The sequence below is a fragment of the Veillonella sp. HPA0037 genome, from assembly GCF_000411535.1.
GTDB classification, from domain to species: Bacteria; Bacillota; Negativicutes; order Veillonellales; family Veillonellaceae; genus Veillonella; species Veillonella atypica.
Genome location: NZ_KE150483.1, coordinates 1,575,934 through 1,633,604, shown reverse-complemented (window position 1 = coordinate 1,633,604; position 57,671 = coordinate 1,575,934). Strand labels below are relative to the sequence as shown.

Annotated in this window: 44 protein-coding genes (1 of these 44 running past the window's edge); 9 read left to right on the top strand and 35 right to left on the bottom strand. The window is 39.0% G+C overall.

Annotation, left to right across the window (positions count from 1 at the left end):
* The 7 genes from gltB to HMPREF1477_RS07310 form a co-directional block, all read right to left on the bottom strand.
* Nucleotides 1–2,900: the 5' portion of a glutamate synthase large subunit gene (gltB, locus tag HMPREF1477_RS07340; protein WP_016476411.1), read on the bottom strand. 1,684 nt of this gene lie to the left of the window's left edge; only the first 2,900 of its 4,584 coding nucleotides appear in the window; its start codon is at nucleotides 2,898–2,900; the stop codon falls past the left edge of the window.
* Nucleotides 2,901–3,258: 358 nt separating this feature from the next.
* Nucleotides 3,259–3,990 (bottom strand): hydrogen peroxide-dependent heme synthase, encoded by a 732-nt coding sequence (gene hemQ / locus HMPREF1477_RS07335; protein WP_016476410.1) that lies wholly within the window; start codon nucleotides 3,988–3,990, stop codon nucleotides 3,259–3,261.
* Between the two features lie 299 nt (nucleotides 3,991–4,289).
* The gene (gene hemG / locus HMPREF1477_RS07330) at nucleotides 4,290–5,810 is read right to left on the bottom strand and encodes a protoporphyrinogen oxidase (protein ID WP_005379605.1); all 1,521 of its coding nucleotides are present in this window, start codon (nucleotides 5,808–5,810) and stop codon (nucleotides 4,290–4,292) included.
* Complete coding sequence (hemH, locus tag HMPREF1477_RS07325) at nucleotides 5,807–6,703, bottom strand: ferrochelatase (RefSeq protein WP_232197183.1); 897 nt, start codon at nucleotides 6,701–6,703, stop codon at nucleotides 5,807–5,809. Before hemH ends, hemG begins: the two co-directional genes overlap by 4 nt.
* On the bottom strand, nucleotides 6,690–7,736 hold the full coding sequence (gene hemE / locus HMPREF1477_RS07320) for a uroporphyrinogen decarboxylase (protein ID WP_005379601.1): 1,047 nt from the start codon (nucleotides 7,734–7,736) through the stop codon (nucleotides 6,690–6,692). The genes hemH and hemE overlap by 14 nt, the downstream gene beginning before the upstream one ends.
* Before the next feature lie 140 nt (nucleotides 7,737–7,876).
* Nucleotides 7,877–10,732, bottom strand: coding sequence for an AAA family ATPase (locus HMPREF1477_RS07315; RefSeq protein ID WP_016476408.1), 2,856 nt, complete (start codon nucleotides 10,730–10,732; stop codon nucleotides 7,877–7,879).
* On the bottom strand, nucleotides 10,722–11,987 hold the full coding sequence (locus HMPREF1477_RS07310) for an exonuclease SbcCD subunit D (RefSeq protein WP_016476407.1): 1,266 nt from the start codon (nucleotides 11,985–11,987) through the stop codon (nucleotides 10,722–10,724). Before HMPREF1477_RS07310 ends, HMPREF1477_RS07315 begins: the two co-directional genes overlap by 11 nt.
* A 184-nt stretch (nucleotides 11,988–12,171) precedes the next feature.
* Here HMPREF1477_RS07310 and bioB point away from each other — a divergent pair, with 184 nt between their 5' ends.
* On the top strand, nucleotides 12,172–13,197 hold the full coding sequence (gene bioB, locus HMPREF1477_RS07305) for a biotin synthase BioB (RefSeq protein ID WP_009660699.1): 1,026 nt from the start codon (nucleotides 12,172–12,174) through the stop codon (nucleotides 13,195–13,197).
* Between the two features lie 182 nt (nucleotides 13,198–13,379).
* On the opposite strand, the gene HMPREF1477_RS07300 is transcribed toward bioB, so the two are convergent.
* The 5 genes from HMPREF1477_RS07300 to HMPREF1477_RS07280 form a co-directional block, all read right to left on the bottom strand.
* Nucleotides 13,380–13,742 carry a hypothetical protein gene (locus HMPREF1477_RS07300; RefSeq protein WP_005375251.1) on the bottom strand — a complete coding sequence of 121 codons (363 nt, stop codon included), beginning with the start codon at nucleotides 13,740–13,742 and terminating at the stop codon, nucleotides 13,380–13,382.
* Nucleotides 13,743–14,168: 426 nt separating this feature from the next.
* A complete protein-coding gene (locus tag HMPREF1477_RS07295; RefSeq protein WP_016476406.1) occupies nucleotides 14,169–15,056 on the bottom strand; it encodes an RluA family pseudouridine synthase in 888 nt (295 codons plus the stop codon).
* Nucleotide 15,057: 1 nt separating this feature from the next.
* Entirely contained in the window at nucleotides 15,058–16,251 is a 1,194-nt protein-coding gene (gene eis, locus HMPREF1477_RS07290) for an enhanced intracellular survival protein Eis (protein WP_016476405.1), read from the bottom strand.
* A 143-nt stretch (nucleotides 16,252–16,394) separates the two neighbouring features.
* Nucleotides 16,395–17,339, bottom strand: a complete 945-nt coding sequence (locus HMPREF1477_RS07285) for a DUF2156 domain-containing protein (protein ID WP_016476404.1) — start codon at nucleotides 17,337–17,339, stop codon at nucleotides 16,395–16,397.
* A gap of 31 nt (nucleotides 17,340–17,370) precedes the next feature.
* Nucleotides 17,371–18,495 (bottom strand): efflux RND transporter periplasmic adaptor subunit, encoded by a 1,125-nt coding sequence (locus tag HMPREF1477_RS07280; protein WP_016476403.1) that lies wholly within the window; start codon nucleotides 18,493–18,495, stop codon nucleotides 17,371–17,373.
* A gap of 168 nt (nucleotides 18,496–18,663) precedes the next feature.
* Here HMPREF1477_RS07280 and HMPREF1477_RS07275 point away from each other — a divergent pair, with 168 nt between their 5' ends.
* Nucleotides 18,664–19,515: an aldo/keto reductase gene (locus HMPREF1477_RS07275; RefSeq protein ID WP_016476402.1), complete on the top strand. Its 852-nt coding sequence runs from the start codon at nucleotides 18,664–18,666 to the stop codon at nucleotides 19,513–19,515.
* Between the two features lie 262 nt (nucleotides 19,516–19,777).
* Here the strand turns inward: HMPREF1477_RS07275 and HMPREF1477_RS07270 are convergent, their stop codons facing one another.
* From HMPREF1477_RS07270 to HMPREF1477_RS07260, 3 genes are all read right to left on the bottom strand, one after another.
* Nucleotides 19,778–20,101, bottom strand: a complete 324-nt coding sequence (locus HMPREF1477_RS07270; RefSeq protein ID WP_009660684.1) for a branched-chain amino acid transporter permease — start codon at nucleotides 20,099–20,101, stop codon at nucleotides 19,778–19,780.
* Entirely contained in the window at nucleotides 20,094–20,810 is a 717-nt protein-coding gene (locus tag HMPREF1477_RS07265) for an AzlC family ABC transporter permease (protein WP_016476401.1), read from the bottom strand. Before HMPREF1477_RS07265 ends, HMPREF1477_RS07270 begins: the two co-directional genes overlap by 8 nt.
* 137 nt (nucleotides 20,811–20,947) lie before the next feature.
* Nucleotides 20,948–22,114, bottom strand: a complete 1,167-nt coding sequence (locus HMPREF1477_RS07260; RefSeq protein ID WP_016476400.1) for an iron-containing alcohol dehydrogenase — start codon at nucleotides 22,112–22,114, stop codon at nucleotides 20,948–20,950.
* 253 nt (nucleotides 22,115–22,367) lie between these two features.
* Here HMPREF1477_RS07260 and HMPREF1477_RS07255 point away from each other — a divergent pair, with 253 nt between their 5' ends.
* Complete coding sequence (locus tag HMPREF1477_RS07255; RefSeq protein ID WP_016476399.1) at nucleotides 22,368–23,186, top strand: MetQ/NlpA family ABC transporter substrate-binding protein; 819 nt, start codon at nucleotides 22,368–22,370, stop codon at nucleotides 23,184–23,186.
* A gap of 66 nt (nucleotides 23,187–23,252) precedes the next feature.
* On the opposite strand, the gene HMPREF1477_RS07250 is transcribed toward HMPREF1477_RS07255, so the two are convergent.
* From HMPREF1477_RS07250 to HMPREF1477_RS07225, 6 genes are all read right to left on the bottom strand, one after another.
* The gene (locus HMPREF1477_RS07250) at nucleotides 23,253–24,068 is read right to left on the bottom strand and encodes a nitroreductase family protein (protein WP_016476398.1); all 816 of its coding nucleotides are present in this window, start codon (nucleotides 24,066–24,068) and stop codon (nucleotides 23,253–23,255) included.
* 348 nt (nucleotides 24,069–24,416) lie between these two features.
* The gene (locus tag HMPREF1477_RS07245; RefSeq protein ID WP_016476397.1) at nucleotides 24,417–25,970 is read right to left on the bottom strand and encodes a nitrite/sulfite reductase; all 1,554 of its coding nucleotides are present in this window, start codon (nucleotides 25,968–25,970) and stop codon (nucleotides 24,417–24,419) included.
* 288 nt (nucleotides 25,971–26,258) lie between these two features.
* Entirely contained in the window at nucleotides 26,259–27,650 is a 1,392-nt protein-coding gene (locus HMPREF1477_RS07240; protein WP_005375760.1) for a cation:dicarboxylate symporter family transporter, read from the bottom strand.
* Nucleotides 27,651–27,927: 277 nt separating this feature from the next.
* On the bottom strand, nucleotides 27,928–28,656 hold the full coding sequence (locus HMPREF1477_RS07235; RefSeq protein WP_016476396.1) for a lactate utilization protein C: 729 nt from the start codon (nucleotides 28,654–28,656) through the stop codon (nucleotides 27,928–27,930).
* The gene (locus tag HMPREF1477_RS07230) at nucleotides 28,656–30,104 is read right to left on the bottom strand and encodes a LutB/LldF family L-lactate oxidation iron-sulfur protein (protein WP_016476395.1); all 1,449 of its coding nucleotides are present in this window, start codon (nucleotides 30,102–30,104) and stop codon (nucleotides 28,656–28,658) included. Before HMPREF1477_RS07230 ends, HMPREF1477_RS07235 begins: the two co-directional genes overlap by 1 nt.
* 12 nt (nucleotides 30,105–30,116) lie before the next feature.
* Complete coding sequence (locus HMPREF1477_RS07225; protein ID WP_005375746.1) at nucleotides 30,117–30,854, bottom strand: (Fe-S)-binding protein; 738 nt, start codon at nucleotides 30,852–30,854, stop codon at nucleotides 30,117–30,119.
* Between the two features lie 500 nt (nucleotides 30,855–31,354).
* Here HMPREF1477_RS07225 and HMPREF1477_RS07220 point away from each other — a divergent pair, with 500 nt between their 5' ends.
* A complete protein-coding gene (locus HMPREF1477_RS07220; RefSeq protein ID WP_016476394.1) occupies nucleotides 31,355–32,980 on the top strand; it encodes an S-layer homology domain-containing protein in 1,626 nt (541 codons plus the stop codon).
* 104 nt (nucleotides 32,981–33,084) lie between these two features.
* The gene (locus HMPREF1477_RS07215; RefSeq protein ID WP_016476393.1) at nucleotides 33,085–34,404 is read left to right on the top strand and encodes an S-layer homology domain-containing protein; all 1,320 of its coding nucleotides are present in this window, start codon (nucleotides 33,085–33,087) and stop codon (nucleotides 34,402–34,404) included.
* Between the two features lie 210 nt (nucleotides 34,405–34,614).
* Here HMPREF1477_RS07215 and HMPREF1477_RS07210 read toward each other — a convergent pair whose 3' ends face one another.
* Nucleotides 34,615–35,442: a hypothetical protein gene (locus HMPREF1477_RS07210; protein ID WP_005375770.1), complete on the bottom strand. Its 828-nt coding sequence runs from the start codon at nucleotides 35,440–35,442 to the stop codon at nucleotides 34,615–34,617.
* 10 nt (nucleotides 35,443–35,452) lie between these two features.
* The gene (locus HMPREF1477_RS07205) at nucleotides 35,453–37,537 is read right to left on the bottom strand and encodes an OPT family oligopeptide transporter (protein ID WP_005375753.1); all 2,085 of its coding nucleotides are present in this window, start codon (nucleotides 37,535–37,537) and stop codon (nucleotides 35,453–35,455) included.
* 279 nt (nucleotides 37,538–37,816) lie between these two features.
* On the opposite strand from HMPREF1477_RS07205, the gene HMPREF1477_RS07200 reads away from it, so the two are divergent.
* Nucleotides 37,817–39,172: a lyase family protein gene (locus tag HMPREF1477_RS07200; RefSeq protein ID WP_016476392.1), complete on the top strand. Its 1,356-nt coding sequence runs from the start codon at nucleotides 37,817–37,819 to the stop codon at nucleotides 39,170–39,172.
* Nucleotides 39,173–39,279: 107 nt separating this feature from the next.
* Here the strand turns inward: HMPREF1477_RS07200 and HMPREF1477_RS07195 are convergent, their stop codons facing one another.
* From HMPREF1477_RS07195 to HMPREF1477_RS07140, 10 genes are all read right to left on the bottom strand, one after another.
* Nucleotides 39,280–39,549, bottom strand: a complete 270-nt coding sequence (locus HMPREF1477_RS07195; protein ID WP_016476391.1) for a hypothetical protein — start codon at nucleotides 39,547–39,549, stop codon at nucleotides 39,280–39,282.
* Nucleotides 39,550–39,666: 117 nt separating this feature from the next.
* On the bottom strand, nucleotides 39,667–40,500 hold the full coding sequence (locus HMPREF1477_RS07190; protein ID WP_016476390.1) for a hypothetical protein: 834 nt from the start codon (nucleotides 40,498–40,500) through the stop codon (nucleotides 39,667–39,669).
* A 258-nt stretch (nucleotides 40,501–40,758) separates the two neighbouring features.
* On the bottom strand, nucleotides 40,759–41,514 hold the full coding sequence (gene istB / locus HMPREF1477_RS07180) for an IS21-like element helper ATPase IstB (protein WP_005382493.1): 756 nt from the start codon (nucleotides 41,512–41,514) through the stop codon (nucleotides 40,759–40,761).
* Nucleotides 41,498–42,706 carry an IS21 family transposase gene (gene istA / locus HMPREF1477_RS07175; protein WP_232197182.1) on the bottom strand — a complete coding sequence of 403 codons (1,209 nt, stop codon included), beginning with the start codon at nucleotides 42,704–42,706 and terminating at the stop codon, nucleotides 41,498–41,500. Before istA ends, istB begins: the two co-directional genes overlap by 17 nt.
* 454 nt (nucleotides 42,707–43,160) lie before the next feature.
* A complete protein-coding gene (locus HMPREF1477_RS07170; protein WP_016476387.1) occupies nucleotides 43,161–44,159 on the bottom strand; it encodes a hypothetical protein in 999 nt (332 codons plus the stop codon).
* A gap of 110 nt (nucleotides 44,160–44,269) precedes the next feature.
* Complete coding sequence (locus tag HMPREF1477_RS07165; protein WP_232197180.1) at nucleotides 44,270–44,647, bottom strand: hypothetical protein; 378 nt, start codon at nucleotides 44,645–44,647, stop codon at nucleotides 44,270–44,272.
* Nucleotides 44,648–44,720: 73 nt separating this feature from the next.
* On the bottom strand, nucleotides 44,721–44,930 hold the full coding sequence (locus tag HMPREF1477_RS07160) for a hypothetical protein (protein WP_038148229.1): 210 nt from the start codon (nucleotides 44,928–44,930) through the stop codon (nucleotides 44,721–44,723).
* Nucleotides 44,931–45,650: 720 nt separating this feature from the next.
* Nucleotides 45,651–46,832: a metallophosphoesterase gene (locus HMPREF1477_RS07150; protein ID WP_005384498.1), complete on the bottom strand. Its 1,182-nt coding sequence runs from the start codon at nucleotides 46,830–46,832 to the stop codon at nucleotides 45,651–45,653.
* A gap of 69 nt (nucleotides 46,833–46,901) precedes the next feature.
* Nucleotides 46,902–48,002: an A/G-specific adenine glycosylase gene (gene mutY / locus HMPREF1477_RS07145; RefSeq protein WP_038148122.1), complete on the bottom strand. Its 1,101-nt coding sequence runs from the start codon at nucleotides 48,000–48,002 to the stop codon at nucleotides 46,902–46,904.
* Between the two features lie 52 nt (nucleotides 48,003–48,054).
* Entirely contained in the window at nucleotides 48,055–48,576 is a 522-nt protein-coding gene (locus HMPREF1477_RS07140) for an 8-oxo-dGTP diphosphatase (protein WP_016476381.1), read from the bottom strand.
* A 109-nt stretch (nucleotides 48,577–48,685) separates the two neighbouring features.
* Here HMPREF1477_RS07140 and HMPREF1477_RS07135 point away from each other — a divergent pair, with 109 nt between their 5' ends.
* The 3 genes from HMPREF1477_RS07135 to HMPREF1477_RS07125 all read left to right on the top strand — a co-directional run bounded on the left by HMPREF1477_RS07135 (nucleotide 48,686) and on the right by HMPREF1477_RS07125 (nucleotide 50,618).
* Complete coding sequence (locus HMPREF1477_RS07135; protein WP_005384501.1) at nucleotides 48,686–49,456, top strand: DUF4931 domain-containing protein; 771 nt, start codon at nucleotides 48,686–48,688, stop codon at nucleotides 49,454–49,456.
* A 51-nt stretch (nucleotides 49,457–49,507) separates the two neighbouring features.
* The gene (locus tag HMPREF1477_RS07130; RefSeq protein WP_016476380.1) at nucleotides 49,508–50,317 is read left to right on the top strand and encodes a metallophosphoesterase; all 810 of its coding nucleotides are present in this window, start codon (nucleotides 49,508–49,510) and stop codon (nucleotides 50,315–50,317) included.
* A 70-nt stretch (nucleotides 50,318–50,387) separates the two neighbouring features.
* Nucleotides 50,388–50,618, top strand: a complete 231-nt coding sequence (locus HMPREF1477_RS07125) for a hypothetical protein (protein ID WP_005378024.1) — start codon at nucleotides 50,388–50,390, stop codon at nucleotides 50,616–50,618.
* Between the two features lie 262 nt (nucleotides 50,619–50,880).
* Here HMPREF1477_RS07125 and HMPREF1477_RS07120 read toward each other — a convergent pair whose 3' ends face one another.
* Nucleotides 50,881–51,768 (bottom strand): immunity protein YezG family protein, encoded by an 888-nt coding sequence (locus HMPREF1477_RS07120; protein WP_016476379.1) that lies wholly within the window; start codon nucleotides 51,766–51,768, stop codon nucleotides 50,881–50,883.
* 11 nt (nucleotides 51,769–51,779) lie between these two features.
* A partial coding sequence (locus HMPREF1477_RS07115) for a hemagglutinin repeat-containing protein (protein WP_016476378.1) occupies nucleotides 51,780–57,671 on the bottom strand: 5,892 nt, incomplete at its 5' end.

Sequence of the window (57,671 nt, the reverse complement as noted above, 5' to 3'; positions counted from 1 at the left end):
CATTTGATTTGCAATTCTTTTGCATGAATCAAGTAATTAGCAGTTACACCGAAACGACCGGATGCAATTTGTTTTACTTCAGAGTTCATGCTGTCGCCATTTGGCAATGGTTTAAAGCGTGCAGAATCTTCGCCACCTTCACCAGAGTTAGATGTAGAACCAAGACGATTCATCGCAATAGCGATTGTTTCATGCGCTTCTTTACTGATGGCACCATAACTCATAGCGCCTGCTTTGAAGCGTTTTACGATAGATTCTTCAGGTTCAACCTCTTCAATAGGAATACCGCCGCCTACAGGATAGTTCAATTCCATCAAGGAACGCAATGTAACGTGGTAATCGTTGCGGATAGCTTTAGAGTATTCCTTATATTTTGCATAATCCCCGTTGATAAGAGATTCTTGTAAAAGATCAATTGTTTTAGGGTTGAATAAATGTTCTTCCCCGTCTTTTACAGGGCCGTACCAACCGCCTGGTTCGAGAACAGATTCGTCTTTTTTGAAAGCTCGATCAAAGCGAGCCAACGCTTCTGTAGTAACACCATACAAACCAATGCCACCGATACGTGTTGGTGTATTTACGAAATATTTTTTAATGAAATCAGAGTTAAGACCTAATGCTTCAAAGATTTGAGCACCATGATAGGAACGCACTGTGGAAATACCCATTTTGGACATAACCTTCATAATACCACCGACGGCAGCCTTAATATAGTTTTGTTCCGCCTTTTCTAATGTAATATCACCAAGGCGTTTGCGCGCATGTAAGTCTTTGACTGTTTCAAATGCCAAATAAGGGTTGATAGCAGTTACACCATAACCGATCAATGTACAGAAATGATGTACCTCACGAGGTTCACCAGATTCAAGAATCAAGCCAATTTCTGTACGCAATACTTTGCGAATCAAGTGATTATGAACAGCTGCCACAGCTAAAAGTGCTGGAATTGGCGCATGGTTCGCATCAACACCACGGTCAGATAAAATTAATACGTTTTGATCTGTACGTGCTGCTTCTTCTGCTTTTTCACACAATTCTTTAAGCGCTTCGCGCATTCCGTCTACACCCTTAGATGGGTCAAAAAGGATTGGCAATGTCACAGATTTCATACGACGGCAAGCAAGAGCTTTGATAGATGCCAATTCTTGGTTTGTAAGGATTGGTGTACGCATAGACAATGCATATGTACCAGTCTTATTAGGATCTGTTAAGTTGCCGGAGTTGCCAAGCATTACGCGTGTAGATGTAACCATTTCTTCACGAATCGAATCGATTGGAGGATTTGTTACTTGCGCGAACATTTGCTTAAAGTAGTTATATAGTAATTGTGGTTTTTCAGAGAGGATTGCCAAAGGCGCATCGGCACCCATGGCACCTACAGGATCTTTACCATCCTTTGCCATAGGCACAATCATGCGTACCAAATCTTCTTGAGTATAGCCAAATGCTTGTTGTTGCTTAAATAAATCGTCTACAGCTGGCACATCACTTTCATCAGCTTGTGTAATTTCAGACAAATGAATAACATGTTCTTTTACCCATTCATCATATGGCAATTCAGTTGCAATGCGTTGTTTAATTTCATCATCGGAAATGATACGTTGTTCTGCCGTATCGATAAGAAGCATTTTGCCTGGTTCCAAACGACCTTTTGCGCGAATATTTTCTGCATTTTCGTTCACAACGCCCACTTCGGATGCCATGATAACGCGATCATCAGTTGTTACATAGTAACGAGCAGGACGCAAGCCATTACGGTCGAGAACACCGCCGATAACAGTCCCGTCCGTGAAGCCCATAGCAGCAGGACCATCCCATGGTTCCATCATAAAGCTATTGAATTCGTAGAAGTCATGTTTTTCTTGGCTCATGAGCTTATTGCGTTCCCAAGGTTCAGGAATCATCATCATGATTGCATGAGGCAAGGAACGACCTGTCATGTGCAAGAATTCCAATGTGTTATCAAACATAGCAGAGTCAGAACCGCTATCATCTACTACAGGGAATACCTTTTTAATATCAGGGAACAATGGAGACTCAGCTTTACCTTCACGAGCATTGATCCAGTTTACGTTACCGCGAATTGTATTAATTTCACCATTATGAACTAAGAAACGGTTAGGATGCGCCCGAGCCCAGCTTGGGAATGTGTTCGTACTAAAACGGGAGTGAACCATAGCCAATGCAGATGTGAAATCAAGGTCGCTCAAATCAAGGTAGAAGTCACGCAATTGACCAGGAGTCAACATACCTTTATATACAATTGTTTTAGAGGACAAGGATGCAATATAAAAGTCGCTAGATAGTTCCTTACTCAATGGAATAATGCGTTTTTCCGCCAATTTACGGATAACATATAATTTACGTTCAAATTCCGCATTATTCGTTACATCAGGGCCTTTACCAATGAGAATTTGGATCATCCAAGGACGAATAGCAGCCGCTTCCTTACCAACTTTAGTACCATCTACAGGCACTTCACGCCAACCGAGAACGACTTGCCCCTCTTCGCGTACTACTTCTTCAAAAATACGTTTTTGCTCATTGCGAAGACTTTCATATTTATGCGCAAAAATCATGCCCACACCATATTCGCCTGCTGCAGGTAAACTAATGCCCAACACTTCGCATTCACGTTTAAAAAATTCATGTGGGATTTGTACCAAGATACCAGCACCATCGCCTGTATCCTTATCTGCACCAGCACCACCACGATGCTCAAGACGCTCTAAAATACGCAAGCCATCATCGATGATATCATGGGATTTTTTGCCCTTAATATTTACGACAAAACCCATACCACAGGCATCTTTTTCAAATTGGCTGCTATACATGCCATTTGCTTCAAGTCTAGCCTGATCTAAACGTTGTTGATCAATAACGCTACCATTCATCTCCATAGCTTTTGTACTCCTTCTCATATCACTTGATGTTTCACAACCTCTATAATCATTATATATAATCCTTGTGAAAGTTACTTTCATTTCAATATTCATATAAAATTTAGATTCTATAGAATTTAATGTCTATACACAGTATACCAAAGTCCACTGTAAATTGATAATATAAAAACCGCAATCTAACTTGCGGTAAAATCATAGCCATATGCGTATTTTGTATACATGATTCATTATAGGAAAACAAAAAAGGGGTAAAATTTTTCCACCAGCCGATTCCACTTAGCCCTCAAGGCTTCGTATGGCTAGCGTCAAAACTTTAACCCCTTCCCTTTACAGTACTACTACTGATAGTTATAAATTAAGCAAACACTTCATCAAAGCGTGCTTCATCAATCAAAGTTCCTACATAGAAATCGCTGAAGATACCATATCGTGCACTCGCTTCTTCAAAGCGCATATCGTAAACAATTTTCTTAAATTGGATATCGTCATTACTAAAAATAGTAACGCCCCATTCCCAATCATCGAGACCAACCCCACCCGTAGTGTACTCAGATAGTACTTCTAAGTATGGTCTACCAGTGATTCCATGTTCACGCATCATACGACCGCGTTCCTCTTGAGGCAACATATACCAGTTATCATTGCCTTCACGCTTCTTCGTCATATTATAAAAACAAATATACTTATCCTTTGGTACCGTTGGATACAATTTAGCATCCACCTCAGGCGTATCAAGCTTAGCTTTCACATATGCACTAACCTCGGTTACAGACGTATAAGAATACGTTTGAACAAGCACAGACGCAATCGTTAGACGACGGAATTTGCGTTCCCATTTTGCCAAATCCTCAAGAGACGGCGCCAAAATCCACAACAAAAGATCGCCCTTATAACCATTCACATCATAGAACGCATAACTGCCCTCTTTAGCTTGATGCATAGACTCCAACTCAGCTAAAAAAGATTTTAACTCAGCACGAGCCTCCTCCTTTTCAGCCTCCTCAAAACAATTCCAAGCACTAAAATCCATGGAAAACACCATATGTTGACTATGCCAACCCTCAACAGTAGGAATTGCCTTACCCATACAATCACTCCTTTTCACATAAAATATATAAAACACAATTTACAATTACAAAATTGAACCCCTAGCCCGAAGACCATACTCCTCTAGTCTGGGCTAAAGGAACCTTGTGTATCGGTTACCAGAAGTACTCTACAGTAGGCGATGAATTGCAGTTTAACCTACAGCAGGTGCGGGATGGCCTTCAGTAGGCGACTTTAGCAGGTCAAGGCCCTAGGCCGAAGACCGTTAAGCTAGCTGGAGCCTAATGAAGGCCATCTCGTACCGGCAACGTAGTTGCTATTACCGAAATCCATCGCCGACTACGTAGAACTACTTAACCGTTGCACAAGTTCCTTAGCCTGCTTTACCCCATCCGGTATCCCAATCCCATCAAACGGTGTCCCAATGAGATACAAATTAGGATAATGTTCTTTCACATGCTCCCGAACGGCTGCAATAGCAGCACGATGGCCCACATTATATTGAGGCATACAATGTATTAAACGATTGATCTTAATCCACTCTGGATTAGCTTTAAAGTTCATAATACGTTGAATTTCTTTAAGAGCTAATGCAGAAAGTTCTTCATCACTATAGCGCTCCACCACATCATTACCAGGTTTACCGATAAAAACGCGAAGAACGATTTTATCATCTGGCGTTGTTTGTGGCCATTTTTGATTTAATATGGTACACGCCGTTAATGGTGTATCCGTTTTACGAGTAATCAACAAGCCAGAGCCTTTTAGTTCGCCATCAAAGGTCGCTTTATCAAAGGCCATGATTGCAATAGCACAACTGGATTGTTCCATATTGCGTACGCCATCAAATCCAGTATCTCTAATAAACCAATCTTTATACGTAGCTGGTGGTGTAGAGATAACCAACATATGGGAGGTTTCTTCTCGACCATTCACATTATAACGATACACTGCATCAGCATACGATATATCTCGAACAAGGGCCTTAGTAGTCAATGTAACATTGGATGGCATTTGTTCCACAATCGCACTTACCACGCTTTCAAGACCACCCGTTAATTGTCTAAACATACCGGATTGTGATGCGGTTCCTTTTGATGCTTTTAGATTTCCATTCGTTCGCTGAATACTAGATTGTTTCTTATCAAATTGAGCATCCGTCATCGTTCCTTTACCCGCACGGGGAACGTCGCCTTCATTAACAGCACCTTTGGCAGCCTTAGAGACACCTGCCTTTTGATGGCTCATCTTAGCAGCAATCATGCCCTTAACCATATTGCCATATTTTTGTTCTACTTGAATAAAATGTGGAAACGTAGATAATAGACTGATTTTATAAATATCGCCACCATAAATACCCGCCAATAATGGCTCAATTAATTTATCCATCATTTCTTGACCTAAATGATAGCGGAAGAAATGACCAATCGATACATCGCCGTGAGCATCTAAGGGATACGGTTTCTTAAAATAATCAAGACCAGCACGCACTTTACCAGCCCAGGAAATTAAGGTCGCTTTCACAAAAGGCATCATTTCCGTAGGAACGCCCATGATGGAACCACCTGGAATTGGGTGAATATTGCCGCGGTCATACACATAGGCCTGCCCTGTTTCATTAGATACAAGCGTATCTGCTAGACCAAGATCTGTAATGAGATCCGTCATTTCCGTTTTGCGGCCCAAGTAGGAATCCGGTCCTAACTCAACAACAAAATCATCTACTTGTTGCGTTTGAATTTTACCGCCAAATCGAGGGGCCTGTTCATATAATTGTATCTGCCAATCTGGTTTGGCATGGCCTAAATAATAGGCTGCAGTAAGCCCCGTAAGGCCACCACCAACAATCGTTACCTTCACTTATTAATCCTTTCTCGTATAGCCTTTGCCATGGCCTCCATAAATAGGGTATTTCCATTGGGCATAGGCAGACGTTCATATGTAGCCCCAGCATTTTCAACGATATTCCGACAAATAATATCATTATCATACAAAATTTCTACATGATCGCTAACAAACCCAAAAGGAATACATACAATCCGTTTTGCTCCATCTATAAGAGCCTGTTCAATGACACTTTCAATGGTAGGGCCTAACCATTCACCATAGGGCGCCGCACTTTGCCATGCCTGATACCAGTGATTAAGGCCTACCATTTTTGCAATTTGATTTGATGCGGACATGACCTCATCTTCATAGCTACCAACCGTTGAAGTAGGTACACTATGGGCAGAGAAAATACAGGCTGTATCAGCTTGTAATGGATTCGCGGCCATCAACTGTGAACGCCAGTATTCAAAAAACTGTGGTCTATTCCACCAAGATTTAATAATTTCACAAGATATATCCGGATACGCTCGTAATATAGAATGTAATTTCCGTTCATACGCGCCTGTTCCAATCATAGAATAAAACGGCGATGTGACAATACATAAAATAGAAGTATACCCTGCAGTTGCTATGGATTCTATAGCTTGTTCCATACTATTAGGCATATGAAGATAGGCCAAATACATCGCGTCTATCGCCAATAGGGATTTAAGAGTTCTCTTTTGCTCTTCCCCCATCGTTTGCAACAGCTTATTATCCCATTGTCCGATGGCATCGTAACGAGCAGTTAGAACCTTCAACTCTCGTTCTGTCGGAATTTTTCCGCGTCGAATGCTCGTCAAATAGGGTAATAAATCAGATGGTTGACGAGGTGTACCAAAAGATAATAACAGTATAGCCTGCTTCATATTATCGGCTTTCACGAGCCCACAATTCACGGCTCTTTTCATGAACATAGTCTGTCAACCAATGTAATTTTGCTGGGTCTGCCTCAGGGAATACGCCATGCCCTAAGTTAAATACATGTTTACCATGGCGAACGCCATCCATTAAGATTTCATCTACCACCTTGGCTATTGTTTTTGTATCCCCGTATAAATAAGCCGGATCAAGGTTTCCCTGTACTGTTTGTGTAACACCTCTATCCTTAGCCGCCCCAAGAGAGCTTCGCCAATCTAAAGCGATAACATCAAGAGGTAATTTAGCCCAAGTAGAAATAAGGTGGTCTGTACCGACACCATTCATAGCGAGCGGCAAGTTAGGGAATCTAGATTTTACTGTGGAAATAATACGTTTCATATGAGGGAAAATAGCTTGCTCGTATTCTGTACTATTAACGGCACCCACCCAAGAGTCAAAGATTTGTAAAGCATTAGCACCAGCGCGCGCTTGCATTGACAAATACTCGATGGACATATCCGCTAGTTTTTCCATTAGTCTATTCCAAATTTCAGGTTTGCTGATTAACATCCCACGAGTTTTGTTATAACTTTTCGTAGGACCTCCTTCAATAAGGTAAGACGCGATAGTGAATGGTGCACCACAAAAGCCAATAAGAGGTACATCAAGCACCTCAGTAGTCAACAACTCAATAGTTTTGGAAATATACTCTACCTTTGTTGCATCAAACGCATATAATCGTTCAATATCTTCCATACGGCGTATTGGAGTATCAAATACAGGACCTACACCAGGTTTAATATCCACATTCACGCCAATAGCCACCATAGGGCTCATAATATCCTTATAAAGAATAGCCGCATCAACGCCATATTCTTTAACAGGCAGTTCTGTCACTTGTGCGCAAAGTTCTGGTTGTTTGGTAATTTCGAACAATGTGTACTTCTCTTTTATCTTACGATATGCAGCCTGACTGCGCCCTGCTTGGCGCATATACCATACCGGTGTTATGCCAGGGTTCTTGCCCTGAATCATATCTAAATAAGCAGTATTCAAATTTCCACCCCTTTCTACAAAACACACCCATACATGTATATAAGATTTTTTATTAGAATGTCACGCTTATATTAAAAGTGTACCCCAAAAGTGATGAATATGCAAAGCCACTTATTATCTATATTTTTAGGGATAGAAATTTATGCACGTTGTAATATATGCGTATCTATACCAGCAATAGCTTGACCCATGTAATACACTTGTTGCTGACATGTAAACAACCATATTTGTTGATGTTCACCAAGTTCAGCTAACAACTCAAGTGCACTCTTTTGGCGATCTTCATCAAATCGGACTAGGATATCATCTAATATGATTGGCAATGCATCCACTTGGTACGAAAAGACCTTTGCTAGTGCCAAACGCAGCGCGAGATACACCTGATCCGCTAAACCACTAGACCAATGATAAATCGGTAATCGTTCACCCCGTTCATTCAAAAGGGCTAAACCGTCTTGCAATCCCCACATATCAAATGTATAAGCACCATTCGTTAAACGTTTAATATACTGAGATGCTAATTCTAACATCTTTGGTTGTGACTCTTCTTCGTATGATTGTTGCGCTCGTTCCATACAATGAGCGATGACAACTTGAGTGGCCCAATCTTCCAAGGCAGATTCCAATTCAGATTCTAACTCTTGTCGTTGTTGAATGGCTTCCCGTTGCTCCTGATTTGAACCCAATGCACGCATAGCTTCCACGATTTGGCCTCGTTTCTCATAGAGGTTAGCCATCGCATCCTTGCGCGCATTCAGCTCTTGATCTGCATGGGCTAATTCATCAGTCCAATTCTCTTTATTCCCCTCACGCAAGCGGCGATAGAATAAATCTTTATTTTCACCATCTGGAGTTAACAAATCAAGCTGTACTTGGCTTTGTTTGTAAATCGTTTCCCATTGCTTAAACTGATCTTCATCAATGAGTTTTTGACGATATTCATTGGCACCGGACAATCCACTTTTTTCAAGCAAGGCTTTTTGTTCAAGTAAAAGTTCCTTTTCCTTGCGATGCCAATTATCATACTCCATACGATAGCTCTTACGCTGTGATTCTTTTTGTTCCCAACGTATCATTTGTTGTTGAAAGTTTTTATATTGGTTATAAATACGTTTTAGCTCAGTAGGAGACACAGGGGCTTCAACACCAAGGTTATACCATAAGGTAACAGCTTGGTCCTCTATAACGCGCAAAGATTCCTTATGTTCATCTAAGCGTTTCTCGTATCCTTCAATGGTCCGCAATTGTTCATAATACTGGTCAAATTCATGCTTCATACTAAAGAAATCATCTTCATCGAGACTCTTAGCCGCTCCTTCAGGAATCCATGCTTGCCATTCAGCCAAGGCTTTTTCATAATTAGCCTGTAATTGTTTACCTTCATCATTGTAACGTTGCTCAATAGCTGCCGTTTCCAAGTTCGGTACATCTGACGCCACAGGTAAAGGTGCATCCAATTGTGTTTCCAAATACGACTTACGTTGCTGTAAGCGTTCCAGTTCACGCATCAACCGAGCTACATCGGAATCATCTACATGGCGAAGGCGCCATCCATACCAGAACAATCCCAGTCCAAGTATTAATAGAATAATACCACCGATGCTATATAGTACAGATTCCAGTGCAATAAGTCCTGCCAGCGACATCAATACACCAACGACGGCTCCAATCCCCCCAATACGTTGCAACCAAATCGGCATCGTGGCCATACGTATGGAACCATGTTCTCCAAGTCGAGACTCTAGATCTACAATATCAGTCATAACAGCCTGCAACTCTTGCTGAGCCCAGGTGTTAACAGGGCTATTTTCACCAGTGTCAACAGATGAACTATCTTCACTAATTTTTGGTTCTTTTTGCAAGGATGGTGCTTGGCTTTGCCAATATAATAATTGATCCTTTGCGGTACGCAATCGTTTGGATAAACGTTCCCCTTCAAACCAATTCACATCAGTTGGCACCGATTCATCCTTGCGCCATGAAGATTGTAACCCTCTCGAGAAATCAAGTTGTTCTTTAACCTTAGCAATGTAGGCTTCGCCTTCTTCACACTCACGGCGCAATTGTTCCCACTTCGCACCTTGTTGAATCAAATCCTCTATATCTTGGCCATATGTAGTAAATGGACTATTAGGATCAAAATTTTCCGGTTTTAGTGCTTCTTCTTTATCAAGCCAAAGCTGCATATTCTGACGAGCTTCACGAAGGCCCTCATCAATACTTAAAAACGCATCGCGATCTAGTGTATCAGGAGATGTAAACTGTTGCATACGACGACGCGCCTCTTCGCTACGTCGATACGTATCCCATGCACGAAGCACCATCTCTACGCCTTCACGATAATCTTGCCATTCTTTGATTTGATTCTGAATTTCTGCTTCTGTATCCTCGGAAGCCTTCAACGCTTGTTGTAATTCTACATATTGCGTTTCATGTTCACCCAGTGCGGATAAACGAGCCTTATTTTCTTGTAATCGATCTATCAAAACATTGATGCGGCGTTTGCCCGATGCAGACGCAACCAGTAAGTCATTAGCATTGGTTTCAATGCTTTTTACTACACCACCGAGTTGCTCGCCCCCTTCGGCGCCAAAGAATCTAGCTCGTACATCTACTTCATTGAGTATATCTACGCCTTGAAGGTCCTCTAACGTAAGGCCGAATATGCGGTTATACGTTTTTTTATCGAGCCCATGCCACCACAATTGATTCGGCTCGTCCTTTATGCTAGGCTCACCAGGAGAATAAAAATCTAAATTCTTGTTTTGTCGGCCTAAATGATAAGCCGTCCCCTCTTTGTCGAGCTCAAGAGATCCACTTACATAACCATATTTTTTATGTTTACCGCCAAATAAAAGAGAACGCATACCTTCTAATAAGGAGGTTTTCCCACTTTCATTAGCGCCATATACAAGCTGTACACCGTTAGGACCGGATTTAAATGTCCAGTTTTCATACGGTCCAAATGAGTCGAGTCGAATCTGTTTAATGTTCATCGTTTACCCCCATTAACACCGTAACCCCTTCCATTTCACTGCGTTCCATAACTCGTTTCAATACATCGTCTGATAATAAATCTAAATAACTGCCAAGTCGTTTAGACTCAGGACGATCGACCAAGATTTGACGTACGGCCTCAATATCAGTAACGGTTTCATCATAGGCACGTAGATAATCGCCTACCATGTCGGACAATAAACGGCGCTCTGCCAAATTAACAGTAGGACGCGTTTTAGCAATCATGCGGTATGGCATAACAAAAATAGATTTACTCTTTTCCTCTGCCTGCGTCTCCCGTAGCCATAATTTTCGAACGGACTCATCCACGCATAAGCGATGCATTGGACCAGTTCCTACTAAATGGACTGATACCAATGTATTCTTATTATATTTTTTACGTAAGGACTGCTTTTTATGGCTCAACAAATCTAATAACTCACGTTCAGTTTGTATGCCTGCAATATCGATCTTTATATCTTCAAAACGAATGGCACTGGTCTCAATAAATTCTAGTTCACAATGTCCATTATGTGCTACGTTGACCATATAGCATCCTTTAGCGCCAGATTCCTTCCGATGTAATCCTTGAGGATTGCCCGCATATACGACCATAGGGTCTTCTGAAATCACCTGTGATTTATGGATATGACCTAGTGCCCAATAGTCCATAGCGCCTTGCATGATATCCGTCAAATTACAGGGCCCTGTTACATCATGATGTTCACTGCCCACACTAGATCCAACCGTTCCATGCATGACAGCAAGGGAAAACTCATCTCGTTCAAAGGCTTTATATTGTGCAGCAAAATTAGATTGTTCATTGCCATGACCACAACTGATGCCGTAAACACCACCAACTTCAATAGTATTAACCATCAACGGAAATCGTTGTACCTGTGTATCCGAAAACACATGTACATTATCAGGCATTGATAAACCAGCGCGCCAGCTTTCAGCAGGATCATGATTACCTTGCACCATATATACGGGAATATGCGCCTCCCACAAGCGATACATGGCACGTACAAATCGGACCTGAGCCTCTAAATTATGATCTTCACTATTATAAACATCACCGCTAATCACAACTGCATTAACGCGTTCGCGCACAGCGATTTCAATGATATTATTGAAAGCTTCATAAGTTGCTTCTGCGACAGCACGATCTACATGCCGACTCATCCCCATAGCATATTGAAAAGGAGCCCCTAAATGAAGGTCTCCACAATGTATAAAACGAAAGGGTTGCATATTGTCTCCTTTCCTAACTTATAGAATACTAATATCTAATTATACTATATATTTCTATATAATATGTAGGATATCATATTGTAAACTAATTTATTTATACAGTTGACAATTAGTATCCAAGAATACTACAATTACATTGTAAATATATTCGTTTTTATAAGTTAACAATAACAAGGAGGCTATAATGGCACTTCCAGTAGAGCAACAAACCCAGGTGGGTTCTTATGAAAAAATATTAACCATTGCCAATCGTATATTACATGGTGGGGAAATCACTAAAGAGGAAGCCATCGATTTAATCCATACATCCGATGAAGATACCATGATTTTATTGGCTATGGCAGATAAAATAAAACAACATTTCAATGACAATTCCGTCGATATTTGCGCAATCGTAAATGCTCGTTCTGGTAAATGTCCTGAAAACTGTAAATTCTGTGCACAGTCGGCACACCACAATACAGGCGTTCAAGAATATCCATTTATGGATGATGAATCGATTTTAGATGCTGCTAGAAAAGCAAAAGAAGCTGGTGCTATTCGCTTCTCTATCGTTACAAGCGGTCGCAACACTTCCAACCCTAATGAATTCAACCAAATCTTACGCGTATTAAAAGAAATTCGCGAAAAAATTGGTTTAGAAATTTGTTGTTCCCTTGGTTTGTTAACCTATGAACAAGCTCTTCAATTAAAAGAAGTTGGTGTTACTCGCTATCATTCCAATATCGAAACTGCACCAAGTCATTTCCCTGACATCTGCTCCACACATTCCTATGAGGACAAGATGTCTACCATAGAAAATGCCAAAAAAGCCGGCATTCGCGTTTGCTCTGGCGGTATCTTAGGTCTAAACGAAACGCTAGAACAACGCGTAGAAATGGCGTTTGAACTTAAACGCCTTAACATTGATTCCATCCCATTAAACATATTAAATCCGATTAAGGGTACTCCATTCGAACATAACAAAGCGTTAAAACCGATGGAAATTTTACGTACCTTCGCTGTATTCCGCTTCATTTTACCTCATGCATTAATTCGTACCGCTGGCGGTCGAGAAGTAAATCTACGTGATTTACAATCGTACGCACTAAAAGGTGGTCTTAATGGCATCATGGTAGGCGGTTACTTAACAACCGGCGGTAGATCCCCGCAAGACGATTTACAAATGATTAATGATTTGGAATTAACCCGTACAGCCGCTCAGCTATAAACTAACGGTTGTTTCCAATCACTAGTGGATATCTTAAATTTTACCTATCTACAAAGTCTGTAACACCCCTGCGTGTTTACAATACATTTACACACAAAAAATACCTAGCTAGTTGCTGTCTAGCTAGGTATTTTTATATTTAATTTTTTAAATTTATATCTAAAATATTAAATTCAAACTATTTATTGCCATAACAATCTATAGATGGCTTGGCCATTCGTATTGCCTTCAATCGGTTCAGGATCTTTATCATAATCAACATTATCATATTGAGTGCCGTTTGGCATATACGCATCTACCTCTAGAATTTCCATGGTCCGATTATAACGGCTAATATATACCTTATAGCGAAGTTCATCGCCACCTGGTTCATTAACTTTTAGCCAAAGAACAGCATCATAATCGCTTTTTTGAACACTATCATTATCTATAAACAATTGATTACCTTTGTCATCAGGACTTACATAATACCAATCAGTCGCTTGTGCCGTATTCGAATATGTTATGAGGCAAAAAAAGGCCATCAAAGCTATAAGCAACTTCATAGTGGCCCCCTTTCTAACCCAACAACAAAAGTCTTATAACTAGAACGATTTTTTTAAATATTTTTAAAAAAAATAAAGAGAAGATATTATCCTCCTCTATTATCATATCAAGAAGTATGGCATTTATCAACATTTAATAAACGAATTTTACATTTCATCTAAATTTCATAAAATATTTTTTAGAAGTTCATTTTACCTTCATAGTATTTACTTATAATTACCATATCAAATGATAATTATAAGTAAATATTCCCTGATTACTTAATGTATTTATCTCCCGACAAGTAATACTAACCCCAAACCTACTACTTGTTTAAATACATAGGTCATTTGATGTTAATACTAACACTCCCCTTACATGAAAAAGGACTCCAGCAGGAGTCCTTTTTTCGTTGTTAAACCCATACACTTATGCAAAAAGCTGCCCTAGGGCAGCTTTTTATTTTGTAGTTCACGACCTAAATCGGATGGTACAGGTGCAATGACTGTCACCTGCTCAGATTGTCCATATGGTATAAATATCAACGAATAGGCATGTAAGGCCTGTCTCGTATACGGTTTATTCCGCATACCATACATGGCATCGCCAATGATAGGGTGACCAATATGAGCCATATGAACGCGAATTTGATGAGTTCGTCCGGTTAGCAATGTAAACTCTAACAACGATTGTACATCATCATATTCAATCACATGATATTCGGTTACAGCATCTTGACCAAATTCATCAACACAACGGCGATTATCAAATACCGGATCCACACCGATAGGTTCATTCACCACACCATCAGATGTAATCTTTCCTTCTACGAGACCGCGATAGACACGATGAATTCGACCTTCTTGTAGCTGTTTAGTGTAATATTGTTCTGCCTCACGGGTTTTGCCAAACATAATAACACCTGTTGTATCTCGATCCAAGCGATGAACAGGCCGAATTTTATGAACTTCGCCGCGTTTAGCATAATAGCCAGCCACCAGATTACTCAATGTATGATATTTCGTTTGACCTGCTGGATGAACTAGCATAAATGGAGGCTTATACACCACAAGTGTGTGTCCATCCTCATAGAGAACCTCTATAGGTCCTTTTTCAACCTCTACACCATAATCCTTATCTTGTGGTAACTCAATAGTAATAACATCCCCTTTTCTTAGCATACGCTTGGAATGAGCAACGCGGCTATTTACCTTCACCCGTTTCTTACGGAATATCATCTGCACATTTCGAGAGGATAAAGAAAATCGCTCTTTTACATAAGCAGATACTGTTGTATCTACCTCTTCTTTTACTGTATATGTTCTCCAGCTCATATTACCACCATTCGTTGATATATGTATTTTCTTTAGGATATACCATATCTAGATAATCAATCCAATGAGATTCGCCTTGTAATTTACCTTCAAACACAAGATCTTTAGCTGATACAGCCCCCATCAACAGGACTGTTAGACCGCCAATGTCTATAGTGATATCGATTTCATCCACAGATTCAGCAGAAACGCGTTTTACGTTAGGTAAAGTGCTTTCACCTAGGGTAAGGGCAAATACGCCATTATTCCAATCGCATAATGTATCGGTAACCTTAATGTTTAGGGTAATTGGCATCATAACGGCTTCTGGATTAACAGGTACCGTAGTCAACGCTGTTTCTACGTCTACGATACGCGCCATCATATACGGCATCGTTGTATGACCTGTTTTTCCATCAGGAACAAATCTATAACCCGTATCATGTAACCCTTCATTCCAGCGAATGCTTTCACCTTGAGAACGATGGTTATAAAAATAATTAAGCAAACCACGTTGAGCACGACGCGTTGTATATACAAATTCTGTAACAGGAATTTCAGGAGCCCCTAAACGATAGACGGCGTAACCTTCGATTTGACCTTCATCGTTTTTCACGACCGCAATGTTCACACCTTCAGCAAAGAAACTGCCTAATAGACGTTTCCATTCCTTCTCACCCCGTTCCGCATAGCCACATAAATCCTTCGTATAGGCTTTGTAAACAGGATCAAGCAATGTCCATTGCTCTACATCATTTAGCAATCCAAAGGATAAGGTTTTATCCGTCAAAGGACGCAAACTCTCTAATGGCATGGTCTGTACCCATTGATGAGCGTACAAATCCCAGCCATATTGTTGGTAAAATCCCGCTTTAGAAGGCATTAAAATGGTAATGCCTTGACCACGACGACGCAATTCTTCCAAGGAGTGCAACAATAATGCACCACCTACGCCACCACGACGTGCGGCTGGATGAGTGGCAACACCAACCATGTAGCTAGTAGGTAAGATAGCGCCACGCACATTGATGTTATATTGACGCAAATGAACAGTGGAGAGCAATTGACCTTCTTGGATACCTACGATAGTATTCTCCGGTTCATAACAGTTAGAAAAATAATATTGAAAGAACGGATCTTCTTTTGGTTCAAAGCAATACGCCCATAGCGCTTCAACTTGAGGGGTGTCTTGTGATGTAGCAATTCTAAAATCCATACGATTTCCTTTCTATCCTAAATAGCTCTAGAGCCATATATTTCATATTGTAGAATGTATTTCACACACTCTACCCTTTATTATAACGGAAAAGAGTGGCACCATACAGTACCACTCTCACATTCATTATTAAATTGACCTGATTATTTACCGCCCGTTGCATTATCTGCTTCATTAGCATATACAGCATCATATTTTTCTGCGAAATGATCAGGATTATAAGATTCCTTCGCTTGACGAAGACCAGGCAAGCCCATATCTTCTTCACGATTGATAAACTCTACATTGCTAAATTCATGGCGGATGAATTCATTATTAATTGCTTGATACAAACCGCGAATATCCGGATTGGCTTTTTCGATGTGAATTAAAGCCATTCTATCATTCATTAATTCGCCGATACTGAAAGCCTCTACGCGTCCAAACAACTTAATAGCGCCGCCTTTTAAGCCCAAGACATCCCAATGATCAAAGAGTAAATTAATAGCCACTAATTCATCTTCAATACCTTCTTCGTGATGAGTTTCCACCCAAGACGCTGCTGTCTCACGGCATAACGGAATGATGTCTTCTGTAATTGGCACATATTCATAGTTGGAATATTGCATACGGAATTGATTCAAGTGATTTTTCTTTTGACGGAATTTCTTACCAGACAAATTGATAAGATCTTCAGACTTATAAATATATTCGTAGTTATCACGGTCAGGTGTGAATACGTAACGGCCTGGGCATAATTCCTCCATCCGTTCTTTCACAACCTTGCTAACACCTTTGAAAATGAATGGTAATTTATTTTCTACAAACCATTCTTTTGCACGCAATAAACCATCGAGGAACTTCGCATCCTTACCAGCAAATGGAGGTAATAGGAATGGATCGCGCTTACCACCACCTTGGATGTACAATACGCCATTTTCTTCAGCCCAACGAATGCCATAAGCTTCTTGCCACATATACAATGTAGTAAAGCAATTATCCGACGCTTCGTAATGATGTTGTTCAAAATATTTATCGATTAATGGTTTATCTCTTAATTCAAAACGTTTAAATTCTAAAATAATAATCTCCTCCTTTTCAACATTCATGGTTGCTAGTTTCTAGCTACACATAAGATATTTATTGAACCTTCACCTTTTCACCTAGTTCAAAGGTACCCTTGGTTGTAATAACTTGTTCGCCTTCATTGAGGCCTGTCATGATGGACACATATCCATCTTGTTCATCCCCTACTTCAACGACACGTACGTCTACCGTATTATCAGCGGTTAATACATATACATATTTACCATCTTGATTTTCACGTACTGCCGCAGCAGGAACAACGAGCATCTTAGCTTGAGCACTAGATTCGATGGTCAAACTATAAAATTCACCGGCCTTAATAGCTCCTTTTTCGTTGTTGAAAGTAGCCTTAACTAGTACACTTGGTACATTTTCAGGCTGGTTTGTATCTATATAGGTCAACTCACCTGGAATATCTGAATCACCGACATGCAAAGACACTTTAATGCTTGATTTTGCCTCTGGGCTAGCTAATTTCATAGCCGCATCACGAGGAATACTCAATGATGCTACCATAGGCGTCTCTTGTTGTATCAACATAAATGGACGATCTGCAATCGCCATTTGACGATCTTCATTGTAAATAGCAGTCACCACACCGGCTATGGGAGCCGTAATATTAGAGGCTGCTATCTGTGCGGATACTTGAGCAATTTGCGCCTCAATAGCAGCAACACTAGCACCGTTGCCACCACCGCCACCACCAGTTGTGGTTGTCACAGTTTGAGGTCGAGACCGTTCTAGAATACGATTATATTCCTTTTCGGTAATATTACCAGCCTCGCGCATTTGGCGAGCACTTTCAAGCTGAGCACTACTAACCGTAGGCGCCGTCGTTGTCGTCGTTGTTTCAACAGACGGCGTATAAGATTGGGCCGCACTAAGTTGCCCTTGTAGCGATGCTAATTGTTGTTGCAATGCCGACGTATCAATCGTCGCCACCACTTGACCTTGTGTGACCTTATCGCCTACCTTCACAGCATACGTAGCCGCACCTGATACAGCGGGTGTAATAGTGGACTTATTAAGAGCTGTTACATTCGCTTCATTATGAATTTGTAACGGCATATCTTTATAAGTAACATCGGCAACGGATACCGTAGATGTACCACAACCTGCAATCGCACATACAACAATGACCAACAGTGCCATTACAGCACCAAGTCGAAATTTGTTCATACTTTCACCTTATCTCTATCCATTGTATTGATTTTTATCAATACCTTAGTATATCACAAAATCAATAAGAATTGTATGAAAGCTAATTCCCTATATGATTAGATATTACTGGGCAGAAATAATATCTGCTATAATATATATAAACAAGTATACGCATGGAGGTTTCTCATGGAAGAACGTATGGATTTTAGAATTTTAAATAATGGTAGCTTTGTGCCGTCCATCGGATTTGGCACCTACAAAACAGGAACGTCGGAGGAAACGGAGCAAGCTGTAACGAATGCCTTACAGGCTGGATACCGTTTACTCGATACGGCAGCTTATTATGATAACGAAGAAGCCGTCGGCAAGGGCATGAGTGCATCTGGTATTAATCGGTCCGACATCATTGTAACCACAAAAATTTGGCATACCAATGCCGGTTACGATGCTACGATGCGCGCTGTTGAAAGTTCTCTAAAGAAGTTAAATACTAATTATATAGATATCATGCTTATTCACCAACCAATAGGTGATTACTACGGCTCTTGGCGCGCTATGGAGGAATTATACGACCAAAACGTACTACGCGGGTTGGGTCTTTCCAACTTCTACGAAGACCGTTTAATCGACTTGCTATACCACTGTAATGTAAAACCTGTGGTGAACCAAATCGAGTGCCACCCGTTTAACCAACGTCAATCCTTATTACAATTAATGCGTAAGCATCAAGTAGTAGGTATGGCGTGGTCTCCATTTACTCGTGATCGCCAGCCTATATTTGACCACCCTATCATCAAGAGCTTGGCTGAAAAGTACGGCGTTAGTAAACACCAAATTATCTTACGTTGGCATATCCAACGAGGCATCATTCCATTGCCAAAGGCAACAAGCTTAGAGCATATGAAGTCTAACTTTGACGTCTTTGACTTCAAATTATCCATTACAGATATGGATCTCATGGAGCTACTTGATCAAAGAGCGTTTTTGGAAAATCATCATACTGCTGCGGGGCTTGAAAGAATTTTAAAACTAAAATAACTTGCTGAATTGCTTCTAAGAAATCATTCATTGCATTGTAAAGAAATCCCCCTTCCGTCAAGCCTCCACCGGCCAGGTCTGACTCCGCCCTGCGGGCTCCGCAGGGCCAAAGTCGTTTGACGAAAGGGGGATTTCTTCATCACACTATCAGCAAATTCTTCTAAAGAAGCAATTCAAAATCAGTGTCATATCATTTTAAAATTCTTTCAAGCAACAGACAATAGAAAACTTTTCCAAAAACGCTCTTTGATTTAGGGAAATATTAAATATTTTGTACGATAAGCATATACACTATAGTACCTACAGCAATGGATATGAGCATGTTACGTTTCCATAGGTGTAACCCTACTGTAACCAGTAATGCAATTAATTCAGGGATACCATAGGGATATGCTAAAACAACGGTTTCCTTAAAGGTATACACGACGAGCATCCCCATAACGGCAGCAGGTAATGCTTTACCTAAGTAGAGTACAAAATCTGGTGCCTTTTTTCCTGGTGGAAATACGAGGAAGGCACCAAAACGAGTGAGTAATGTACCGGCCACGACAATAGCAACGGTAATGACCATTTCTGTACTAGTCAAGATGAACACCTCCCCATTTGTACGCAATATAGCAAACCACCAGCATACAGCTCATAGATAGAAGCATAAAGAGCGATTTGCCTACCAATAAGAGCATGGCTACCGCCATAGCTGCACCAGCTACACCAAAGGCTCTAATCTTGTTATTTTTCGCATTGAGTAGCATTTCAAGGAATACTACTATAAAGAGACCTGGTAATACAAAATCGATGCCTCGTAAATCTACGGTAGCCAATAGATTGCCAAACAGACCACCTACAAAGGTGCTAAACACCCAGAATACGTAGTTGAGCCAAGACACATGGAAGTAAAACCACTTTTCATCTACATCATCGGGCAATCTTGTAGACATATTGATAGCAAAACTTTCATCACACATCCAAGCAACGGTAGGAAACCACTTCCAACCCATATGAACATATCGTTGTAGCGCAGATAAACCGTAGAAAAAATGACGACCATTAACGAACATAGTTAAAACAAAGGCATTAATAGGATCAAATCCAGCCATCAACATACCTATCGTTACAAACTCCATGGATCCTGCAAAAATGGTTGCTGCCAAAACAGGTGGTGTCCACCAAGGGAACCCTTGGCTCGTAGCATATAAACCAAATCCTAAGCCTATGAAAAAGAAGCTTATGCCCATAGGAATCATAATAGGAAAAGCATAACTAAAAGCTTGACGCCCTTTATGTAATTGTTCCATTAATATATCGCCTTCTTTCATTTACACTAGATTATGATATTCATAAAATGTATATAATACCATCATATTCTCCATACAATGTACAAAGAAAAGACACCTACCAGGTGTCTTTTCTAATATATACACTATTCTACTAATTATAAGGCACGCGTTAAAATTTCGCGAGCCACTTCTGGTGTGACATCACCTTTTTCACCAAGTCGAGTCATACCATGACCTTCTAATTGTTTTACAATTTTATCAACTGCTTCTTCGCCTAGACCATAGTCTTTTAAATGCGTTGATACGCCAAGAGACTCGAAGAATTCACGCGTTTTAGCGATAGCCTTATCTGCTTTTTCTTCTGTTGTACCTTCTGTGATATGCCATACGCGCGTAGCATATTGTGCCAATTTTTCAAGCTTGTCTGCTTTTTTCACTTCTAACAATGCAGGCAATACGATAGCTAATGTAATCCCATGGTCAAGATGGTATGCAGCAGTCAATTCATGACCGATAAGATGTGTGGCCCAGTCTTGTGGCACACCGGCACCAATCAAGCCGTTTAATGCCAAGGTAGAAGCCCACACGTGATTAGCACGAATATCGTAGTTTTCTGGATTTTCTACCGTTTCTTTACCGATTTCAATCATAGTTTTCAAAATGCCTTCGCTGAAACGATCTTGAATACGGCCTTCCACAGGGTATGTTAAATATTGCTCTGTAGTATGTACAAAAGTATCGATGACGCCGTTCTTGACTTGTTTTTCAGGCAATGTGAAAGTCAACGTAGGATCAAGCATGGAAAACTTAGGGAATACTAAGCTACTGAATACAGGGTATTTACCATCACCATAGGTAATAACGGCACCATTGTTCATTTCGGAACCAGTCGCTGGAAGCGTCATAACTGTACCAAATGGTAATGGACTTGGTACCATTTCCACCGGAACCTCTGGTACACCAGCTTTCATAACTTCAATGACAGGTCCATTATAAGTAGCGCCCATAACGATAAGTTTTGTAGCGTCTACTACAGAACCGCCGCCTACAGCGAGAACGAAATCTACTCCATGTTCTTTAATGAAAGCTACTGCACGTTCACACGTTTCAAGGGATGGGTTTGGCTCAATACCGCCGAATTGCTCTACCTTGCGGTTGCCAAGGGCTTTCACAATACGATCAATCAGACCACTGCGCACAGCAGATCCACCGCCGTAAGTAATGAGCACCTTTGCATCCTTTGATACCAATGTATCTAATTCACCTAAACGATCTTTACCAAATACGATATGTGTAGGATTATAAAAATCAAAGTTAAACATAGGGACCTCCTAAGTATTATGTTTGTATTCCACCGCTTTAATTGTATAAAACTTATCTGTATTATATCATATTTCGATTTTTTTAGATATGTCTAGATAACGCTACTTTCAATTACTTAATAACTCTACTTTACAATCATCGTAGGAGCCATAGTTTTAATCTATATCCAACCCTTATATTTTTATCTATATACAAAACCCCATTTACATGATAGGATATATCCATTATATGTATATAGAAAGGGATGTTCACATGAAATTAAAGAAATTTATTGCCCCGCTTCTCGTTGGCGTTTTAGCATTCGCCATCGCAGGCTGTGGCATAAATACAAATCAATCTAGTCAGACACCAAAGGAAATTAAAATCGGTGCTACTGCAGGCCCTCATGCTCAAGTAGCTGAAGCAGTTGCAAAAGAGGCTCAAAAGCAAGGTATCGACCTTAAGGTTGTGGAATTCTCCGATTATGTAACACCAGACAAAGCATTGGCTGATGGAGATATCCAACTCAACGCATACCAACACGTTCCATTTATGGAAAACTTTAACAAACAAAATGGTTCCGACCTTGTAGCTATTGGCAAAACGATTTTAATGCCTATGGGATTGTATAGTAACTCTGTACATAGTGCACAAGATGTACCAAATGGCGCTATCGTAGCTATTCCTAACGATCCAACAAACGGCGGTCGCGGTCTCGCATTACTTGCTAAAGCGGGCCTCATTACATTGAAAGAGGGCGTTGGCTTTAAAGCAACAGTAGCAGATATTACGTCTAACCCTAAAAACCTACAGATTCAAGAACTGGAAGCAGCTCAATTGCCTCGTAGCCTTGACGATGTAGCTGTAGCAGCTATCCCTATGAACTATGTTCAAAGTGCGGGCCTTAACGTAGAAAAACAAGGATTCTTCTTAGAGCCAAAGGATGAACCTTTAGCTGTTATGATACTTGCTGTACGTAGCCAAGACAAAGATAACGAAACATACAAAAAAATTGCAGACATCTACAAATCTGATGCAATCAAACAATTCATCAACGATACTTTCAAAGGTAGCATTACCTCTGCAAACTAACAAAAAGCGATACTCTAACTTTTTTTAGAGTATCGCTTTTATTTTATTCTTTAGTATCAATTACGTTTATTCTTCAGTGTCGAATGTAACATCCAATGGTTGGCGTTCCACAATATTACGGTAACGAACCTTTGGATAGCCCATTAAGATACCACCAGCAATGATTTTATCCTCAGGTACACCTAATAGCTCCAATAATGGTTCATATTCTGCTTCGCCTGCATGTTCAAAGAAGCCTGCCCAACAAGTACCTAATCCTAATGTTGGTGCATACAACTCTGCATAAGACAAGCAAGAATGACCACTATCGTGAGTACGATGAATATCCTTTTTAGAACCGATAGCCACTACTAACGCAGGCGCATCGCGCAAGATGTATTCCTTACCTTTATCCACTTCAGCTTGTGCTGCACGAGCATAAAGACGCATAATGGGCACAGTTTTTGCCGCTAAATGCATCCACTCAAGAACGAGATCTGCAATGCGGCGTAATTTTTGTTTATCACGAATTACGATATATGAAATTCCTTGCGTATTTGTCGCAGTTGGCGCCATACGAGCCACATTCAATACCTTGCGAATCAATTCAGCAGGAACTGGTTTATTTTGATAATTACGAATGGAACGACGGCTGCGCAAGAATAACTCAGCTTGCTCTGGCGTTAATTTTTGTTCTTTTGTGATATCGATTTGCTCTTTACGTGGTGTCATATCACTATCAAGAGCAAGCGTTGGGCATACGGAAATACAATGCCCACAGGAGATACAACCTCCCTTGCCAGTCACAGGCCCATTCTCGGACATCACTAGCAAGCCTGTCGGACAGTCAGCTACGCAAAGGCCGCATCGTGTACAGACTTCTGTATTGACGGTAAATAACATCTGATAAATCCTCCAAACACTACTATAAAGCCTATTATAACACAATCAATCAAGGGTTATCTAGGCAACATATGCTTTTCAAGGTTATTCTCCCTATTTTGATGGGGCCCCATTTCATTTCTACAACCTAGTTAAAAAAGTACGAATATACTTGCTTGCTATGGGACTAATTCATAGCAGGTGTTATAAAAATAAAACTAGGTATTTCTGCAGCGACTTTACGAAGGACGGAGCAAGGAGATACCTAGTTTTATTTTTAATTAAGTTGTCGTAGTGAAACGGGGCCCCATAGCAAACGACATAATATCTGCTCAATTGCTGGGGCCCTATCACAAGCGGAAAGCATATTTACTCAAATGCTTTTACAAGTTCCATATATTGAGTCTTATGAGTCAATCGCCAAGAACCAAAGTCCGCTTCTGGTGCCTCATTAAGTATATTGGCTAACGCCTCCATAAATGCTGGAATTTTTGCAGCTACAATATTCCCAGCCATTTTACCAAAACTTTCAGAACCCATATGTTCTGAACCACCATCTACGATGATGAAAGCAGGTTGTGGTTTCTTATCTACGAGTTTTACAGCACCGTGAAATCCAATTTCCCCAATTTGATGAGTCCCACAAGAATGTGGGCAACCAGAAATATGTACTCGCGGCAATTTTTTCGTATCAATACCTTTTTCTTCAAGATGATCAAAGACAGCCTTTAGCAAGCCATTAGAATCTTGCATTCCGATTTGACAAACTGTAGAGCCCACACAGGATACGGAACGACGAAAATCATCGCGTGCGCTATCATCTGTTAATTCCGCAATTTTTCTAGCTTCGTCAGCAGTCAAATTGATGAAAAACAAGGCTTCATCCGGTGCAATGCGAGCCTCCACTTGGTCTAATGTAACAGCATAATCAAGGGCCGCCAATATATGTTCAACGTTCGCATCGCCACCAATTGGGTGGTATTCTACAAAGTACAGACCTTCTTGTTTTTGACGATGAATACGATGATTTTCTACCGAATCATCGCGCTTGCCCGTCTTCGTAATTTCATAAGCATAATCTGCAGGATTAATGGTCAATTTTTCAACCTCTTTCACCATTGCCAATGTTTCTTCATAGGTTTTGATGAAAGCTTCCGCGCCCCCCATTTCTGCAGGCATATAACGGGTACGTGCTTTGCCGCGATTTTTAAAGTTACCATGGTTTGCAAATACCATGAGCATAGCTTTCACATGATACAAAACATCCTCAGGTTGCACATCACGGGCTACGGGAATACCGATGTGAGGATTAGGACCAATACCACCACACGCATATACATCAAAGGTATGATGTTTTGTTAAATTGAACCCCAGATCCTTAAAGGTAGCATGTGGTGTGCTATCAAATCCATTATCGATACCCATCTTAAATTTACGGGGAATCTTGATATAAAACATTTGCTCCATAAGAAATTCGCTAATGGCTGCCGCATATGGTGAAATGTCAAAGGTCTCGCGAGGATCAATGCCACGTAAGATACTGGCGACTACATTTGGATTATCGCCGCCTGCACCGCGATTATAAATGCCATGTTCATAACATTCCTTGAAGAGTTGTAAAATAGTTTCCCCATCGAGTCCATGCATTTGTAAGCATTGACCGGTTGTGAAATGAATATGTGTAAGATTGTACTTGCGGATAGTATCTGCTAAGAATCGCATTTGTTCTTGTTTGATGCGACCACAATTAAAACGCCAACGGCTCATACCCGTAGCAGCACCACGTTCGGCGTAGCTACCATATGCGCCGGACTGGCCCTTATAATCCGCAATAGACATCTCTTTCTTATAAAACTTGCGTGTCATATCTTCAAACTTTGGATAATCTGCAATTAAACGTTCTTTTACTTCTTCTGTAATCATAGTACTACCTCTTGGCTTATATTTATTAAGCATATATAGAAACTTTTATATGTACATTATACGCTTATGTAATACTTGAAAACGTATCCATAGTCACAATTATGTATATAAATATTTGTATTTTGATATTACAAAATGTAATAATAATTATTTTCGATTTCACCGAAGAAGGGTATACATTCAATTGCATTACAATCTATGCATTCTACTACAACACATAGTCCAACTACGCAAAAAGCAGCAGACCTAATGTCTGCTGCTTTCACAATCAATATGATTATTTAACTATTATTCCTCACCTTGTGTAGGATTGTTATACGCATCTTTATCAATGGTACCCATAATTTTATCTACCACAAGTGCATTTGTTAAGGAACCGGATACGTTCAAGCATGTACGTCCCATGTCGATTAATGGATCGATAGCAAGGATTGGGCTGATGGATGTAAAGTATGCACCAAGACCAGTACCACTAAGGGATACGGATGCAGCCATTGTAGCAGTACCTGGAACACCTGCAATACCAACGGAACCAATAGCGATAACGATAACGCTCATGATGTACATTGTCAAGTCAAATGGAATACCCGCTACATTAGAAATGTAAACTACCACAAGAGCTGGGAATACGCCGGCACAACCTTGCATGCCTGCAGTAGTACCAAAGGATGCTACTGTATTAGCAGTTGTAGCATTTACGCCAAGACGTTTTGTCAATGTTTCAACAGTCAATGGCAATACGCCCATAGAGGAACGGGATGTGAAGGCCAACAGTAATGGAGCCTTCGCTTTTTTAAAGTATGTAATCGGGTTGTAACCAAAGCTAGCAATTAAGATAGCTTGAACGACGAACATGATCAAAAGACCTACGTAAAGCAATACTACGAAAAGTCCCATATCGAGGATAGCTTGCAAGCCACGTGTCGCCAATGTAGATGCCAATAAAGCAACTACGCCGTATGGCATAAGGCCAATAATGAAATCGGCAACCCAGGAAATCAATTGATGAAGCTCATCAAATAACTTTGTAAAGATTTCCATGTTATTGGTGCCCGTTTGTTTTAAGAGACGGGCTACGCTGCCCAAGATGATGGCAAATACTACGATGCCAATAACATTTGTTTCTGCAGCAGCTTGAATAGGATTGCTAGGAATCAAAGCACGGAATGTATCCACCATCGGTTTGATTTCACGGATTTTTTTACCGGACTCAACGATATCAAAACCTTGACCTAATCCAAAAGCATTACCGAGGATAAGGCCTACGATAGCGGCTACAGCCACCATGCCGAGGTTAGTGGACACCATGGCAACCACTAACTTCTTAAGATTAGCCCCTGCCTCCATGTGTAAAATAACATGGACGATGGAGATAAATACGATAGGAATAACAAGCATGCGGATTAAGTCGATGAACCCACCACCCACAAGGGAGAACCACTTCGTACTTTCCTTGATGTAGACCACCTTAGACGGATCATCAGGAAAACCAGCAATAACTTGAATTGCTACGCCTAATACGGCACCAATAATAGTACCAATAATAACAAGATTACCAAAGGATGTACCCTTACGTTGCAATACATAAATACCGATTAAGGCAAGTACAAACACTGCGATAATACCAATACTCAATGAATTGCTTAGCATGAGGTAATCCGTAAAGAATGGAATATTCATAATACACCTCGTTTAATTCATATTAAAATAATAGGTTATGAACTTAGTATAGCATATATCGAAAATTTTACAAGTAAAACAATACGAATTTTATGAGTTTATCTATGCAGAATCCGCAAGCTCCATAAACATGTTAATTTCCATCGCTCTACAGGAGCCTATACGGTTCTAAGAGAGCTCTACACCATAATAGAAATCAACACATATAAAAAAGGTGACCTTCCTAAGGAAGATCACCTTTAAAGTGATTCAGTTATAGCTATACGTAGTTAATGTATTAGCGCTTAACCAAAACGTAAGTTACTTGGATAGGACCATGAGCACCATCTACAGTAACGAGCTCGATATCAGCCGTACGAGACGGACCGGAAATCAAGCAGATATTTGTAGGGAAATTAGCTGGATCATTGTGGTAACGTTCCGCCAAATGTTCCATTGTTTGTGTCATGCGTGGGTTGATTGTATCAGTGTACAATACAGCAATGTGAGTTGTAGGCAACAAGCTGATAGCACGACCAGATTCTTCGCCAGATGCTTGTACTACAGTAGCTGTTTCAGCAATACCGCAGTATGGGAATGTAATACCAATATCTGCATTTGCAGTATTAGAAATACATTCTTCACGGCCTTTAGCTGGGTCCCATTGGAAGTATGTACGAGTGCCGCCATTTTTAGCTGCATCTTGTTCGAATAATTCTTTTAATTTATATTCGTCTACTTCAGGAGTGCTTGGGAATACAATCTTACCATTGCCCCAGTCTTCGATAGCTGCCAAAATTGTTTCACCTAATTTATCAGGTGTAGTTTCAACGAATTTTGTACCAACACGTTGACATTGTTCCTTAAACATTGTCAAAATTTGATCTTTATTCAAATCTTTGAACATAGTTTCTTGAGGACCATGGCTGTAATCAAAATCCTCTACATATGCAGGGCACATTTCTTGATCACGGCCTAATGCACGAGATAAACGTGCAATAAATTGTTTACGTTTAGCTTCATCCATTATTTTTTCTCCTTCTTCTTCTTGTTCTTTTCATGTTCAGCATATAAATCGCGGAATTTCTTGAATTTCAAGGAACCCAATTCTTTAGACTTAGTCCAGCCATTCATTACAGGCACAGCTTGAGTCCATGCAGGCATATTACCTTCTTTATTACTAATCAAGTTCATGCCGATAGCACCAGCTTTTGTACCAAGGTCGAATAATGTAGCATTACCGAACATCTTAGCAGCTGCTGTGAAGATTGCTTCTTCTGCTTTTGGACGAGTTTTTTCAATGTCTGCCATGATGTGACGATGTTCCATCAATAATTCATGCAATGGAATTGCAACTGGACAGTTTTCTGTACATGCGCCGCACAATGTAGAAGCATATGGAAGATCGCCTGCTACTTCGTAACCTTTGAACAATGGAGTCAATACAGCACCCATTGGGCCTGGATATACAGATCCGTAACCGTGACCAGAGATGTGACGGTATACAGGACAGATATTCATACATGCACCACAACGGATACAACGTAGCATTTCTTGGAATGTACCACCTAAGATACCGGAACGACCGTTATCAATGATGATGATATGAGTTTCTTCAGGACCATCAGCTTCACCTTTACGACCAGGACCAGTCATCATGGAGAAGTAGTTGGAAATTTTAGCACCTACTGCAGAGCGGTTCAACATTTCCATCATAACGTCAAGAGCTTTAAAGTCAGGAACGATACGTTCTGTACCTAAGAAGATCAATTGAGTCTTAGGAATGGAACTAGACATACGACCGTTACCTTCGTTAGAAACGATTGTACATGTACCGGATGCAGCAACGGCAAAGTTACAGCCGTTAACACCTACATCTGCTTTCAAGAAGCGTTCGCGTACATAACCACGTACGAAATGCGTCATTTCTGTAGGGTTTTCAGTACCTGTATAACCTAATTTTTCTGCGAAAATTTCGCGGATTTTATTACGTTCAAAGTGAAGGCCTGGTACAACGATGTGAGATGGAGGGCTCACTGCTGTTTGCAAAATGAATTCGGCCAAGTCAGTTTCGTTTACTTCGATACCAGCTTCTTCAAGAACTTCGTTCAAACCAATTTCTTCTGTTAAAATAGTTTTGGATTTAACGATCATTTTAGCTTCGCGTTCACGAAGAATATCTAAAGCGATTTGAGTCGCTTCTTTATCGTCAAATGCAAAGTGAACTTTAGAACCAGCTTTTTCAGCGTTTTCAGCGAATTGGTTTACATAGTAGTCCAAATTGTTGAGTACGTGATCGCGTAGTTTAGCTGCTTCTGCGCGGAAATCTAACCATTCAGGAACGTCCGCAACTACTGTATTACGTTTATCATAAAACACGTCTTGTGCTTTTTTGATAGCTGCAACTTTGAAATCGTCAGCCAAACATTCATTTATACGTGTTTTATAGGGGCGATTGTCATATATAAGTGCCATGTCGTCTCCTCCTTAGCGGCAGTTTAAGATTTCAGCAATATGCATTACTTTGATACGGCGATCGATTTCACCATCTTTATGAAGACGGTCAAGCATACCTGCAATATTCATCAAGCAAGCTTGGTCGGAACCGGAAATTACGTTAGCACCAGTGCTAGCGATTTCCAAAGCTTTTTCGCGTGTCATTACTTCGCTGATTTCTGGGTTTTTAACGGAGAATGTACCGCCGAAACCACAGCAACGGTCTGCACGAGGTAATTCGATCAACTTAAGGTCTTTTACATTGCGAAGGAGTTTGAAAGGTGGTTCTTTTACACCCATCAAGCGAGTTACGTGGCAAGATGTATGGTATGTAACAGTTTCGTCAAAGCGTGCGCCAACATCTTCTACACCCAATACATCGGTAATGAATTCAGTGAATTCATAAATTTTTCCGCTCAATTTTTCTGCGCGTTGTTGCCATTCAGGTTGACCTTCCAAGAAGTGTTGGTATTCATCGCGAATAGCAAAGGCACAGGAGCCAGACATGCTGACTACATAGTCAGCGTTTTCGAAGCATTCGATTGTATTCTTAATAGCATCCATAGCCGCATCATTGTAACCGGAGTTAGTGAACATTTGTCCACAGCATACTTGTTTCTTAGGCACTACAAGGTCGCAACCTAGTCTCTCAAGTACTTCTACACCAGCCATGCCAACATGAGGGTAGAACATATCAATCAAACACTGTTGGAAAAGATGAATTTTCATATTTTCGTCCTCAACTTTTCTAGTACTTAACTCAAAAAAAATTTTGATATGTATCCATTTAGGTCGATAAAATTTCACAAATTATCAGCCTATACAATAAATTGACGATCTTTAAAGTGTTATATTTAAAGAACATTTCGATATAATTATAAATAAGGGTACCATAAATGTCCAAGCAATTGCTATATTCGTATTTAGGGTTGTATAAATCATATCCTTATGACTAAAAGTAATAATCAAAATTGATTTTTATCACACTCACGTACTGCTTTATAAATTTTTTCTATAACTCCCGTGTTTTCTTTATTTGCAAATGTTTATCAAGTAGATATTTTTTAGTCCCAAAATTGCACCATTCTCATTTGCTATAATGAAAATGTAACTTTCACCATTATTCATCTAATTTTTATCCTTATATATTACATTTTCTTATAGTAGTGGTTATTTCATAAAAGTGCTATAATTTATGTATATAAACGTAATTTGAAAGGAGCTTTCTCATGAAACTCAATAAATTGTCCTTATCTCTAGCGATTACATTGGCGCTAGGATCTACATTCGGCATGGCTCATGCAGAAACTACAACAACTACGAAAACACCAGTTGTAACGAATGCAAAAGCATCTGCACATACTACAACTGCTGCAAAAACAACTGCTAAGACAACACATGCAAAAACAACTGCTGCGAAAACTACACCAGCAGCGACAGCTAAATCTACTACAACTACAGATAAAACTACAACAACTGCAAAAGTAACACAAAAATCTGAGGCTCCTGCAAAGGCTAAAGAAACATTGCCAGCTGGCGTATACCCAGATACAAAAGATAACTGGGCTCGCGATGCTATCCAAGCAATGACAGAGGCTGGCTACTTATCCGGCTATGCAGATAACACATTCCGCCCTGGTAAAAGTATTACTCGTGAACAAGCAGCAGCCATTTACGGCAAAGTGTTGCAACACAATATGAACGAGCAAGAACTTGCTGACTTAGTAACAAAAGAAAATGGCGTTTCCTATTCCGATGTTGAAAGCGACCGTTGGTCCAACACAGCTATTAAATTAGTTGGTGCTGCTGGCGTTATGGAAGGTACAACAAAATCTACATTTGCCCCTGCTAAAGCAATGGACCGCGAAGAATTCGTTGCTTCCGCAGCTAATTTAGTAAAGAAAATAAAACCTGATGCACCTGTAAAATCCGAAAAGGTTACATTCAAAGACAGTGCTAGCATTTCCAAAGCATATGTAGCGGATATCGAATACATGGCACAACGCGGCTATGTAGCATCCGGTGCAACAACTGCTTTCAACCCAACACAACCTGTAACACGTGCACAAGCGGCAACAATCTTAAACCGCATCTTAAACGGTGAAACAGCCCCTACTACTAGCAAGGCTACCACTATTAAAGAAGATGCCAAGCAAGACACTGAAAAGGTTGAAAACAAAACAAAAACCGTTGAAAAAGAAGTCGCTAAAGACGTAAAAGCGGATGCTAAGAAAGTAGATACTGCTGCAAAGGCAGATGCAAAAAAAGCTGATGCTGCTGTGAAATCTGATGCTAAAAAAGTTGATGCTGATGCGAAAAAGGTAGAAAAAGAAGCTAAAGCTAAAAAATCTGACAAGGTTTCTGAGTCTAAAGCAGAACAATCTCCACGCATCGTTCGACCTGTACGTCGCAGCACATTAAAACCACTCGATCAAAAACAACAAGAAACATTGGAAAACAATGTATTCACTCAACTCAACAAAACATATAAAACACCAGAGGCGTTCCAAGACTATGGTGTTATGTACTGGAGAGACAATCAATTGCACGTAGCTTTGAAATCTAATTCCGATTTGGATACAGTAAAAGCTAATTTGGCAAGCCAAGGTAATTCTACTATCAACAACTATGTAGTAGTTGAACCATCTCAATACAGCCAAACTGAATACGATGTTATCGAATCTAATTTCCGTAACTACTACAGCAAAAACGAAAAAGGTGGCAATATTATCGCCGTATTCCCAGACGTTGAAAACAATCAATTATACGCTGTAGTTAGCACTGCAAGCAAAGAAACACAACAAGGTATTTCCAAGGTATTTGGTTCCAAAGTTAAAATGACTGTAAAACGCTAATAGCGACAAAACTCCGATATACTTTAGTCCTTAAGGGGACTTCAAAAACAGCGTTATCTAACGCTGTTTTTGATATATTTACCACATGATTAAGAAGGATATGTATGCAACAGGTATCAACACACACATTACGGGCTCTCATCCTGTCCGCTTTACTTACTACATCCGGTATGGCATTTGCCGCTACACCGGCACAAACACCAAACGCTAATCCAGCGCAACATACTGTAACAACAACGGCAACAGTTCAAGATACAACAGCTACTGAACAAAACAAAACTGCTGTACCTGCTAATACTGTTGTCAACCAACAACTTCGCTCCGGCGTTGTTACGTCTCCAAAGGATATCCAAGATGTGCGACCATACATCTTCTCCGATGTACCAAGTGATTTTTGGGCTTCTAAATCAATTAGTGCCGTAGCAAAGGCTAAATTGATGAAAGGCTATGCGGATGGCACATTCCGTCCTAATCAACCAATGACACGCGAAGAAGTGGCCTCCCTATTCAATAACATTACCGATGATGGCCAAGCAGCGTTCATCTCTAGTCACTTTAAAGATATTACATCCGACCGTTGGTCTGCCCTCGCTATTGAATCAGTAGCGCGCAAGAATATCATCTCTGGCTATGGCGACACTACATATAAACCTGAAAAATATATGTCCCGCCAAGAATTTGCTGTGGTAGCAGATAACTACCTACATTATCTAGGCTATACAACAGATGACCCTACTGTACTCGATCAAGTAGCGTATGGGGACCAAAAATTCGTAGCCCCTTGGGCACAAGACGCAGTGCGTGAATTAGCATACTTAGGATTTACCAACTATGCACCAGGCACGATGTTTAACCCAGAAAAATACGTAACCCGTGCAGAGGCGGCTGAAATTTCCTACCGTATGACACAAACACCACAAGCATTGGCATTCCACAATGCGCTCTACCGTCAACAAGTGGAACGAAAAACATCCAATGTCATCAGCCACGCCCTTCACTATGGTCAAGACTTCACACAATTTAGAAACGACGGTGCTCTCTTCTGGAAGGAAGGTAAATTGCACGTTTCTGTAGTGGACAAAAAACACTTTGATACAGTTCATACAGCACTAGCTGATGCTCACGATCCACAACTCGATAATGCATTAATTGTAAGCCAAGGCAAATTGACACAAGCCCAATTAGAAGACCTCCAATCCGATGCATTGGCGCTTTATCAAAATAAAGAACCTCAAGGTAAAATCATTAGTATTTTACCAACAGATGATGCATCTGTATTAGTTATTACGGCTGATTCTGTACAACCTGGAACAGTAAAGGCATTCAAAAAGAAATTTGGTAAGAAGGTAATTGTTCAAACACCGCCTGAGGAAATTCCGACTACGACAATCCAATTCCCATTACCATTAAAACCAACAAAATAATCTGTTAGGCAGCCCTTCGGGGCTGTCTTTTTTTCTCCTATCCCCCCCTAGTCTTCATACAGGACAATACACACAAAAGCCCCTCCGCACATCGCGGAGGGGCTTTTTAGTAAGTATTAAGTTCTATACCACATAAAACAGTCTGTGTACCCTTTTTGGTGCTACGCACCTTGCATTGTTTAACAATACAGACACATATAGTTAGTTTTGTTATTTGGTCACATCATTTTGACGGTCGCGCAAATTGCCAACTGGTACATACACGGTACCAGCACTATGGATTGTATCCACATCTTGTTGAAGAATCATCACTACCGAATAATCTTCAGTTGTGTAGAATTCAGATGGCATTTTGTCGAATGTAGCATTCGCACCAACTGCATCCTTCACTTGTTGATTATTATTGATAGCATTAACGAGTTCCTTCTTATTCAAACCACCAAGATCATACAAGGATAATTGACGACCTGTTGTAGTATTGAATGTAAAGCCTTTTACATAATTTACACCATTTGCATCGCCATCACGCATTGTATAGGTGTGAATCAAAACGCTAAAGATACCATTTTTATCCGTTTTTACATCATAGTACATGATGACATTCGTTTTATTGGATTCTTTTTCGTTCAATTTTTGAGTGTCATTTTGAACCTTGGACACGTATTTCTTAATCGTTGTATTGATGGCTTTTTCAACGATAGGGCTAACAGATTTAACCTCTGGGAATACGAGATTCAAATGATCTGTAGTCGCATCTACAGGAGATACGCCTACCTCTTTACGGTCCATGTAACGGTCTGCATTTGGTGCTACCACTTCGATAGTACCACGATCAGTTTTATTCGCTACGGAACGTAATTTTTTGTTTTGCTCTGGCGTAGCCGTGCTAGAGAGACGATATGTCACATCGTGACGATTATTTTGTGCTACTACAGCACCAGTATCCTTTGTTACAGGAATCGTTTCACTAGCGGCTGCCATAGATGTGAGTGGCAATGCGGCAGCCATCATGATGAGAACAGTCTGTTTTAATTTCATGGTTAACCTCTTACTTTGCTTGTTCTTGCTCTGCTTTCATAGCGAGAGCTTCTGCTTTATCAAATTTGTGAGTTACAACACGACGAACTAGATAGAGTGCAGAGAAGATGAAAGCAAGTAGACCTAACCAACCAGCTGTACTTTCAAATTCAGGACCAACTAATTCAAGTGGAGATTCACCACCACCAGTTGTAACTGACAATACAATAATAACAGCTATGATTACACCAATCAAGCTTTCACCAACAATCAAACCAGACGCAAATAGAACGCCACGACGATTAGATTGTTCTACATCGTATTCAGCCAATTCACCGGCACGCATTTTAGCGCGAGCAATGAGGTAACGACCTACGAAATAGCTCAAGAAAGAACCGATAATAAGAGGTACTTCCAATGTTGGAGGCAAGTAGATACCCATACCAACAGCCAATGGAGGCAATGTTAAGGAAGCAGTTGTGCTCTTAAGAATCAAGTTAACAATGATTGCTACTACGCCAACACCAACGCCGATCAAGATGTAATTCCAATCCATACTAGCATTGAAAATACCTTGAGCGATTGTAGTCATCAATGTTGCTTGTGGAGCAGATAATGCAGCATTTGGATCCATTTCAGCACGAGGCAACGCACCTGTGAAACCATATGCTTGGTATAACAAGTTAAGAACTGGAGCAATCGCAATAGCACCGGCTACGGAACCAAGTAACAATGCAATTTGTTGACGCCAAGGTGTAGCACCAACGAGTTGACCAGTTTTCAAGTCTTGCAAGTTATCGTTAGAGATAGATGCAATAGCAATAACTACGGATGTCATGAAGATAGCCATAGCTGTAGCGAATTGAACGCCTGCTTCGGTAGCAAACAAATTATTTTCAGAAGCGATGAAGTATACCACTAGAGAAGAAATAATAGTCGCCAAGATACCAATACCAGAGATTGGAGATGCAGATGTACCAATAAGACCTGCCATGTAACCACAAGCTGCTGCTACGAAGAAGCCGATTAATAAAGCTACTACAACGCCTACAACAACAAGAGTCCACATCAAGCCTGCACTAATAGGTACAGCGGATACGAAATCCCAGAACGTAATAACCAAACCAATAAGGATGATGGCAAATACGATCAATACAGATTTTGTGCTCATATCTGTATCCATGCGATGTGTTTCGCGTTCAGCAGCGCTGCTGTTCATGGATTTAACGGAAATTTTCATACCTTCGATGATAGGTTTAATCAAGGTAATCAATGTCCAAATTGCTGCGATACCGATAGCACCAGCACCAATAAAGCGAACTTTAGATTTCCAGATACCCATAGCAAATTTTGCAGTTGCACCACCATCTGGAGCAAATACATTAGTCAAGTAAGGTACAAAGCCAGCCCACGCGATGAGAACACCAACAAGGATAGCGATACCAGATGCGATACCGATAAGGTAACCAGCACCTAACAACGCTGTGGAGAAGCCCAATGGAATTTGAGTAATCCCTTTGCTACCTACTGGAAGCCAGAAGCTCATGCTATCGCCAAGAACTTTGAAGCCGTTAGCGCAAAGGCTGATGATACCAGCTACAGCACCACCGGAAACGATGTCTGCCATACCGGAACCAGATTTAGCAACTTCACCACCATTATGAGATCCGACCTTCAAGATTTCGGCTGCTGCACGGCCTTCTGGATATGGTAGGTCACTGTTCACTACCATGGCACGGCGCAATGGAATGGTGAATAACACACCGAGGGAACCACCGCATGCGCAAATCAAGAATGTTTGCCAGAATGGGAACCCTTGCCAATAACCAAGCATTAAAAGACCTGGCAAGATAAAAATAATTGCAGATAAGGTACCAGCTGCAGATGCTTGCGTTTGTACCATGTTGTTTTCAAGAACGTTAGAATCCTTGAAAAAACGTAAAATTGCCATTGAGATAATGGCTGCCGGGATGGATGACGAGAATGTCAAACCGACCTTCAAACCTAAGTATACGTTAGATGCCGTAAATATTAGAGTGATCAATGCACCTAATAACATCCCACGCAACGTAAGTTCCGGCAAGTGAAGGTCATGGCTCATAAAATCATGTTTCATAAGTACTTACCTCCTCTTATAAATTAAATAAAACTAACTATAAGCTATATTCATTTTATCGTGTTAAAGCGATGTTGACAATAAATATAACCATATATGTGCTATGTATACACAAATTTATAGATATAAATCAAATATGTATAAAGGTAATAGCCATGCACGCATTATATCTAATTGGTATTTATTATCATTTTCTATTATATTTTTCCGTTTTTCTGTATATAATAGAGAGGAACCGACGATAAGGTCGGCATGTCTTTTAAGGAGGTTGTAAACATTATGGAAACAAGAATTGAATATGATTCAATGGGACCAGTCGAAGTCGACGCTAGACGAATTTACGGACCTCAAACGCAACGCTCGTTCAATAACTTTAAGATCGGTGACCACCGCATCCCTATTGAACAAATCAAAGCGCTTGCGCTTGTCAAAAAAGCATGTGCTTTAACCAATGCAAAATGTGGCGCAGTAACTGAGGAAAAAGCGAAACTCATTGCTCAAGTAGTAGATGAAATCGTAGATGGCAAATGGGATGAGGAATTCCCATTGACCGTATTCCAAACAGGCTCTGGCACACAAACAAACATGAATGTGAACGAAGTTATCGCTCACCGGGCTAAACAGTTAGATGAAGCTAATCCACTTCATCCTAACGACGATGTAAACCGCGGCCAAAGTACAAATGATACATTCCCAACAGCAATGCATATCTGTGCGTACTTTGAAATTACAAAACGCGTAATTCCTGCATTGGACGGCCTTATTGTATCCTTTGAAAAATTGCAAGAAAAAGGTAAAGGCTTGCAAAAGGTTGGTCGTACTCACCTACAAGATGCTACTTTCATCATGGTGGACCAAGAAATTAGCGCCTTTGTAGACGGCCTAAAAACGGCTAAAACTATGCTCCTTCAAAATGCTGATTACCTACTCGACGTTGCCCTTGGCGGCACTGCCGTTGGTACTGGTGTAAACACACCTAAGGGCTATCTAGACGTTATGGAAACTGTATTACCAGAGGTAACAGGCGCTCCATTCCGCGTTAAAAACAACAAATTCCAAGGCCTATCCTTGAAAGATGCTTTCATGATGGCTCACGGTGCACTTAACACATTGGCTACTACATTGTTTAAGATTGCGAACGATGTTCGTTTCTTAGGATCTGGTCCTCGCTGTGGCTATGGCGAATGGCATCTTCCTGAAAACGAACCAGGTTCCTCCATCATGCCAGGTAAGGTTAACCCTACCCAATGCGAAGCCCTTGCTATGGTATGTGCCCAAGTATTCGGTATCAATACAACTATGACGCTTTGTGCAGGCAGTGGCGCATTCCAATTGAACGTGTACATGCCTATCATGATCTATGATTTTGTTGAAAGCTGTCGCCTCCTCGCAGATGCGATGAATTCCTTCACAACACACTGCATCGACGGTGTAGAATTTGTACCTGAAAAACTTAAATTCTTCGTAGAACAATCCCTTATGATTGCTACCTCTTTAACACCATACATCGGCTACGATAAGAGTGCTAAGGTCGTAAAAGAAGCGTACAAACGCGGTTGCTCTATCAAAGAAATCATCTTGGAAGAAAAACTCATGACCGAAGACGAATTCGCTGAAGCAGTTCGCATGAAATAAACCTCTCACATCTCTTTGACATATCTATAACATCCTCTCATACCTCAAATGAACGGAAAATAAAAGGACGCAATAGTTCTAAATCATTCAGTATATACTACTGAAAATTAGACTATAGCGTCCTTTTTTGTTTCAACTGCATCATAATTTTCACTACTAGGTATATAATATATTCCAATCAAAGAAATCCCCATAACAACTGAAGACCAAAAGAATAATACAAATATCGAAACGACTTCATGAAGTAAACCAAACCCAAGCCATATAGACATACCTAACATTGCCACAATTCTAGCTAATGAAAGCTTACCTTCATGAGTAATTAATTTGTATGCAAAAAATATTATTCCTATTATTATAATTAAGTCCTGAAGCATTACCTATCTATATCCTTTTTTAATCAGATTTAATTTTATCTGTAGCACACGCTCACTCACCGTAACAGATACACAAAAGAACCGACATTTCTAGCAACGACTTTCTAAATATAAATCTTATAATAACACTACATGATTAGGTATCTTATCAAATGGAATTATATATTCTGAAAGACTTGTTAATTCTTCCAAATCATTATGGCTTATAACATATAAATGAAGTCCATCATCTTTTTCAACTATATCAACTCGCCCACCATACCATGGTCTTTTATATGATAATATCTTGCTTTTTATATCTCCATTGAGATTAAAAATCTGTAATTGATTCTCTGCAACAGCTAAACCATATTTATCAGTCACAAATACGTCAAAATACAGAACAGAAATAGGGTTTTGAATCTGAATCTTTTTAAGATCATCTAATATCGTAATATTATTTGTATCCAAACACACTAATTTTTCATTATGAGGAAATGACTCTCTTATTTCACTTTCATAAACAAAATATGCAAATTTTTCATCATAGTCTGCTATTTCATCTATAATACGAACAGAATAATCAATCAATGACAAAGATACTATGCCTTTATTGGTACGCATTAAAATTATGTCATCACTAAATTTATATAACTGATAAAAATAGAATTCCTTAATATTTTTTGGAATAGGTATTAACTTAACAAAATGGGCATCAATATCTACAAAGCAAAAAAACGACTCTAACTTAAATACAATTTTATTTCTCACCATATCTGTGTAAATTGCTTCAATAAGTAATAATTGTTCGCCTATATAAATTCTATTAACTTCTCTCCACTCCAGGTCCAAAACAATTAAACCATTAAGTTTATCATTTATAATCATATAATTTACACATCGCAAAGCAAAAATTATAACATTTTCTGGACTTGGACTTTTTATCTGCTTAATAGGTTCTAATTCTATCATCTACATTCCTTCTATAGTTTCATTAGATTATAATTCAGGCCTTTTTACATTAAAAGTAATCCACACTCTCTCTGCGCTATAATATCTTTTAAACTCCTCCCATTTATTAACAGATTTTCTAATAATGGTAAAAAATCATTACATTCTGCTAAAAGCTCCTCATCTTTCCAGAGTTGCCATAACGCCCCATAAGTAACAATCCCATATGTGTAAATGTCAATATAAGAATGTACAATTTTGACGATGTACAATGTACAGTTATTCCTTCTGTTGCATATGGTTTCGTAACCGGTATGAATCTCCAGTTATGCTAATCACATGTGCATGGTGAAGTAATCGATCAACAATAGCATTAGCTACTCGCTCATCATGTAAAATGGTAGCCCACTCATCAAAATTAATGTTAGACGTTACGATGGTACTTTTCTTTTCGTACCGTCTATCAATAATTTGAAATAGTAAGTTAGCATCACCTGGTTGTAACGGTAAATAGCCAATTTCATCAATGATGAGTAATTGGTAGCGTGCATAATGCTTGAGCCGAGTTTCTAATCGTCCTTCATCTTTTGCACTCTTAAGGTTTTGAATTAAATCATGGCATTTAATAAAATAGGTGCTTCGTCTGTTACGAGAGCTTTCAATACCTAGTGATGTAGCTAAATGTGTTTTCCCAACTCCGCTAGAGCCAAGAAATACAATGTTTTCAGCTTGTTCCATGAATCCTAATGATGCTAAATCCTTAATTTGCATTTCGTTAATTTGTGGTTGAAATGAAAATTCAAAATCAGCTAGTGTTTTCAAATGAGGAAAATTACTAATTTTCACCATATGGTTAATTACGTTTTGTCGTTTAATATCAACTTCGTAATCACTCAGCTTCAATAACCACTCAATATGAGATAAGCTCTGTGTATTAGCTAATTCAATTGTTTCATCTAGGTGTAACATGCATTGTTTTAGTTTTAGATATGCTAGATTATCTTGTAAGCGTTGGTAATTAGTCTGTAGTGTCATAGATAGCTCCTATCTTTTCCAAATTAGATTTTGCTTTAGCTTTCACATCTTCAGAACTTAGATAAGGAATTGTTTTCTGCAATTGTGCCTCATAATGAGAAGGCAAATAGTTAACCTTCTTATCACTTAATGGGTGCTGTGCAATCAATTCTGTGCTATCATATATGTATAGCATCTTATCTATGGTCTTTAAGGTCATAGATTTGGCCACATATCCTGGCGGTACAGAATAGTGGCTACCACGAAAGCTAATGAGATTACTTGCTGAAACCTTAGCTTTTGGGTGATCTATGCGGTAGGAATCTCTTATCACTTTTGTTGGAAGTGGGGTAAGAGATTCCTTTTCTTTTTCAAGCAGTGCAGACGGTATTTGTCTTGTAGCTTGAGAAATCGCTAGATTACTACGTAAAATAATTTTTTGAATCTGTTCTTCCACTTCTTGTATTGTTAATTTTCCTTGGTACGCATGAATTTCATCTAGAATTTTCATTTGGCTTTCTACTTTGCCTTTTGTTTGTGGACGGCGCGCCATACACGGCTTAAATGTAAAGCCAAAGTCACTTGAAAATTGTTCCGCTTTGGTATGAAGCTGTCCTTTAGTTCCAGCTAGCCTCGGTTGTACCATCACGGTTTTCATATTATCTGTTAATAGTACATGCGGAACACCTTGTAATTGTTCAAAGAATTCTACCAATGTATCTTGTAGTGTTTCAGTAGTACTATCGAAAGTGACCTTTGCTAATTTGTATCGAGAATAGCCTAATGTCATCAGCAATATATTAAAAGTTATGTGTGTGCCATCATGCAATAGGAATTTAATATTCTCTTTCCAATCAACTTGAGCCTGTTCAGCTGGTGCGGTTTCAAAACGAATCGTATGCTGCATACTAGGCGATGTATGTTTTCTATCAAAATAGGATTGAAATACTGGTATCTTTAAAATATAACCGCGAAATGTAGAGTAAGCAGCTGTGAGTCCATGGTTATCTACCAAGTATTGCCACAAGACACGCTTATAATAAAATTGTTGGGGTGTATCATCAGATAATAAAGTCTGTATTACGTCATAAAATTTATCAATCATAGATGGTTTATGACGATGTGGATCAGGCGTTCCATTTTCATAATGAGATTTTATGGTGCGTCTATCATAGCCTAATTCACGACCTAGTAAACTATAATTAGGTTTCAAATTGCAAACCTCCAGAATGTCCCTTAATAATGGTAAGTCTAATAATGATGTTACAGTAAATGAACTGTTAATAGCGTATACGTATTGCATGTTGTTATCACCTCAACTATAGTATCGGTGATACAATTAAAATTGTACATTCTTATATCATCATTTTTGTACATTCTTAGAGTATCATTTACACCCATATGTGGAATCATTATAATATATTTCTAACTCTCTGTTACACCTCAAACCTTCAATAACTTCATCATATAAAGAAGCATCTGAGTCACTCATTGATGTTTATTCCTCCATAATTTATCTCGTCGAATATGCTCTCTACCAATTACCATATAAATACTGATATTAAAATTATTACGCTTGCCATTTTCAAACCATTTGCTTAATTAACGTGAAAAGGGGGGCAGATGAAATATAAGTTTATCAGATTCCATCCCAACCCCTCTTTTAGTTATAAAGGATAATAAAAGATTAAGTTACTTTCCTGATCATATACGGCCGAAGTTTTATTATATAACAAGTATAGTACGTATATATTAATTAAAGGCACAAACAAACATAAAAGCCAGAAAACACTACTATTGCTATCTATCAATCGTCTACACACCATAGTAATTACAGTATATGTAAGATAAATGTATAACGCATATCTTAAAATGGATGGCTCAATCGTATAAGTTACAACAAAGTTATACATAATAAAAGCTAAAAACACATTAAACATATGCCACTGACGAACAGTACTACGACCATAAAACCATAGACTATCTATTAAAATACTTTTATAAATATCAACCCAGAAAGGATAGTTATCTTGACGGCTATAATACAACTTTAAAGTCTTAATCTGTCCATCGGTTAAATCATTTCTGTTTCCCCACCATACATCAATAACTTTATTATCAAAAATAATCCCATTAGTTTCAATAACATTATGGTTAGACCATAATTTGTCAATTCCAAATGTAAAAAGTAGAAGAGTCCCGAACAAAAAAGGAAAGAACAATTCAGGTGTATCTACGCTCCATAGTACCTCATTCCCCAATATATAGTCAGTAGTGCTTGCAAACCTAAAATTAGAACTAGAAATAGTAATACTATTCCCCAGTAGCAAAACCACTATTATAAAAATTATTATAACGACATTAAGCCAATTAAAAAATTCTTTTTTATAATAATTCAATCGCATGTAATTTGTAATAAAAACGAAAAGAACATAAAGAGTATGCCCTACATAAAATAACATATTGTAGTACTCTTGATGATATGTTTTATCAAAAAGAACAGAACACATAAATATATTTGCTTCTATACCTAATAAAACTAAAATATTTATTGAAAGATAAGTTTGTATATTCATTGTAAGTATTTTAAATTTACTTACATATTGAATTAACTCTACTACTTCAATCTTAAACTTACTAAATTCATCAACTAAAAACTGTCTCATACTTCTTAATCTTCATCTAAATAACAATGATTTAATAAATCTACTATCCTATCAAGCCACTGCTTTTGCGTAAATTAAAACCTATAAAAATACTATATCAAGCAAAAGCACTAAAAATCATCATATTGACTCATGACGCAATATACATCAAATTGACGTGGCTGCATCGATCCACTCGTTACTTTTATTACTTCATTCTCCCAATATGGTAATACTTCTTCCCAAAAGACTGACATAGCTAAGGATTGTAATGTTAGGTTTCTACAAAATAACTCATCAATATTTTTAAAGATTATTAGAATAGATTTATTTCTATCCCAAAATGCTAAATCTCTCATCCAATCGGAAAAAGCAGCCCAATTATCAACCCGTGTAGGAAAGTTAAAATATAATCCGAAATAAAACCAGAACTTATCTTCTGTTGTTATATCTTTACAATCAAGCTCTAAAACAGAATCATAGTTATTACGTAGATTATCCATTTCCATAAATCCGTCATAAGAGACATATGTTAATTTATTGATATAGTTCACTTGTTGGTAACCTCTATTTATTCAGAACTCAGAAAATATACAAAGATTTTTCATCATACAGTTCATTAGCAAAAATATCGCTTATTGTATATCCTTCTAAGCAGGGTATCGTTAAAAAAGTATCTAAATCAGGTTCTTTAATGACACATTCATCATTAACCCAAAATTCCCAAATAACATTATTTGGAGTTATAAAACATTCTAATCCTTTATATGAAAATTCAATTTCTTCATTCATAGCCAAGTAACTTCGTATTTCATTCAATCGATTCATGGTTTTGTTGATAGCTCCCTCTATTAGTCCAAATATATTTATAGAGTTGTGATTGTCTTTCTACATAAAAATATTATCCATCTTGAAATTTTCTTTTCTACATACGATATTAAATAAACCATCAGAAAGGCGTATCAAGAAATGTTCTATATCTTTTTATTATTATCATCAGTTAAGACTAACTTGATACTATCTAAATCATAAGTAAACGAAGTTATATCCAAAAAAACAGTATTAGCCAAAATTTTATATGCTGGAATCCATATGTTGTTCATTATATCCTCACTGTTTTCTTTTACGTCCTAAATATTTATAAACATAACCCCAACCAAAATAAAATACTAATATTGTGATATAAGAAGCAATGAAGAAATAAATATCATTTTCATCTTCTATTATTTCAGGATTTATAATTAGACTAACGGTCATACCTATAAAAAGAAAGATGAATATACCTCGCACAAAATAATTATAGATTTTTAAAAACATATATTTACTCCCACAATAAAAACTATACTTTCACAACACAATTAAAATTTCAATTCTAATATATCACAACTCTTATATAACTTCATATAATAAAACGAGGTATCGTATTCCAAATACAATACCTCGTTTTATTATGAACTTTAATCATCTAAAATTGCTTAAATATTATAGCTATTAATATAGCAAAGCCACTACCTAAGCTACTCCGTCAAAGAACGTAATGACCGTAATTTCTCTCGGACAGTTAATACGAATAGGGAACCAATGTCCAGATCCATTATTTACGTAACATACGCTATTTTTCTCTGTATAGCGTCCTTTTACATATGGTGTACCAATCGGTACCCAAGGCATGCCAAAGAGGATAATTTGTCCGCCATGGGTATGTCCGGACAATGTAAGTGGCACATTGCGTTCGATCGCTTCATCAAAGAATTCTGGATGGTGAGCCAATAGAATAACAAAAGCATTATTAGGGATACCGGATAAGGCCTTATCAATCATGGCTTCACGATTTTCTTTGCGACGTTCATTGTCATAGGATACGCCAGCAATATAGACCGGTTGTTTACCACCCATGATTTGGATGTTGTCATTAATCAGTACGTTTAATGGCGTTTTTGTTTTAATATCATCGACGATTTTATTGACATCATGATGGAATTCATGATTGCCAAGGATATAGTCTACGCCATCTGGAATTTGTTTTGCAAATACCTTTAAGCGATCACAGACTTCAGGTAACCATTGTATCTTATCGATAAGATCACCGGTGATGACAACGCGGTTTGGGTGTTCTAATAGTGTTAATCGCAATATTTCGTCAAAGTCATCTAGGTCGATACTTGGCCCAATATGGATATCACTGAGTTGTACAATCTTATAGTCTGCAAGCCCTGACGGTAGATTGGTATAACCAAAGCTTTCATGGGTCACAACGATTTCTCGTTGTCCTTCATAGGCAGCATAACCAGCGCCACCCATAGTGGCCAAAGGTACAAGGGTACCTACGGTTCTAAAGAAAGCACGGCGTCCTGTCCGTTCTTCGACGGGAACCTTATGGGAGATACGGTTTACCAGTGCATAAATCAAGGCCAATATGATGAAAACTGGTATACACAAGAATATGGCGAATACTACGCCATAGCTTTCCGTTCTAAACAAGTTAAGCCATTCATACCAAGGCGTGCCGTATAGATCAACTTGGTATAAGAAATAGTATCGTACCGCGCAGAACCAACCAGCGACTACCAAAATATAGGCCAGCCACGCAGGCCACAGTTTTTTCGGTTTCCATAAATAGAGGTACAAGCCCCAAAAGCCTAGAAAGGCTATGGCTAGCACCACAAGAAACACAATATTTATAATTAATTGCATATACGCTCCTAACTGTATATCAAGTAATGGCTAATACATTGAGACAAAATCAGTGTTCGTCTCATAAATTTATTCTACAATAGGACATAATTCTGTCAATTTACCATGAGGTCCCGCCCAAGCATAGTCGGCGAATTCCTCCCGTTTGATGAGCATCCAATCCTTCGGTAATTGCTTTTGTATCGATTCTATTGATGTATGAGATCCAGTATACAGCAAATCGCCTCGAAAGGCCTTCATAAACCATTTGCGATGAGAAAATACATGAGTTAATTCTTTCACAATAACTGGTTGCAAGGATAAACCAAAGCCCAATGCCTCTACAAGCTCAGTTAAACCAGATTCTGCCGCATCATAAGAATCCGCATTTTCTACAGATGGAAATTCCCACATGGAGCGCAACAGGCCTCGATTAGGGCGTTTATGTAGCAAATAATAGTCGCCATAACTAAGGATGCCTACAAAAACAGGCACATCTACAACCTTTGTTTTCTTGATACGCACAGGCAATTGATCGGTTACATTATGTTGGTACGCATGACACATATTGACGATAGGGCACTCACCGCAACGTGGCGTCTTAGGGATACATACGGCTGAACCAAAATCCATCAAGGCTTGGTTAAAATCACCCGGTCTATCATGAGGCAACGTATCCTCTACAATAGCAGTTATGGCCTTCTTGCCCTTTGTACCCAAAATATCATCGAATATGCCGTACAAACGAGCATAGATACGCAACACATTGCCATCAACGGCCACCTCTGGCTCGCCATATGCCATAGATAACACAGCGCCGGCCGTATAGGAACCGACGCCCTTCAAGGATTCCATATCCTTGCGATTATGAGGCACAACACCACCATAATTATTCACCACATCTTGTACGCCTAGACGTAGATTCCGAGCACGGCTATAATAACCAAGGCCTTGCCAAGCATGGACCACTTCATCTTCGGTGGCCTTTGCCAAATCTTCTAGTGTAGGAAATAGACGCATCCAATTATCATAATAAGGCTTCATCGCCTCAATGCGGGTCTGTTGGCTCATCACCTCAGATACCCACACCTTATAAGGGTCACCGCAGTCACGCCACGGCAAATCCCGTTTATTTACATCATACCACGCCAACAACTGTGGCACCCACTTGGGGTTATTCATCTCTTTCATAGTTCCTCAATATAGGTGTATGTGAAAGCACATCCTATACTTTCACTACACTCTATTCATTAATATATATATCGATACGAGCCAACAATTCACTTTCCATGACTGTGTCGACCTCTGTTAAACGCATGTCCACAACATGACTGTTATCTGGACCAAATCGGATAGGCCCTTTCAACAACTTGCCCTCTAATAGCATAGGAAGCCACGTACGGTCCCCTTCCCACATATGCTCATAAGGGACATCGGCGAATGTAAACCAATGCGGTTCCATCTCGTCTGATTCAATAGGGTTTACATCGGTAACGCGCACAAAATATACATAGCCCACATGGGTTAGACTTTCATCATAAGGAAACTGAAAGTCAAAAAGGGCTACGCATTCTAGATTAGACGCATCAACGCGTATGCCCGATTCCTCATATAATTCGCGCACGGCGCATTGGCGAAAGCTTTCACCAGCATTGATTTTACCACCAAAGCCATTATACTTATCAGCACCAAAGCCGCGTTTTTTACGGCCTAGCAAAATTCTATGTTGTTCATCTATGGGAAATACCAAGGTTGTCGGTTTCATAAGACCTCCTATAATTTGGTAAAGATTATTAATATATTATACCATTATTTCATGTGTAATACTGTCATTTATGGTATGATTAAAGGTATGAGATGAAAGGAGGCGCACTATGAACGAACCACTTATATTTGACATTGCACTAGGGCGTACAAAGCCTGTAAATATGCGTGACGCAAGTGTGCGCTGTCCATTCTGCGACCGGTCAAAGTTAACAGATATTTTGGCACAAGATGGTCACATCATATGGCTCATGAATAAATATCCTGTTTTGCAGGACACTTGGCCTACGGTCATCGTTGAAACAGAAGGTGACCAAGGCGAACTATCCACCCTTTCCGTTGATGATGCAACACGGATCATTCAATTCGGTCTAGATAAATGGCATGAAACGATTGCTACAAAGGAATATAAATCCGTTCTATTCTTTAAAAACCATGGCCCCATGTCGGGCGGTTCCATTCGACATCCGCACAGCCAAATTATAGGCCTACGCAACTACGATTATCACGAGGACATTACGGTCAAGAACATGAATGGTTGGCTATTACACGAAGATCAAGATATCCGCATCACCTTATCCAAACACCCTATTATTGGATTCTTTGAATACAATTTGCGGTATAAACCTGATGCGCCGGTCCGCTCCATCGCCATGCGCTTACAACAGACCATACGCTATGTGCTAGATAGCTTAGCAAAATTCTCTCAATCGTACAACTATTTCTTCTATCAACTAGAAGATGGTTACGAATATATCAAGGTGATTCCTCGCTATATCACAACGCCGCTCTACGTGGGTTATAAAATTCCACAAACGTGCAATGATGAACGAGCTGCGAAAATTTTACAGAATATTACACCCTATTTTGAATTGAAATAAGAACCCTCTGCTACGAGTTCTGTAGGTTAGAGGACTCTAGTAAGGACATATATGAACATTTACGCCATTGGAGACCTTCATCTATCGGGCAATCCACCTACGAAGCCGATGAACATATTCGGACCCCACTGGGACAATCATTGGCAACGTATAAAAGAACATTGGCTGTCCACCGTCACCGATGAAGACATTATCTTTCTCGTAGGCGACATGAGCTGGGCTTTGCGCCTCGATGAAGCGCTCTATGACCTCAACGAAATCGCCAGCCTTCCAGGCCAAAAATTTATGATTCGCGGCAACCACGATTATTGGTGGTCCTCTGCCAACAAAATGAAAAATGCCATGGGCGATGCTATAACCTTTTTACAAGGTCACGGTACGGCCCGCTTCATCAATCTCACCACTCAGGTTAATACGCTTACTGGTGAAAGCCAGTCTACCGAACAGCAATGCATCTTAGCCTTTGGTGGCACCCGCGGATATATTTGTCCTGATGATGCTAGCTTTGAACCGGATACAGATCAATCTATCTATGACAGAGAAGTTATGCGTACCGAAGCGGCATTACAAGAAATGGAGCAATCAATCCAAGCATTACAAAAAAAATATGCTGAAACAGAGAATACCAGTGAACTACTACCTGTAAAGCGCATTCTATTGCTACATTATCCTCCATTTAATGAAAATAACGCCCCATCTGGCTTTACAGACCTTATGGAGCGCTATCATGTAGATATATGTATATTTGGCCATTTACATGACCAGAATTCATTCAAACGAATTCCTGCCACATATGGAAATACTAAATTAGAACTCGTTTCTGCAGATTATGCAGAATTTAAAATACAAAAAATATTGTAATCAAGATTCTTATGTTACATCATATATGAAACATTAAGGTTTATAAATACAATACGATATAAGGAGCATTATGAGTCGCATTCATAAAGAGCATTTACAAGCAGGCTATATCTTTGGCGATACAATCAATCAAGAATATATCTATTTGCCATCCGGCGAGGTGGGCACAGACCATCCATTGGCAGTCCTCGAAACGCCTACAAAACGAGAGGACCTCACATTGGATGAAGCGGTTCATATGATTGATACGCTAACATTAAAACGTTGTAGCCACCCTACATTAGGTAAAAAATCATTTTAATAGCAAAGAGTACTAGTTAGGTATAATCTGTAATGACCCCAAAAAGTCTAACTTTTTGGGGTCATTACATTTTACAAGCCTAATTTTCTTGGTGTTTCTTATATTTTAAAGGGACTGCAACTAGAATTCGGTAAACCTGCATTCTTTTACAACCCCTTTTCATTAAAGATATTTTTTAGCATACACAGGAACTATATCTAATATAAAAATCTCCCTATACTAAAAACATATGACTAGTATAAACATCAATAAATAATACAAATCATTTGTCATCATAAGAAAAATCTAAAGATAACTGACCTTCAGAAGTTAAAGTATAAACCATACTAGAGAATGGATTTTGATTGTAGAATTTAAAAGTTTCTATCATGTCTAAAATCTCATACTTTAAATCAGACATAATTTCTGAAATAATAGCAGGTTCATCATTATTGTCTTCTACATACCGTGAAATTGGGGTATTATTATCATCCCGATAAATTGAAAGTTCTACTGAAGAAAAATTATCATGACTTTCAAAATTCAATGCTACAAAAGCCCAGTCTAATGGAGTTAATTTAAATATTTTTTTCGCCAGAGCATTATAATGCTTCTCGAGCTCATCTTCCAAACTCTTATGTTCTAATCTAAAGGCCTTGTCTATGGCAGTATAATTTTTTGCTAATATACGGGATTCCATATCTTCCAACAATAAAACACCTCGAGGACCTTTTATCATTTCTTTATATACATCTGGCTCAAATTCATCTTCTCTAGCTAGAACACCAAAATTCTGATATTCCCACTTATATCTATTTTGAAGCCAACAATCATCAGTTACAGGATCATTATGAAACTCACAATATGGCTCATAATCATCGCGTGAAATATACATTGTTCCCCACGTCCATTGTTCTGTAGAAGCTTCATGAAGTAAACGTACATACGTCAAAATCTCACTAATCCCAGCTTTTATAGATTTTACTTTTTCATCACTACAATTATATAACAAATCACCATCAGTAATAATAGAACCCGAAGGAGTCTTAACATTATAACAAGCAGAACTCATTCCTGATTCTGTACATTCAAAAAACAAATAGACCTTATACCAATATTTAGGCATACACTCTACCAATATGTCTCTTATCTTATTAATATATCTATCCATATATCCTCACCTTAATTATTAGGAATGTTATGTATAACTGGACGTTCTCCATTTATACTATAGGAAAACTTAAACTCAGATGGTCGTTTGCTGCCATTCCTAATAACCTCTATTTCTACAGATACAACATTCCCTTCCATGACAGCTTTTTTTATTGCATTTTCAACTCTTCTATATTCACTTTGATTTACTACTCTATCCATAGCAACCAAATTATCTATATCACCAGAACCATTAAATATCTTTGCAATTAAATGTCCTCCTTGATCTTCACCTGGAATTCCAGTTCGCTGCACTATAGCCTTCTGTGCACTAGGTATGCGTTTAGCATCATTTAACTCTATTATGCCAGATACCTTCGTTATATTTCTATCAGCATCAGTATAATATGTATAACCATTTTTCAAATAAACAATACTAGGCTTTAACACTTTGATACCATCAACGACCTCCATATGAGTTCCATCTGTAATTCGGTTTAAGAACTGTTTTGACGGCTCTCTCTTTATAAACCCTCTTAATATACTCTTTCCCCCAAAGCCACGACCATTAAGATCTATATCTTCAGCATGCTTACTAATTCCTATTTTTTGAGCATTTAAAATTTCTGAATCAGAGAGCATTGATTCTATAATAGGATTTCCCATTATAGAATATTCTCCAGTTTCCCAATTCCATTCAGGAGTATAACCATATGACTTTCCTTGTAGCGCACGCCTATATTCAGCTGTCAAAGAATCTTTACCGTACTGATTTTTATTAAATAATCCACTAAAAAAATTCTTAGTCGAATACCAATATTTTAGAAATCGGTTTTTTAAAGTTTCAGACTCATCGAGCGATGAATTTAAACTACCATCATAATCAGTTATTGTAAATGTACGTTTCTTATCAAGAGACTGTAGATTACTATTTAAATTAACTAAATCTAAATTCTTATAAGTCTCTGGCTTATAACTCTTACCTATATCTAATATCGAAAAATAATAACCTATTAATCCTGATGTAGTTCCACCATCCTCATATACAATATCAAACATCTGTAATTTATTATCAATAGCTATACTTTTATACTTATTTGTTATCTTATCTTTTACAGAAATAACATAATAAGCACCATTTTTCATATTCCTAAGGTCAAAAGACTTTCCATCCATTGATACAATATAGTTATTTCCTTTAATTCTAGTTAGCTGATCAAATAATTCAGGTTCATACTGAAATTCATTCCATTTAGTAGCATAAGCTGACACCGCTGCCCCAGCATTTAAAGAACCGCCACTAACTTTATTAACTACACCACCTACCGTAGCACTCAACCATTGTGCTAATGCCGGATCATTATCTGCAATTTGCTTAATCTTTTCTATGAGCAATTCATTGGTCATTGTAGCTTTAAAGCCACTACCAGGTGCATTACCGGCCATACGTGCAGCCCACTCACCAATCACACCATGAGCAAAAGCTTTGGCAATCTTACCTTCTTTTGTGGTAGGTTGCCAATTATGTAATTGCTCATAAGCATTCTTAGCAAATAAACGTGCTAGTTCTTGACGTTCTTCAATTTTCTTTTTATCAAATATCTTATCTAGTTGATGTAACGTATTCTCTGTATTGGTATTAATCGTCTTAGTATCAATTTGTTTACCATCTACAGTTAGTATACCATCTGAGATTGCAGATTGAGTAGTAGAGTTTGCTTTACCTTTAGATCCTACGCCTAAATTTGGAACTAGACCAATACTGTTATAAATCTTATCATAGCCTTTTTTATCATTGCGCTTCATCTCTTCGAGTTTCTTTTTACTACCATAGTAGTTATAGCCTATCCCATTATTGCTATATGTATACTCGGCTTCATTTTGGATATCTTTCATCTCAAGAGATTTAGTAGTCAATGTATTCTTAGCTTTTGGAGCTTCACTTTTAATGACGGCACCTTCTAATGTAGTCCCATTCCCTACATGAATATCATAGCCATCTTCTCCAGCATAAATACCTGCCTGATGAGTCACGCTCTTCCATTTACTATCAATGCGTCCTACGCTAGCACTAATACTACCTGTTGGATTCTTGAAATTAGGTGTAGAGGAAACAGAGAAGCCCGCAGACTTACTGTGTTCTTTAAAGTTATCTACATCTTGTAAGCTTTGAATATGTAAATCACGACCTGTGTCTACTTCTACCTTCTTGCCAGATACGGTAGAACCAATAATATTTGTATCTCGTTTTGCTTTAAGTTGTGCTAATTCAGCTGCTTTAATCGTCGTTGGCACATAGCTTTCTTGGTGGGTATCGCCATTTTGACGAGCCATATTACCACTCGCATTAATATCGAGAAGTCCGCCACCAGTCAAACTAATACCAGCACCGACACTCCATCCAGAGCTTTTATAAGTATTCTTAACATCTACAGTATTCTTACCGGCCTCAAGATTAATATCACTAGCGCTATCTAATACTAATTTTTTAGCCTCTACTGTTTCACCAGTTAAACTAATACCAGTTTTCTGAGCATCTCGAGCCTTGATTTGTACTTCACTATCGCTAACAAGAGTCCCGCCTTGATATGTATTTGTATCTACTACTTGCCCTTGTTTTCTAGAAGTGCTGCCGATGCTTACAGATAAGTTAATAGCATCATCAATATTTTTAGCGCCTCGTTTAGCTTTACCGTCTACTTTATCAACTTTACCTGTTACGGCATCGCGTATTTTTTCTCCATGTAAAGCTGCATCTACTGCTTCATATCCATCTTGCAATTGTTTACGTGCTTCATTGAGTTCAAGAGCGGCTAAACGTTTATCATCGCGGCCACCAGCTTGTTTTATTGTACGTGTAGTATTTGTAAGTGTATTAGCTATTGCACCACCTAAGGATACGGTAAGACCAGTTTTTTTGTAGCGTTCATCGTGACTCATGTGGTTATGGTCTACATTACCATCTAATGTCACAGCAGAACCATCTAACACAGCACCGTCTTTAGCAACAATATCTGCGCTTGTAAGATGAACGTTATCATTCGCTTTGACAGTAACAGTACCTTTCGTGCTGGCAATTGTATTTCGTACAGTAGATTCTTCATGGTTAGCTTCATCTATATTGTGTTTTTCTTTGCCTATAGTAAAGCCTATCCCTGTACTACCAAGCAAACCAGATTTCTTATGACGATATACACTAGTACCATCTGTAATCGCTTTATCTGCACCAAGTTCTACCTTTCCACCAGCTGTAACATCTACTGTATGTTCGCCTATAATTTGAGCAGATTGACCGGTTACATCTTGAGCACTTGTAATCTGTATATCTTTACCACTTACTGTAGAGCCTGTTACAGCTGTAGTAGTTGCATCATCCACCGCATTGGTACTTTCACGTTTGACCAAGCTTTTCTTTTTATCTAGGTATACATGATTGACTGTACTATTTGCCTTCGCCGTATTTAATTCAACCGTATTACCAGATACTTTCACTGTGTCTGCCGCTAATAGTTGACTACCTTCAAGTTGTACAGCATCAGAGGCTACAACAGAAACATTTTTACCTTCAATGCTACTACCAACCGATGATTGTGCTTTTACAAGATCATGAGACTCCGTTGTTTGAGAGTGTCCGCCACCAGATTTACCCTTGTCAAAACGATGTTCTTCCAGTTCATGTGTAGCATTCATGGCTTTCATCGTTACATTATGGCCGGCCGCTACATGCGTATTTACATCAGAGGTAATAACACCTGCCGCCATAGATACATCTCGGCCTGCGACTACTGTTGTTTCACCAGCACCACCAATACGACCTTGATCTACACCTGTCATCGTTTCACGTCGATTGTTTCGACTATTCCACTCAATTTTGCTATTAGCTGCCTCATACTGTACGCCTGTATTAATTACATCACGTCCAGCACTAACCTTTGTAGAACCAGCCGCATTAGTTTGTGTAATGGTACCGCCTTCATTAATGACGTCTTTCTTAGCATATACAGAGACTGTATCGTTGCCTATAATAGTACCTTGTGTATTACGAACTTCATCATTCGCTATAACCGTAGTAGTATTACCTTTGATAAGCCCATTATCATTGTGAATAGTATTACCAGTAAGATTCACATCTTTATCCGCCACAATACTACCGCTATTTTTCATAGTATCAACGGAAAGGTTAATGGATTGGGCCTGTAAATTAGCTGCACCGTCTACTCGTTTTGTATTTGGGGCTAAATATAGAGTCGGTACTAGCACAGTTTCCGTTTCACCATTTGGCAATACAACAGCCTTGCTAACTAAGAGCACTACATCCTCTTTAAGATTCTTTTGCTCAGCCGCTGTTAAGCCTCTACCTAATGCAATAGATTGAGATTTTGTTACACTAATCCCTGCATCCATCAATTGGCGATATTGTTCCTCTGCTGAAAGACCAGATTGCAGTCTACTTTTACCGGTTTGACGCATAATCTCTTGCATAACGAGCTGTTGCTCATAATAGCCATCACCCAATCGTTTTTGTATATTCATAGGGTCTAATTTAAGGCGAGATAATACGTAATCAGAAGATAAGAAGTTACGACGATTTGTAAAATTTGGATCGGTTTCAATCATATAGGTAGTATTAGGATTCGTCGATAACTGACTCATACTATTTAATAAAGATGCATCTACTGTAGCATCACTTTTACTATTTTCTACATGACTACCATATACGGCAACAGGGACATCTGTAGGATTGACTATCGTATTCTTATAGTCAGCCGTTCGTATATTAGTCGTATCCCGTCCACGTCTCCTCCGACGACTATACGATGTGGCTGTACCATCTTCAGTAATATATTCATTACCCTTAGGGTTACTTTGTTCATACTGACCTACTGTACCAGTGATATCTCCAGCAGCACTAATTTGACTAGATTCATTCGTCATATGATCGACATCCATATGTAAATCCCCACCGGAAATAATCCGCCCAGGATTAGATGTATCTACCACATCTTTTTCACGAGTACGATCATATTCATACTTAGTCCAATCCTCATGATATTCACCATTTATAGAAAGTTGAAGATTCTCACGAGTATGAATAACAACCTTATCTTTTGGAATTTGCTCATGATCTAAATAGATTCGTTCTTCCGATAATTGGTATCGCTTAATGCTACCAGATGGTGCTACTTCGTTTTTAATATGCTCTTTTCCACCTACCGCTACACGTTTAAGGGTAATCCCACCATTTTTATTGTCTACAGATTTAGCATATAATGCACCACCTTGACCAAATTCAATGGTAGACGCTGTATTTACAATACGATCTATCTTACCAGACACAGTTCCTGTAGAATCCATCGTTTTACCAAGTTGTAGTTTTCCTTCGGCTTTAATCACACTACCATCAGTATTGACAATCGAATTGGTTGCTATAGATAGATCTTTTTGGGCAATCATAACAGGAGCCTCTTTAGTCTCTGTATTACCCTTTTGAATAACAGAATCGGTAGTAATCTTAGCGGTATCCACATACAATTTGCCACGATTCATCTGCTCAAAACTTTTTGTAGTAATATCTGCTTCTGTAGCAGCGATAGTACCTGTATTTTGCAATTTGCCAGTACTATCTACGGTTAACTTATTTTGTGCAGATAATACACCTTGATTATTCACACCAAAGCCATCATTGGTGCCAACTAAATACATGCTATTGGCATACATACCACCAATAGCAGCTACATCAAGGCCAACTTGACTAGATTCACCAGTTTTGTGAACATTCGTAACTTTACCAGAAGAATCTACCGAAACAGCATTCTTCCCCGTCACAACTTGAGCATCTTTCGCCCAAACTTTACCATTCAGCTGAACAGCCTCTGCTAACAAATCTGTGCGTGCTGTTTTCGATGCATTAAGGCCTTTTTC

Excerpts from the sequence above, each read along its gene's own strand:
- HMPREF1477_RS07315 (WP_016476408.1), bottom strand. The coding sequence starts at position 10,732 with ATGAACATTAAACAGATTCGACTCGACTCATTTGGACCGTATGAAAAC.
- HMPREF1477_RS07235 (WP_016476396.1), bottom strand. The coding sequence starts at position 28,656 with ATGGATGAAGCTAAACGTAAACAATTTATTGCACGTTTATCTCGTGCA.
- HMPREF1477_RS07260 (WP_016476400.1), bottom strand. The coding sequence starts at position 22,114 with ATGTTTAACTTTGATTTTTATAATCCTACACATATCGTATTTGGTAAA.
- HMPREF1477_RS07200 (WP_016476392.1), top strand. The coding sequence starts at position 37,817 with ATGGAAACAAGAATTGAATATGATTCAATGGGACCAGTCGAAGTCGAC.
- HMPREF1477_RS07170 (WP_016476387.1), bottom strand. The coding sequence starts at position 44,159 with ATGAGACAGTTTTTAGTTGATGAATTTAGTAAGTTTAAGATTGAAGTA.
- HMPREF1477_RS07255 (WP_016476399.1), top strand. The coding sequence starts at position 22,368 with ATGAAATTAAAGAAATTTATTGCCCCGCTTCTCGTTGGCGTTTTAGCA.
- HMPREF1477_RS07240 (WP_005375760.1), bottom strand. The coding sequence starts at position 27,650 with ATGAATATTCCATTCTTTACGGATTACCTCATGCTAAGCAATTCATTG.
- HMPREF1477_RS07300 (WP_005375251.1), bottom strand. The coding sequence starts at position 13,742 with ATGAAGTTGCTTATAGCTTTGATGGCCTTTTTTTGCCTCATAACATAT.
- HMPREF1477_RS07150 (WP_005384498.1), bottom strand. The coding sequence starts at position 46,832 with ATGCAATTAATTATAAATATTGTGTTTCTTGTGGTGCTAGCCATAGCC.
- HMPREF1477_RS07230 (WP_016476395.1), bottom strand. The coding sequence starts at position 30,104 with ATGGCACTTATATATGACAATCGCCCCTATAAAACACGTATAAATGAA.
- HMPREF1477_RS07310 (WP_016476407.1), bottom strand. The coding sequence starts at position 11,987 with ATGCAACCCTTTCGTTTTATACATTGTGGAGACCTTCATTTAGGGGCT.
- HMPREF1477_RS07205 (WP_005375753.1), bottom strand. The coding sequence starts at position 37,537 with ATGAAACATGATTTTATGAGCCATGACCTTCACTTGCCGGAACTTACG.
- HMPREF1477_RS07195 (WP_016476391.1), bottom strand. The coding sequence starts at position 39,549 with ATGCTTCAGGACTTAATTATAATAATAGGAATAATATTTTTTGCATAC.
- hemQ (WP_016476410.1), bottom strand. The coding sequence starts at position 3,990 with ATGGGTAAGGCAATTCCTACTGTTGAGGGTTGGCATAGTCAACATATG.
- HMPREF1477_RS07265 (WP_016476401.1), bottom strand. The coding sequence starts at position 20,810 with ATGGAACAATTACATAAAGGGCGTCAAGCTTTTAGTTATGCTTTTCCT.
- HMPREF1477_RS07165 (WP_232197180.1), bottom strand. The coding sequence starts at position 44,647 with ATGGAAATGGATAATCTACGTAATAACTATGATTCTGTTTTAGAGCTT.
- bioB (WP_009660699.1), top strand. The coding sequence starts at position 12,172 with ATGGCACTTCCAGTAGAGCAACAAACCCAGGTGGGTTCTTATGAAAAA.
- HMPREF1477_RS07295 (WP_016476406.1), bottom strand. The coding sequence starts at position 15,056 with ATGAGCTGGAGAACATATACAGTAAAAGAAGAGGTAGATACAACAGTA.
- HMPREF1477_RS07190 (WP_016476390.1), bottom strand. The coding sequence starts at position 40,500 with ATGATAGAATTAGAACCTATTAAGCAGATAAAAAGTCCAAGTCCAGAA.
- HMPREF1477_RS07210 (WP_005375770.1), bottom strand. The coding sequence starts at position 35,442 with ATGAAATTAAAACAGACTGTTCTCATCATGATGGCTGCCGCATTGCCA.
- istB (WP_005382493.1), bottom strand. The coding sequence starts at position 41,514 with ATGACACTACAGACTAATTACCAACGCTTACAAGATAATCTAGCATAT.
- eis (WP_016476405.1), bottom strand. The coding sequence starts at position 16,251 with ATGGATTTTAGAATTGCTACATCACAAGACACCCCTCAAGTTGAAGCG.
- HMPREF1477_RS07135 (WP_005384501.1), top strand. The coding sequence starts at position 48,686 with ATGAACGAACCACTTATATTTGACATTGCACTAGGGCGTACAAAGCCT.
- HMPREF1477_RS07130 (WP_016476380.1), top strand. The coding sequence starts at position 49,508 with ATGAACATTTACGCCATTGGAGACCTTCATCTATCGGGCAATCCACCT.
- HMPREF1477_RS07280 (WP_016476403.1), bottom strand. The coding sequence starts at position 18,495 with ATGAACAAATTTCGACTTGGTGCTGTAATGGCACTGTTGGTCATTGTT.
- HMPREF1477_RS07245 (WP_016476397.1), bottom strand. The coding sequence starts at position 25,970 with ATGATTACAGAAGAAGTAAAAGAACGTTTAATTGCAGATTATCCAAAG.
- HMPREF1477_RS07285 (WP_016476404.1), bottom strand. The coding sequence starts at position 17,339 with ATGAATGTTGAAAAGGAGGAGATTATTATTTTAGAATTTAAACGTTTT.
- HMPREF1477_RS07160 (WP_038148229.1), bottom strand. The coding sequence starts at position 44,930 with ATGAATGAAGAAATTGAATTTTCATATAAAGGATTAGAATGTTTTATA.
- HMPREF1477_RS07250 (WP_016476398.1), bottom strand. The coding sequence starts at position 24,068 with ATGTTATTTACCGTCAATACAGAAGTCTGTACACGATGCGGCCTTTGC.
- HMPREF1477_RS07275 (WP_016476402.1), top strand. The coding sequence starts at position 18,664 with ATGGAAGAACGTATGGATTTTAGAATTTTAAATAATGGTAGCTTTGTG.
- HMPREF1477_RS07140 (WP_016476381.1), bottom strand. The coding sequence starts at position 48,576 with ATGAAACCGACAACCTTGGTATTTCCCATAGATGAACAACATAGAATT.
- HMPREF1477_RS07215 (WP_016476393.1), top strand. The coding sequence starts at position 33,085 with ATGCAACAGGTATCAACACACACATTACGGGCTCTCATCCTGTCCGCT.
- HMPREF1477_RS07225 (WP_005375746.1), bottom strand. The coding sequence starts at position 30,854 with ATGAAAATTCATCTTTTCCAACAGTGTTTGATTGATATGTTCTACCCT.
- mutY (WP_038148122.1), bottom strand. The coding sequence starts at position 48,002 with ATGAAAGAGATGAATAACCCCAAGTGGGTGCCACAGTTGTTGGCGTGG.
- HMPREF1477_RS07220 (WP_016476394.1), top strand. The coding sequence starts at position 31,355 with ATGAAACTCAATAAATTGTCCTTATCTCTAGCGATTACATTGGCGCTA.
- HMPREF1477_RS07125 (WP_005378024.1), top strand. The coding sequence starts at position 50,388 with ATGAGTCGCATTCATAAAGAGCATTTACAAGCAGGCTATATCTTTGGC.
- HMPREF1477_RS07120 (WP_016476379.1), bottom strand. The coding sequence starts at position 51,768 with ATGGATAGATATATTAATAAGATAAGAGACATATTGGTAGAGTGTATG.